The organism is Microcoleus sp. bin38.metabat.b11b12b14.051, assembly GCF_013299165.1.
Taxonomy (GTDB): Bacteria; Cyanobacteriota; Cyanobacteriia; order Cyanobacteriales; family Microcoleaceae; genus Microcoleus.
In genome coordinates, this window is the sequence record NZ_JAAFKD010000009.1 from 173,014 (window position 1) to 225,470 (window position 52,457).

The 52,457-nt window shown below is 45.8% G+C and carries 39 protein-coding genes and 2 CRISPR repeat arrays (1 of these 41 running past the window's edge); of the genes, 19 read left to right on the plus strand and 20 right to left on the minus strand.

Annotated features, from left to right (window positions below):
- The 3 genes in view from QZW47_RS12490 to QZW47_RS12500 are tightly spaced (at most 20 nt apart) and all read right to left on the minus strand, a layout consistent with a single transcriptional unit that may run on beyond the window.
- Window positions 1-1,758, minus strand: partial view of an MASE1 domain-containing protein gene (locus QZW47_RS12490; RefSeq protein WP_293127619.1) — the 5' portion only. Its footprint begins 1,341 nt before the window's first position; 1,758 of the gene's 3,099 nt are visible here — the first part of the coding sequence; the start codon lies at window positions 1,756-1,758; its stop codon lies beyond the left edge, outside the window.
- Window positions 1,755-1,973 (minus strand): hypothetical protein, encoded by a 219-nt coding sequence (locus QZW47_RS12495; protein ID WP_293127621.1) that lies wholly within the window; start codon window positions 1,971-1,973, stop codon window positions 1,755-1,757. Before QZW47_RS12495 ends, QZW47_RS12490 begins: the two co-directional genes overlap by 4 nt.
- A gap of 20 nt (window positions 1,974-1,993) precedes the next feature.
- On the minus strand, window positions 1,994-3,625 hold the full coding sequence (locus tag QZW47_RS12500) for a serine/threonine-protein kinase (protein ID WP_293127623.1): 1,632 nt from the start codon (window positions 3,623-3,625) through the stop codon (window positions 1,994-1,996).
- 538 nt (window positions 3,626-4,163) lie between these two features.
- Here QZW47_RS12500 and pheT point away from each other — a divergent pair.
- From pheT to QZW47_RS12535, 7 genes are all read left to right on the plus strand, one after another.
- Window positions 4,164-6,608: a phenylalanine--tRNA ligase subunit beta gene (gene pheT / locus QZW47_RS12505; RefSeq protein ID WP_293127625.1), complete on the plus strand. Its 2,445-nt coding sequence runs from the start codon at window positions 4,164-4,166 to the stop codon at window positions 6,606-6,608.
- A 662-nt stretch (window positions 6,609-7,270) separates the two neighbouring features.
- Window positions 7,271-7,540 carry a YciI family protein gene (locus tag QZW47_RS12510; protein WP_293127627.1) on the plus strand — a complete coding sequence of 90 codons (270 nt, stop codon included), beginning with the start codon at window positions 7,271-7,273 and terminating at the stop codon, window positions 7,538-7,540.
- A 13-nt stretch (window positions 7,541-7,553) separates the two neighbouring features.
- Window positions 7,554-10,589 (plus strand): hypothetical protein, encoded by a 3,036-nt coding sequence (locus QZW47_RS12515; protein ID WP_293127629.1) that lies wholly within the window; start codon window positions 7,554-7,556, stop codon window positions 10,587-10,589.
- Complete coding sequence (locus QZW47_RS12520) at window positions 10,579-14,250, plus strand: helicase-related protein (RefSeq protein WP_293127631.1); 3,672 nt, start codon at window positions 10,579-10,581, stop codon at window positions 14,248-14,250. The genes QZW47_RS12515 and QZW47_RS12520 overlap by 11 nt, the downstream gene beginning before the upstream one ends.
- Before the next feature lie 114 nt (window positions 14,251-14,364).
- Complete coding sequence (locus QZW47_RS12525; RefSeq protein ID WP_293127633.1) at window positions 14,365-14,586, plus strand: hypothetical protein; 222 nt, start codon at window positions 14,365-14,367, stop codon at window positions 14,584-14,586.
- Window positions 14,586-14,915, plus strand: a complete 330-nt coding sequence (locus tag QZW47_RS12530) for a type II toxin-antitoxin system PemK/MazF family toxin (RefSeq protein WP_293127635.1) — start codon at window positions 14,586-14,588, stop codon at window positions 14,913-14,915. Before QZW47_RS12525 ends, QZW47_RS12530 begins: the two co-directional genes overlap by 1 nt.
- 78 nt (window positions 14,916-14,993) lie before the next feature.
- Window positions 14,994-15,452 carry a peroxiredoxin gene (locus tag QZW47_RS12535; RefSeq protein WP_293127637.1) on the plus strand — a complete coding sequence of 153 codons (459 nt, stop codon included), beginning with the start codon at window positions 14,994-14,996 and terminating at the stop codon, window positions 15,450-15,452.
- 706 nt (window positions 15,453-16,158) lie between these two features.
- Window positions 16,159-16,494: a CRISPR direct-repeat array (repeat unit 28 nt; unit sequence GTTTCCATTCAATTAGTTTCCCCAGCGA).
- 1,096 nt (window positions 16,495-17,590) lie between these two features.
- A CRISPR array of direct repeats spans window positions 17,591-18,366; the repeat unit is 36 nt; unit sequence GTTTCCATTCAATTAGTTTCCCCAGCGAGTGGGGAC.
- A 184-nt stretch (window positions 18,367-18,550) separates the two neighbouring features.
- On the opposite strand, the gene cas2 is transcribed toward QZW47_RS12535, so the two are convergent.
- From cas2 to QZW47_RS12575, 8 genes are all read right to left on the minus strand, one after another.
- The gene (cas2, locus tag QZW47_RS12540; RefSeq protein ID WP_293127639.1) at window positions 18,551-18,880 is read right to left on the minus strand and encodes a CRISPR-associated endonuclease Cas2; all 330 of its coding nucleotides are present in this window, start codon (window positions 18,878-18,880) and stop codon (window positions 18,551-18,553) included.
- Window positions 18,881-19,021: 141 nt separating this feature from the next.
- A complete protein-coding gene (gene csx18, locus QZW47_RS12545) occupies window positions 19,022-19,213 on the minus strand; it encodes a CRISPR-associated protein Csx18 (protein ID WP_293127641.1) in 192 nt (63 codons plus the stop codon).
- Window positions 19,214-19,268: 55 nt separating this feature from the next.
- Window positions 19,269-20,819, minus strand: a complete 1,551-nt coding sequence (locus QZW47_RS12550; RefSeq protein ID WP_293127643.1) for a hypothetical protein — start codon at window positions 20,817-20,819, stop codon at window positions 19,269-19,271.
- Window positions 20,819-22,564 carry an RAMP superfamily protein gene (locus tag QZW47_RS12555; RefSeq protein WP_293127645.1) on the minus strand — a complete coding sequence of 582 codons (1,746 nt, stop codon included), beginning with the start codon at window positions 22,562-22,564 and terminating at the stop codon, window positions 20,819-20,821. The genes QZW47_RS12550 and QZW47_RS12555 overlap by 1 nt, the downstream gene beginning before the upstream one ends.
- On the minus strand, window positions 22,561-22,971 hold the full coding sequence (locus QZW47_RS12560; protein ID WP_293127647.1) for a hypothetical protein: 411 nt from the start codon (window positions 22,969-22,971) through the stop codon (window positions 22,561-22,563). The genes QZW47_RS12555 and QZW47_RS12560 overlap by 4 nt, the downstream gene beginning before the upstream one ends.
- The gene (locus QZW47_RS12565) at window positions 22,971-23,798 is read right to left on the minus strand and encodes an RAMP superfamily CRISPR-associated protein (protein WP_293127649.1); all 828 of its coding nucleotides are present in this window, start codon (window positions 23,796-23,798) and stop codon (window positions 22,971-22,973) included. The genes QZW47_RS12560 and QZW47_RS12565 overlap by 1 nt, the downstream gene beginning before the upstream one ends.
- Window positions 23,798-24,889 carry a CRISPR-associated protein gene (locus tag QZW47_RS12570; protein WP_293127651.1) on the minus strand — a complete coding sequence of 364 codons (1,092 nt, stop codon included), beginning with the start codon at window positions 24,887-24,889 and terminating at the stop codon, window positions 23,798-23,800. The genes QZW47_RS12565 and QZW47_RS12570 overlap by 1 nt, the downstream gene beginning before the upstream one ends.
- The gene (locus tag QZW47_RS12575) at window positions 24,874-26,607 is read right to left on the minus strand and encodes a type III-B CRISPR-associated protein Cas10/Cmr2 (RefSeq protein ID WP_293127653.1); all 1,734 of its coding nucleotides are present in this window, start codon (window positions 26,605-26,607) and stop codon (window positions 24,874-24,876) included. The genes QZW47_RS12570 and QZW47_RS12575 overlap by 16 nt, the downstream gene beginning before the upstream one ends.
- A gap of 246 nt (window positions 26,608-26,853) precedes the next feature.
- Between QZW47_RS12575 and QZW47_RS12580 the strand changes: the two genes are divergently transcribed.
- On the plus strand, window positions 26,854-28,029 hold the full coding sequence (locus QZW47_RS12580; protein WP_293127655.1) for a WYL domain-containing protein: 1,176 nt from the start codon (window positions 26,854-26,856) through the stop codon (window positions 28,027-28,029).
- A gap of 196 nt (window positions 28,030-28,225) precedes the next feature.
- Here the strand turns inward: QZW47_RS12580 and raiA are convergent, their stop codons facing one another.
- The gene (raiA, locus tag QZW47_RS12585; RefSeq protein WP_293127657.1) at window positions 28,226-28,879 is read right to left on the minus strand and encodes a ribosome-associated translation inhibitor RaiA; all 654 of its coding nucleotides are present in this window, start codon (window positions 28,877-28,879) and stop codon (window positions 28,226-28,228) included.
- 150 nt (window positions 28,880-29,029) lie between these two features.
- Between raiA and lipB the strand changes: the two genes are divergently transcribed.
- Window positions 29,030-29,734, plus strand: coding sequence for a lipoyl(octanoyl) transferase LipB (gene lipB / locus QZW47_RS12590; RefSeq protein WP_293127659.1), 705 nt, complete (start codon window positions 29,030-29,032; stop codon window positions 29,732-29,734).
- Between the two features lie 686 nt (window positions 29,735-30,420).
- Here the strand turns inward: lipB and QZW47_RS12595 are convergent.
- Window positions 30,421-30,972 carry a single-stranded DNA-binding protein gene (locus tag QZW47_RS12595; RefSeq protein ID WP_293127661.1) on the minus strand — a complete coding sequence of 184 codons (552 nt, stop codon included), beginning with the start codon at window positions 30,970-30,972 and terminating at the stop codon, window positions 30,421-30,423.
- 7 nt (window positions 30,973-30,979) lie between these two features.
- Here QZW47_RS12595 and QZW47_RS12600 point away from each other — a divergent pair, with 7 nt between their 5' ends.
- On the plus strand, window positions 30,980-31,138 hold the full coding sequence (locus QZW47_RS12600; protein WP_293127663.1) for a hypothetical protein: 159 nt from the start codon (window positions 30,980-30,982) through the stop codon (window positions 31,136-31,138).
- A gap of 179 nt (window positions 31,139-31,317) precedes the next feature.
- Here QZW47_RS12600 and QZW47_RS12605 read toward each other — a convergent pair whose 3' ends face one another.
- Window positions 31,318-33,861: a mannose-1-phosphate guanyltransferase gene (locus QZW47_RS12605; RefSeq protein WP_293127665.1), complete on the minus strand. Its 2,544-nt coding sequence runs from the start codon at window positions 33,859-33,861 to the stop codon at window positions 31,318-31,320.
- Between the two features lie 633 nt (window positions 33,862-34,494).
- Here QZW47_RS12605 and QZW47_RS12610 point away from each other — a divergent pair.
- Both QZW47_RS12610 and QZW47_RS12615 read left to right on the plus strand, forming a co-directional pair.
- Window positions 34,495-34,692, plus strand: a complete 198-nt coding sequence (locus QZW47_RS12610) for a hypothetical protein (protein ID WP_293127667.1) — start codon at window positions 34,495-34,497, stop codon at window positions 34,690-34,692.
- A 7-nt stretch (window positions 34,693-34,699) separates the two neighbouring features.
- Window positions 34,700-35,461 carry a class I SAM-dependent methyltransferase gene (locus tag QZW47_RS12615; protein WP_293127669.1) on the plus strand — a complete coding sequence of 254 codons (762 nt, stop codon included), beginning with the start codon at window positions 34,700-34,702 and terminating at the stop codon, window positions 35,459-35,461.
- Window positions 35,462-35,837: 376 nt separating this feature from the next.
- Here QZW47_RS12615 and QZW47_RS12620 read toward each other — a convergent pair whose 3' ends face one another.
- Together QZW47_RS12620 and QZW47_RS12625 are read right to left on the minus strand one after the other, a co-directional pair.
- Window positions 35,838-37,544, minus strand: a complete 1,707-nt coding sequence (locus tag QZW47_RS12620) for a hypothetical protein (RefSeq protein WP_293127671.1) — start codon at window positions 37,542-37,544, stop codon at window positions 35,838-35,840.
- A gap of 556 nt (window positions 37,545-38,100) precedes the next feature.
- Window positions 38,101-38,580, minus strand: a complete 480-nt coding sequence (locus tag QZW47_RS12625) for an NUDIX domain-containing protein (RefSeq protein ID WP_293127673.1) — start codon at window positions 38,578-38,580, stop codon at window positions 38,101-38,103.
- Window positions 38,581-38,799: 219 nt separating this feature from the next.
- On the opposite strand from QZW47_RS12625, the gene QZW47_RS12630 reads away from it, so the two are divergent.
- Window positions 38,800-39,501: an alpha/beta hydrolase gene (locus QZW47_RS12630; protein ID WP_293127675.1), complete on the plus strand. Its 702-nt coding sequence runs from the start codon at window positions 38,800-38,802 to the stop codon at window positions 39,499-39,501.
- Between the two features lie 200 nt (window positions 39,502-39,701).
- Here the strand turns inward: QZW47_RS12630 and QZW47_RS12635 are convergent, their stop codons facing one another.
- Window positions 39,702-40,559, minus strand: a complete 858-nt coding sequence (locus QZW47_RS12635) for a class I SAM-dependent methyltransferase (RefSeq protein WP_293127677.1) — start codon at window positions 40,557-40,559, stop codon at window positions 39,702-39,704.
- Between the two features lie 380 nt (window positions 40,560-40,939).
- Between QZW47_RS12635 and QZW47_RS12640 the strand changes: the two genes are divergently transcribed.
- Entirely contained in the window at window positions 40,940-41,077 is a 138-nt protein-coding gene (locus QZW47_RS12640; RefSeq protein ID WP_293127679.1) for a hypothetical protein, read from the plus strand.
- Between the two features lie 42 nt (window positions 41,078-41,119).
- Here QZW47_RS12640 and QZW47_RS12645 read toward each other — a convergent pair whose 3' ends face one another.
- Entirely contained in the window at window positions 41,120-42,358 is a 1,239-nt protein-coding gene (locus QZW47_RS12645; RefSeq protein ID WP_293127681.1) for a transposase, read from the minus strand.
- 155 nt (window positions 42,359-42,513) lie between these two features.
- On the opposite strand from QZW47_RS12645, the gene QZW47_RS12650 reads away from it, so the two are divergent.
- From QZW47_RS12650 to QZW47_RS12665, 4 genes are all read left to right on the plus strand, one after another.
- Entirely contained in the window at window positions 42,514-43,185 is a 672-nt protein-coding gene (locus QZW47_RS12650; protein WP_293127683.1) for a response regulator transcription factor, read from the plus strand.
- A gap of 107 nt (window positions 43,186-43,292) precedes the next feature.
- Complete coding sequence (locus tag QZW47_RS12655) at window positions 43,293-45,254, plus strand: CHASE2 domain-containing protein (RefSeq protein ID WP_293127685.1); 1,962 nt, start codon at window positions 43,293-43,295, stop codon at window positions 45,252-45,254.
- Between the two features lie 207 nt (window positions 45,255-45,461).
- Window positions 45,462-46,217 (plus strand): DUF928 domain-containing protein, encoded by a 756-nt coding sequence (locus tag QZW47_RS12660; protein ID WP_293127687.1) that lies wholly within the window; start codon window positions 45,462-45,464, stop codon window positions 46,215-46,217.
- A gap of 6 nt (window positions 46,218-46,223) precedes the next feature.
- Window positions 46,224-48,554, plus strand: a complete 2,331-nt coding sequence (locus QZW47_RS12665; RefSeq protein ID WP_293127689.1) for a CHAT domain-containing tetratricopeptide repeat protein — start codon at window positions 46,224-46,226, stop codon at window positions 48,552-48,554.
- A gap of 109 nt (window positions 48,555-48,663) precedes the next feature.
- On the opposite strand, the gene QZW47_RS12670 is transcribed toward QZW47_RS12665, so the two are convergent.
- A complete protein-coding gene (locus QZW47_RS12670; RefSeq protein ID WP_293127691.1) occupies window positions 48,664-50,622 on the minus strand; it encodes a cation:proton antiporter in 1,959 nt (652 codons plus the stop codon).
- Between QZW47_RS12670 and QZW47_RS12675 the strand changes: the two genes are divergently transcribed.
- Entirely contained in the window at window positions 50,585-50,758 is a 174-nt protein-coding gene (locus tag QZW47_RS12675) for a hypothetical protein (protein WP_293127705.1), read from the plus strand. The two genes, QZW47_RS12670 and QZW47_RS12675, sit on opposite strands and share 38 nt — an antisense overlap.
- Before the next feature lie 271 nt (window positions 50,759-51,029).
- Here the strand turns inward: QZW47_RS12675 and QZW47_RS12680 are convergent.
- A partial coding sequence (locus tag QZW47_RS12680) for a GH25 family lysozyme (RefSeq protein WP_366930868.1) occupies window positions 51,030-52,457 on the minus strand: 1,428 nt, incomplete at its 5' end.

Consider the following 52,457-nt stretch of genomic DNA (forward strand, 5'->3'; position numbering starts at 1 on the left):
AGAACGGTATTGAGTACCCACAGATTCAGCCACAATTTTACCGTAGGCGGGCGTGGGAAGATTTGCCCCGGCTGCGTCCAGAATACCGATGAAAGCGCGGTCTGCTTTGAAAAATTGCCGGACTTCGGCGACAGTAGTATTGAGAATTTGTTCGAGATCGAGGGAGTGGCGAATCCGCAGGGCCATTTCTGAGAGGAGGCGATCGCGATCGGACGAGGCGCGCAAAGCCGCTTCCGCGCGGTGGCGTTCGGTAACGTCTTGGACTGTGGCGGCGATGACGTTAGAATTAATTGCCGACTGTTCGCAGACAATGCGTTCGGAACCGTCGGCGATCGCAATTCGGTAGTTAATGCAATAGGGTTGGCGTTCAAATATCGCTTGAGATTGCGATCGCGCCACCAATTCTCGGTCGTCTGGATGTACGGCCTGCAAAAACACTTCAGGTGTGGGTTTGACAGTTCCCGGAGTCAAGCCCAAGAGGCGATAAAGTTCGTCCGACCACCGCAATTCAATATTTGGTGCAGGGTGTTCTGCGGATGCTGTGCAGTTTTGTGTGGTGGCGACAGCGGCGCAATTTAAATCCCAATTACCCAACCCAGCGATGCGCTGGGCGTTGGCTAAACTAGCGTGAGCATCGCGCAACAGAGCGGCAGTCCGGCGCAATTCCACGAGGGCTTGCTCGCGTTCAGCGACAGCCGCAGCCAACATCAGGGCCACAATGGCGATCGTACCGGTAAAAGCTTGTAAGAATAAAACCGCCTGTTTGAGATTTTCGCTTTTGACCAGAAACGGGCCGCCTCCCTGGACTGCGCCCCAAATCGCGATACAAGAGACGATCGAATAAGCAAAAATCGCTCCCGGCGGCCGCAACCGCAGGGCTGCCCAAACTATCAGAGGAAAAGGCAGATATTCCAGGGGATACAGAGCGATCGGCGCCTGTGTTTTCGAGCAAAAAACCAACCAGCTAACGGTGACTAGCAGAGTTAGCAAAATCAGTGCTTCTAAGGAAGATAAAATTAAAATTTTCTGATTGTAGCGGTTGTTAGTTGCTTGATATGCGATCGGGTAATTGGTAATTGGTAATTGGTAATTGGTAATTGGTAATTTTAGCCTGAGCGAAGTCGAAGGCTGGTAATTGGTAATTGGTAATTGGTATTTAAACCAGTTTAAAATTGATGTAAAATTTGAAATACTACGGGATTTTACGGGTAATTTAATACTTTTAAAAGCGTCGTTTAAAGTTAGCAGGACGGGCGTGACGATCAAAATTCCCATCCCGTCTCCGAGCCATGTAGTCCACCAATTACGAGAGAAATTGCTCCACTGAGCCCAACCAAAAACGCACGTAGCCAAGTTACCGAGGGTTGAACCGAGCAAAGTAGACCCGATGACTGCGCCCGCCACCAAGCCCAGAACATCTCGCAGTCGATCGAGCTTAGTGCAAAATCCGCTCCGGTGCAGCAGGGTCTCCCCAGCCAGCGCTTGCAGGGTAACGCTAAAAGCCGATGTGACAATCACAGCCGAGGGTATACCGGCGGTTGAGTTTAACAGCACCGAACCGACGGCAATGCCCGGCCACATCCGGCGCCCTTGCAGCAGCATTGCCGCCAGCGCAATGCCGGCGGGGGGCCACACGGGCGAGGCTTCGGCTTTCACCAGTCCCAGTACGGACACTGCCAGTTTTCCGGTAACAAAGTAAGCCAGGGCTAGGATGCCGATGTGCAGAAGGGGTTGAGTGTGACTCTTAAGCAATTTCATTGGTTTGTGCGATCGAATCCTCCATGGCTACTTTTAAATTTAGGTGGATGAGGGGCGATCGAGCTTCCTCCTGACGAATCACCTGACTGGGCGAAGGGGAGAGGGGGAGAATTGCCCCATGCCCCATGCCCCATGCCCCACCCTTCGACTTCGCTCAGGGCGAGATGCCCCATGCCCCATGCCCCATGCCCCATGCCCCATGCCCCATGCCCCATGCCCCATGCCCCATGACTTCTTAAAATCCAAAACCCCGCTTACCATCAGGCTTTGTAGTCAGCCAATTCGTTTTAGCAGTTGCCAGTTGTTCCTCGCTAACTGTAGCGTCAGTCAGATTCGCGCCGCACAAATTCGCGCCCCGCAAATTTGCCTTAGTCAAATAAGCGCCAGTCAAGTCAGCACCCCGGAAATCCACGCCTTCAAAATTAGCAGTGCTGCAATAAGCTTCAGTCAAATTTGCTCCTCGCAAATTCGCCTTAATTAAGCGGGCGTGGCCGAGATTCGCCCCCGACAAATCCGCTCCTTGCAAATTTGCCTTCACCAACCTAGCCTGATAAAAATTCCCCCCCGCCAACAGGGCTTTTGGCAGTTGCAAACCCGACAATTCACAGTCAGCAAAATCGCGCTTGCCTTTAAAATATGCCGCTCGCAAGTTGTTGCTGTCCCACTTGACAACAGCTTTCGTTACCTTGGTCGCAGCTATATTACCCGAAAGTGCGGTCGTTGCGAAAGTTCTGCCGGACTCTGCCAGACTGCGGGCAACTCTGGGCTGCATCCCCGTATTTCCCGATTGGGTGAAGGAAGTTCGAGGGCGGATGCTTTGCTTGGTCGATCGCCAATCTTGACCGGTTTTGGTTTGGGGCGAGGGCCAGGAAGTAGCATCATCGTTAAATATAGTCTGCTCTTCAACTGTGCGGCCGCCGGCGTTGAATTGAGTTGCCAAGCCGTCGCAAAGGTCTGCGTCTTCAAATTCGCCATTCAGGGCTTTGATCACATCTGCTGCCGATTGAAAGCGGTGACTGACGATCGGCTTCAGCATTTTATCGAGAATCCGCGCAAAATTTGGACTCACCTGAACGTGAGGCTGCCAAACAATTTCGCCGGTGACGCCATCGAAATCTAAATCCTTGGGCGACTTACTTGTGAGCAAGTACAAGCAAGTCATGCCCAAGGCGTAGATATCGCTAGCAAATATCGGCCGCAGTGCCATTTGTTCTGGGGGAGCAAAACTAAACGTGCCCACTGAAAATTTCGTGTTAGCGCTTTGGTCGGCGGGGTCTAATAATAGTGTTTGGCTAACTTGGTCTTTTACGGCTCCGAAGTCAATCAAAACTAAGTGATTGTCTTGACTGCGGCGAATAATATTTGCAGGTTTGATGTCTCTGTGAATTACTCCTTGACTGTGGACGTATTGCACTACTGACAGAATTTCTAATAGAAAATTTTTAACGTCTGATTCGTTGAAACGCCCTGATTGCTTGACTTCTTGTTTCAAAGTCGAGCCTTTAACATACTCTTGAACTAAGTAAAATTGCTGTTCGGTTTCAAAATAGTCTAGCAGCCTCGGTACTTGCGGGTGGTCGCCGAGTTGACCGAGGGTTTTCGCCTCTCGCTTGAATAATTCCCGCGCCATTTCTAAAACTCGCGGCGACGAACTACTGGGTCGCAGTTGCTTGACCACACAACTCGGTTGACCGGGCAAAGAGATGTCTTTTGCCAGAAATGTAGCTCCAAAACCTCCTTGTCCTAAAGGTTCAATGACTCGGTAGCGAGCGCGCAGCAATAGCCGCGCGCCGCACGTCTGACACTGGAGAATAGAGTCAGGAGGATTTTGAGGATGGGGACAGCCCGGATTTACGCAGTAGCTCATGTTGATTGAGTTTGCCTATGTTTTTCTGATTTTGCTCTGGCGAGCGCTAGACTACACAAATTCCCTGAGAGCGCTTCTGCTAGAAATACCGATCTATCAGTTGCCTGTGGGACGTGCGTCCGGTTGCGAATTGGAATTGCACCTAAGTCTTTTAGGCCGATATCTTTTCCCTATTTTGATTATCTCGCTGCTGTGAGTTTTTTCGGTAGATTATCCTTGAACATAGTTTAAAGACTTGCTAAAGTTGCCCTTTTTTGTGTAAAGTCTTTCTAAACTTAGGTGCTTTTTGCGCTGTTAGATATCTCTAGCATACCTCATGTTCTGAATGAGATTGTTACTCATCTCACAGCAGCCATCTACCTTTGAGGCGATCGCTCATTTTTGCTGATCTATATCACTATAGTCTTGACAAATTTTAACTCATGTGGTATCAAAAGCATTCCCGAATAAATTCTGGGACTGCACAGTCGAAGCCGACGGGCGCAGACTACTGACCTAATAACTACCGAACGCGACAACTAAACTACTGACTCTCATTATGCGTATTTCTCTAAACTGGCTGCGGGAATTGGTGGATGTGACAATATCCCCGGAAGAATTAGCCGAAACTCTGACAATGGCCGGATTTGAAGTCGAAGAAATCGAAGACCGCCGTCAATGGGCCGACGGCGTAGTATTGGGTAAAATAGTTGCGATAGAACAACATCCCAACGCTGACAAATTGAGAGTTTGTCAAGTGGATGTCGGCAAAGCTGAAGCATTAAATATTGTTTGTGGCGCACCCAACGCGAGGGCAGATATTTACGTAGCTGTCGCCGTTGTCGGCACTTTTTTATCGACGATTGATTTAAAGATTAAACCAGCTAAATTGCGCGGGGTTCCTTCGGAAGGAATGATTTGCTCTCTCGCCGAATTGGGCTTGTTGAAGGAATCAGCAGGAATTCACATTTTCGAGCTAGAAAATCCTGAATTGGGCAGCGATATTCGCCCGCTTTTGGGTTTGGATGATGTGATTTTAGACTTGACGGCAACTGCTAACCGTGCAGATGCTTTAAGCATGGTGGGCGTAGCGCGGGAAGTGGCGGCGCTAACTGGCGCAAGTTTGAGAATTCCTGAAGTTAATAATGTGGCGATTGATGGGAAAGCAAGTCCTAATTTAGCGGTAGAAATATCGGAACTGCAAGGATGTCCGATTTACATTGGCACGGAAATTTCAGGAGTGAAAATTGCTCCGTCTCCAGCTTGGTTGCAGCAGCGATTGCAGGCGGCGGGAGTGCGGCCGATTAATAATGTGGTTGATATCACTAATTACATTTTACTCGAATGGGGACAACCGCTGCACGCTTTCGATCGCGATCGCCTACAATCTTTCACCGGCACTTCCGACATCAACATCGGCGTGCGCTTTGCCAAACCAGGGGAATCGTTCAAAACCTTGGACGGACAAAACCGCAATTTGCAAGCACAAAATCTGTTAATTACTGCTAGCGACAAACCCGTAGCCCTAGCTGGAGTCATGGGTGGCGAAGATACGGAAGTACACGAAGGAACCGAAAATTTAGTCTTGGAAGCGGCGATTTTTGACCAAGCAACGATTCGCCGTTCGGCGCGCGCTCAAGGGCTGCGGAGTGAGGCATCGATCCGCTACGAACGGGGGGTGAATCAGGCGGCTTTGACGACGGCGTGCGATCGCGCTATTAGCCTAATTTTGGAGTTGGCTGGTGGCGCTGCGACGGTGCAGAAAACGGCGAGTTCGGGGGAAAATTTGAGTTGGTCGCGATCGCTCGAATTGCGTCTCGATCGAGTAAACTCAGTGTTAGGACAGTTGAAAAGAGGAGCAACCGGCGGTTCGGCATATCTGGAACCCGAGGAAGTAAAAAATATCCTCACAGCTTTGGGATGCGAAGTTGCTGCGACGGAAAAAGAACGGGTTTTGGCGATAACTGTTCCTGCTTATCGTTACCGAGATTTAGAAAGAGAAATCGATTTAATCGAAGAAGTCGCGAGACTCCACGGATACGACAATTTCTGCGATACTTTACCCAGCGAAACCGAACCGGGTTACTTATCTCCAGAATACGCGCAAATACGGAATGTGCGATCGGCTTTTCGGGCGGCCGGTTTGACAGAGTTGATGCACTATTCCTTAGTAAAAACTGAGGGAGACAATCAAGTTGTGCTAGCGAATCCGTTGTTTGTCGAGTATTCGGCTTTGCGGACGGAAATGCTGTCAGGTTTGATTGATGCTTTCCAATACAATTTGGAACAAGGAAGCGGCGCACTTAATGGTTTTGAGGTCGGACGCATTTTTTGGAAAGAAGGCGATGCGAAGAAAGAAGCAGATGCCGTAGCGGGGATTATTGGTGGCGACCCGACAGTGTGGAAATGGCAGCAAGGTGGGCGCGATCGACCTTTGACTTGGTTTGAAGCAAAAGGTGTCCTAGAAAGTGTGTTTCAGCAGTTGGGCTTGGCTGTGGAATATGCGGGGGATTCCTCTAATGGGCGCTTGCATCCAGGGCGCACAGCAGCCTTATCGTTAAACGGGAAACAGTTGGGAGTTTTCGGACAGTTACACCCGCAATTGCAGCAGGAAAAGGGTTTGCCGGAACAGGTTTATGTGTTTCAATTAGATTTAGCCGTGTTGTTGGATGAATTAGGTCGATCGAGTAATGCAACTCGTAAATTCGCCGGTTATTCGAGTTTCCCAGCTTCCGACAGAGACATCGCCTTTTTCGCACCGATTGAAGTTCCGGTGGTTGAGATGCAGAGTGCGATGAAACGGGCGGCTGGTAGCTTGCTAGATTCCGTGGAACTCTTCGACGAGTATCGCGGCGACAACGTACCCGCGGGCCAACGTAGTTTAGCATTTCGGTTGAATTATCGATCGGGCGATCGAACATTAAGCGAAACCGATGTCGAACCAGCCCAACAAAAAGTCCGCGACATCCTAGTCGAAAAATTCGGAGTCAGCCTCAGAAGCTAACCGTTCGTAGTGCGGACTTAAGTCCGCATTCAAGAAGGACTAAAGTCCTCACTACGAACCTAAATCAAGGTTTGTAGTGCGGACTTAAGTCCGCATTCAAGAAGGACTAAAGTCCTCACTACGAACCTAAATTCAAGGTTTGTAGTGCGGACTTAAGTCCGCATTCAAGAAGGACTAAAGTCCTCACTACGAACCTAAATCAAGGTTTGTAGTGCGGACTTAAGTCCGCATTCAAGAAGGACTAAAGTCCTCACTACGAACCTAAATTCAAGGTTTGTAGTGCGGACTTAAGTCCGCATTCAAGAAGGACTAAAGTCCTCACTACGAACCTAAATCAAGGTTTGTAGTGCGGACTTAAGTCCGCATTCAAGAAGGACTAAAGTCCTCACTACGAACCTAAATTCAAGGTTCGTAGTGCGGACTTAAGTCCGCATTCAAGAAGGACTAAAGTCCTCACTACGAACCTAAATTCAAGGTTCGTAGTGCGGACTTCAGTCCGCAAAACTCCGAAATAACATTAATAAATTATCTCTTCTTCCCCTCTTCCTCCGCGCCCTCTGCGCCCTCTGCGGTTAATCAATCTTATCCTAAAAAAAATCATCAAATCATGCTACACTTATTGTACAATAAACCTCAAACAAATTAATCCAAGGCTCAAAACCGTGACCAAATATGTAATGTGGGGAAATTACTGCCAAGACGTTCTCGAAAAACGCGCACCATTTCGAGACGCACACCTGGCCGGACTTGCCAAACAAAAAGAATCAGGAGTATTAATTACCATCGGCCCAACCAAAGACTTAACCAAAGTTTTTGCAATCTACGAAGCCGCAGACGAAACCCAAGTGCGAGAATTAGTTGAAACCGATCCCTATTGGGTAAATCAGATTTGGACAGAATACGACATTAAAGAATGGATTCAAGCATTTTAAGGGAGTTAACAGGGTGAACATCTTAAGATTGGACGACAGCGATTTAGTTCCAGTAGACTATGGCGATTTGCTGGACAAGATTTTAGAAACTTTGCAGACTCAAAACCCGTTTAGCGTATCCGGTGACAACCGTCGCTTGTTAATTGATATTGACACCATTGCTGCGGATGTTGCGAAAAAGCAAGTGCGGCCACCCTTGGGATCTTTAGAACGTCAAGCAGATGCTGCTACCGTTAACTTTCCCCCGGAAGTTGAAGAGAATTTCGGCAGTCAAGTCAGGCAGATTAGAGAGTGTTTGCGACAACAATTAGAATCTAAACTGCCACAAAATACTTCGATTGAAAGGTTTGTCGCTAATTTGATTAGTCCCTTAAACTCACCATCTTTTCGGGGAAACGGACAACAGTTAGGATTCAAATACGATTTTAGCACTCGCCACCCTTCTTTACAAAAAGAAAAGCTAACTTTACAAAGCCTGGGTTCTGGTAGCCATGCAGCTTTAAAACTGCATAAATTGACGATTACTGTCCGCAATACTGATATTTTTGAGCAAGAACTAAAGCATGGCATAGAAAACTATATTAATGAAAATGCCGAGACTAACGACGATAAACAAGAACTCAACCATCGTCTTGATGAGATGGTTAAAAATCCCGACTCTGATTTTCACAAATTGATTCGACTCGTAGACAAAGAAACTCTAGGAAAAATCAACAAAGAAGCTAAAATCACTTATTTAGAGTATCTGCTAGAACACATTCGCGCTAGCAGCACAGACACTGTAGGCATCATTTATTTACAAGACTTGATTCGCCGCCTCAGATTAATCGAAGATTACATCAACGATCCCAATAAATCTGAGGGTGACTACGAAGTTAATTATGCTGGGATTAGAGTTAATTATAGAGAAATCTTTGCCAGGGCCGAAGTGCTAGATGCACTACCAATTATTCCCATTGTCGAAGGTTACTTGGGAGAAAGTACAGACACTTCTTGTAATGAGCGCAAGTTTATCTTTGGCCTCAAAATCAAATTTAACAACTCGGTTCAAGCGCGCGGTGGAAAAGAAGTATTTGAATATTATCTAAATCTGCTAAATCCAGATAGTGAAGAACATCAAGCAGAATTTGCGGAGGATTCTAATTCCGAAACATTCGTCCGCAAGTTGTTCAAAATAGTATTATTATATCACTTTGCGTTTGCATCTACCCACACTCCAGGAACTGAAGATTATAATCCTGAATTAGAACTCGAATTTAATCCGGTTCCCAGTTTTGAGCAATTAATCAAAAATGTATTGAGTCGTGACAATGACGAAATCAAAAAACGACTTTTCCGAAACTTTCTGACTAGATTTAATGAAATCAATGTTAAACACAAAATTACGCATCTGAGAAGAATGGTTAGAGGCTTTCTGGAAAGGCAGACAATTTTGCCAAAGCGCACAGAAACGCGACACGTTAACCTCAAACTAGGTTTGGTAGAAGATATTGACAATATTTTGGATAATGGTAAATTTTTCAATGAGATTATGCAGCGAAATTACAAGCAAACGCTTCATTATATTACCGTCAAAGAACCTAGTGTCGATGAAAAATCTATTTGTCAGCTACCAGTCAATATCACCATCGAAGATGTCCGCTATTTCCCGACTGATGAACGCCAAAATTTTAGCATGGAGTACAATATCAAAGACGTTGATATTTTGCCTATAGCTTCGATTCCCGAAAGTCGGATGAGTGTATATAACGATTTTTTGAAGCAGTATAAGTTGCTGTTGTTCCGGTACAACAACCGACGACTAGACAGCGGTGATAAAGGTTTACAACCTGCGGCGACTTTTGTATATAAATTTACGATGGTGCTGCTGTCTTATATCTGTCTGAGAATATTGCTCGAAAATACTGCGGATAACTTGTTTATTCCGATGGTGAGACTTCACGAAGGTGACGAAAAACACCCTTCGCCGTCAGAAAAGTTTATGGCTAACCTTTCCAAAACATTGTCTCATGTTTTGAGTGAAAAACAACGCTCAACTTCCCAAGGGTTTCGGATCAAAAAAACGCCAAAAAGTTACACGATTCGTAACGGTTTGAGTTCCATGTATTCCATTCTTCCTAAAAAGTTTCGCTTCGACGACAATGTACAGCTATCTCCCGAATTAGACAAGTTAGCAATTATTGTCGTTTCCAGCCGAGATAGTGATGCGAAAATAAGCAATCAAAACCGCTTCCAAAGACAAGCCAGTTTAATCGGAGAAGTTGTCGGAATCACTCGCCTAGACGACAGCACAATTCAAGTCGAAATGCTGAAAACTTTTTCGGAAAATTACAATGTCAGCCGTCTTTATTCTGAGCCATTAATCCTTGAAGATGTAATGAGTCAGCTTTATCAGCAAGGATATCGGAATTTTGCGTATATCTCCCAAGCGCCTTACATGAGTAGGCTGCATATTACCAAGACAGATGAAGATGAGGAGCTATCTTTCATGTCCAAAAAACTGCTCCGAACTTTGAAAGGAGAGCGGCGAGATATCAAAATCTATCCGATATTCTTTGATAAATACTATGTACGCAGTTTCCTCGGTGATCAGGGAAAATCCTTTTATATTCAGGATGCAATGGAGCTGGAAAGCTTGTTTGCAGATACCAGTCAGCAAGCTGTGATGTTTTTCAACTTATTTAACGGCATAAAAGTCAAGGAGGAAAAGAATTTTTATAACGGCGTGATTTCCTACTCAACGCTATTGCATATATACGAAGGCATTCTGGATGACCAAGATATTCACCAAGGCTTAATTTATGATGGTGCAATTAAAGATACTATACTGCACTATTTAACAATATTTCACTTTTCTCGCTATGAATCTGCTTACAAGATTAGTTTGAAACTTGACCCCTACGAGCGGATTATTGGCGATGAATCAGTTGGTGCTTTATCTGTGTTTAGTCATTGTGGTGGTAGGGCGGATTTTAATTCCCTGGCATTTTTGAACAAGGTAAGAGAAGTATTGAATGTCGGTGATGGAGGTACAAATCATGATTGGTGAAGATTTTGGACGGCTGTTTGAGGTGGGATTCAATGTTGGCATTCTGGCGTATATTCAGCGCGAAAATATATCCCACAGTTTCGGTGATTCCTATCGTCTAGATTTGCAGCAACTCCAATTACCAAAGATGATGGCGGAAATTACCAGGGAAGCTAATTTGCTGGGTAGTTTGGATGCTAAAATTGTGGAAAAATGGAGCCTATTTTTTATTCAAAAAGGCTTTCTCGGTGGGTTAAATTTTTTCCGGGAGTACATCAAATCTACTGGGTGGACTTTAAACACATCGCAAATCTTGTACTTTCAGTGTAGTCTTAATTGCGCTAACAGTATTAGAACTCAGAATGACGATAAGACAGAAGTTTTTAAAGCCTTTAAGAAGCTATTATCTCAGTTTAAAATGGTGAAACCGAATTTATCAGACGATGAGATTAACTCCTACATCCGTCGCTACAAGGAAAAAGGTGAGTTTTTGCAGGCTGATACGCTGATTTTGTTACAGAATGGTAGAGATTTTAGGATTCTGTGCGTTGATTTGTCGGTGTTTACTCCCCCGTTGGCTGCGGGAAAAGTCGAGAATCTCAACGAAATAGAGGTGATGCGGAAGTCTTTGCTCAGAGAAATTAGCTATTTGCGATCGAAAAGTGTTTTTTCTAATTTGCGAATTGATACTAGCACATTAGGTGTTGATTTTTCGGAGGAGTTAAAACGCTATTTTACGGCTTTTAAGTATAAGGATAAGGAAAGCGCTAAGTTGATTCAGGCTGGTAGCTACGCTCACAGCTTCTACGGTTTTCTGCAAACAACTAAGATGATTGGTGATGATGCTGAGGTTTTGTTGAATGTTGTCGGTTATAGCGATCGCACAATCAACGCAATTTCCCTCCGCAGTGATAAGATTGATATCTTGGCGAATTGTGCCAAAATCTACCATCAGGAAGCGAAAGGTAAAGAGATTAACGCTGCTCGCGGCGAAGTTTTAGATGCGATTCAACTCAACGCGGCTCGCAGTTTTCAGAATGGCCAACAGTTTGTCAAGGATTTGTTAACTATTGGCAAAAGTTCTACGCCTGTGTGTCATCCAGAGCGGATTGATAACTTTGTCAATTCCATTGATATTATATCAGATAAACTGGCAGATGATTTACAAATTTCTCGCGGACTACATCTGAGAGATGCTCACGCCGAATTGATTGTGAAAGCACTGCAATCTCACGAAACTTACCTGTTTTTGACTGGAAATCCGGGAATTGGGAAAACAACTGCGATCGCAAATTTCCTCAAAAGCCATATTGACGATGGCTTTTTGTTCCTTTACGTCAGCCCCCGCAAGCAAGTAAACTTAGATATTATCGAGAAATTTCGAGATAAAAACACTGGTTTGTTGTGCGACAATAGATTATTTTGCGTTAACTCAAGTTCCGATATTATAGACGGAAATTATGGAAAATGTACAGTAAATTATGTTGCAAATAATCATCACGAAAATTTTCAACAAAAAAATGTCCAATTCATCAACGACGGTGCGGAAACACAGCGAAATAAATCTCAAAAGCCGCAACTTGAAAGGAAATCAGAAACAGTAATTAAGCCTAAAACTGGTAAAAAAGATGGAGTTTTAAGTAGTGTCTGCGATGCAATATATACTCGCATCAATTGCAAGACATCGAACAATATCGTGGCTACCGTTTCTATTCAGTCTTTGAAGGTGACAGAAACAGGAAAAAATACCCTCCAGCATTTAGATAAAATATTTCAAGATGCTTACAATAAGCGGGACAAAGGTGTCATCCCAGCTAGAATGCAGGAAATCTCCAGCCGCATCAAACACATTTTCATTATGATTGATGAAATTACGGGAGACGACGGCGGCGTTGACTTCTTACATGGAATTGGTAGGCTGCTTAACAAATATGAGTTGCACCACCCAAAACACGGTTTTAATACTAAAATTATTGTAGCCGATGCTTCGATTGTTGACCCGGATGTGATTACACAACACCTCGATGATACCTCGCCGGAACCGGATAAAATCTATTTCAAAAAGCTACCCAAAAAATCCGAGGAAATCCCACCACTACAGGTTACTCCTTTTGAATTCAAACGATTAGCTGCCAAAGTTATCAATACAAATTCTTATCCCGCTAGCAGTTTAGAGATAACTTATAAGGTATTTGTAGAAGCTGTAAAATTTACTGAAGATACTGCTTTAAATCCCAAGAATGATTTAGTTAAATCCGTACAGTCTCAAATGATTGAGGATATCAATCAGCGGTTAGGAATACCGGGAGTTGAACAAATTATCGTCTACATTCAGGATAAGCGAAGATTGGGAGAGTTGATTGAGAGAATCCAAAATGAGCGAGAATTTAAGCGCTATATCGATTACCTGGAAGTCCACGCGAATATCTCGGAAGAGGAAAAAGAACAGATACAAAAGTGCAAAAACAAAGTTAAGGTAATCTTCATGACTGCATCGGGAAGCCGCGGCTTGTCTTTCCCGAAAACGAAGCATATTTTAGTAGATATTCCCCGCTTTCAGATTGAGAAAAATCTGATGGAGGTGATTCAAGTTATTTATCGGGGGCGCGGGGAAGATGAAGATGGTAATACGCTAGATGGTGAAGCTAAGGAGTTGGTTTTTTACTTGTCTGATACCGCAGTTTACTATGCTGATGATGTGGAACTTTCGCTACAAGAAAGCAAGTTGAGTTTGTTGAATTTGCTGCTAATTCTGAAGACGGCGGTGATGACGCGGATTGTGGGATATGGATATTTGGGTAGGGAAAAGTTTTTGATGATTCCGATTGGTGGAAAGTCGGTTTCGGCTGTGGGCGATACTTTTAGCAGCAAGATTGCGGGTTTGATTAAAATATTGAAAAGCGAACACCGCCGCCACCGAGGAAATATGGCTCTAAAGGAGGTTTATGAGGGGCTGGAGGAGCTTTTGAGCCGTGCGGAGTTTGTTTTGCCAAAATCTGATGAGTCTCGTGAAAAGGGCAATTCTTATCTGGAAATGCGGGAAGATTTTAATCGCAAGTTTTTACAGATGTGCAGTCCTCTTGATGGTTTACTGGGTTATGGTAATCTAGAGATGGGTCATGTTTGTGGCGGTTTGTTGATAGTGCCTTTGGCTGCTCAAAGCTTGGATGAAAACTATCAAATGCGCTTGAATAATGAAATTAAGAACTGTTTAGATAATCAGTTGCTGGAAAATATGTATCGGATTAGAGATAGTAAATCTTCTCCTGAGAATGTAAAATCTGCTATTAGGGGTGGTGCGATCGAGCTTTTGCAGTTTCTCAACGGCGATTTGGAGAAAACTCAGTATTTCCAGCAGCAGAGTCAGCAGTTCGATCGCTATTATGCTATACCTTTGTTTGCTTTTGTCAGCGGGGAGGAGATGCAGGAGTATTTTGCACAGACGAAGCTGGAGGAACCGGAAGACAGGCTGTTTCGGGATATTCTGTCGGCGTATGTGCGATCGACCTATCCTATAGACAGTGTAATGCCGATCGGGCATAAGTACCACGAATTCCCGTTTATCGTGTTTAGAAGCTACAGTTTAGAGCAAAGTCGGGAAAAGATGTTTACAGATAAGTACCTGTTGAGTTCTAATGAGTTGAACGTACTCAATTTGATTTTGTCTAAAAAGAGTCAATAATCTGGTGTTGTTAATGACAAAAGTCAATGTATCATAGTCTGTAATACTCGTTGATAAAAACAAGATTTCCCAAATACCTGTAAAATGGACAATAAAGGATTATAAAACTGAATCATGCCAACTACAATTCAAGAAATCTATACTCAATTCATCAGCCTTTTATCGCCATCCGATCGATTGCGATTGGCCACATTAATTCTCAATAATCTGGTACAATCTAATACAGATGTTGTTGACGAAAGCGATACCTGGACAGAACAAGATCAACTCGACTTAGCTATTTTTTCCACACAATATGCTGCAACTGCTTATCCCGATAGTCAGGAGATGGATTAGTGAGCTTTAATCCCGGTGACATTATAACAGTTGATTTCCCTGGCGTTACGGGCATTAAGCGTCGCCCTGCTGTTGTTTTGTCCTCAGCAACTTACCATGCAAATCGCCCTGATGTCATAGTTGGGTTGATTACAACTCAGACAACAATGCTAGGTATAACCGATTACGTGCTTCAAGACTGGGAAGCAGCCGGTTTACGGGCTGCATCTGTTTTTCGGAGTTTCATCGTAACATTGCCTCCTGCTGCTAACTTGGTTCGTATTGGGCAGCTATCGGAACGAGATTGGCAAGGAGTTCGTGTTTGTGTCAAGCTAGCTATTGCCGAATAGGGAGTGTCTCAGCCAACTAAGCTTGACCAGTTTGGTGTAGAGTAATATGTATTAGATATTGTTCATCAAACCCAAAATATGGCTGTCAAATTAGGAGATACTGCACCGGATTTTACCTTAACGTCGCAAACTGGCACATCAGTTAGCCTCAAGAACTTTCGAGGTAAAAAAAATGTCATCGTCTACTTTTACCCCAAAGACGATACACCGGGATGCACGGCGGAAGCTTGCGCTTTTCGTGATAGTTATGAGGTTTTCAAAGATGCTGGTGCAGAAGTAATTGGGATTAGCGATGATTCGCAGCAGTCTCACGAGAAATTTGCCTCGAAATATCAGTTACCTTTTACTTTGTTGAGCGATACGGGGAATAAAGTTCGGCAATTGTACGGGGTTCCGCCTACACTGTGGATTATGCCGGGTAGGGTGACTTATGTGATTGATAAACAAGGTGTTGTCAAGCATATTTTTGACTCAATGTTGGATTTTAAGGCTCACATTTCGGAAGCGCTGAAGACTTTGGAAGCTATCAAAAGCTAGATTGCGCGTGGGTGGCCAGAAACCGGGTTTTTTTACGAGAATTATTCGCTGGAACCCGCAGATTTGCTAAAAAACCCGGTTTCTTTGTCTGGATTGTGCAAGTTGTGATATATTTTTGATGTCGTGTTGTGCGATCGAACTATTATCGATATTAGAGAATCTCATTTGTAGGGAAACGGCACTGCCTATTAGTGTCAACTTAAGGTTCATTTCACAGTCCGGCAAGGGTTGAAACCCCTGCCTCAAAGCGCAAGTCCTCTCAAAGAGGACTGATGATTTCTTGAGTCCTCTTTGAGAGGACTTTAGCTATTAGACAGGGGTTTCAACCCCTGGCGGACTCGTGGGACGACTAACAGACATGGGCGGGCTGACAGCTTAAGTTAACACTCCTTGGGCACTGCCGTATGCGATCGGTGCTCGTGCAAATGAAATATAATTTGATTGGTAGGGAAACGGCACTGCCCTATGCGATCGGTGTTCGTGCAAATGAAATATAATTTGCATAAGGTTAATAATTATAGCAAGCGTTTTGAAAATATGTAATACCATTTTGACAAATTGTTGCTACGCTTATTCAGCGTATATAAATGATCTGTCATAATCATAAATTGCCGGATACGGCAGTGCCGTGTCCCTACAGGTAAAAACCTCTAATTTCTTTTTTGTAGGAATGTTTTTTTTAAATTGGTATAAGATTGTGTAGCGCGTTTCGATTCAATTAGTTTTTGGCAGGATGGGAAAATTAAAAGCAGTCAAGATGGAAACCTTGGCTGCTTTTTTAAGTTTCCATTCAATTAGTTTCCCCAGCGAATGGGGACATGAACAGTTCACCGAAATCTGGGGATTCCCTGTCGGTGGTGAGTTTCCATTCAATTAGTTTCCCCAGCGAGTGGGGACTCAATGATGTAACCGTACACGCTATCTGTGCTGCCAAGTTTCCATTCAATTAGTTTCCCCAGCGAGTGGGGACATGATATCTATAAGGTATTCCAACAATGGGGTACAGAACAGTTCGTTTCCATTCAATTAGTTTCCCCAGCGAGTGGGGACTTCATGGTGCCTATGGATGTCAATCCGAGGCATCAATCCCATTAATACTGTGCTATGTCACAGGAATATGCTATGAGAGTAGTTGAAAGTGTTGGTGTCAGTGTTGGTATGTGTGTGGGTGCCTATCTAGCTTATGGTATCAAGGTAGCCTTAAATATCAACCTAGATATACTAGGTGATGAGCACTTCCCCTCAGTCATTGAGAGGAATACAGCAGGGATAATCAAGTGTGAGTGGTTCCCCAACAACCATCACTGTAAGAAGAAGTGATAGTAGGCCCTACCCACCGGGCCTATTATGTTTCCATTCAATTAGTTTCCCCAGCGAGTGGGGACTCAAACCCATTCGCAACTATATTCAACCACTAGGAGGAAACCATGAAGTTTCCATTCAATTAGTTTCCCCAACGAGTGGGGAGTATTTAGCGTTAACTTCCGTGGCTGCGATCGGTTGTTTATATTCAACCAGTTTTTAAAGATTTAGATTTGCAGAATTCTGAGATTTTCAAAACAGCGGATTCTTGGCTTTTGGTAACTCCAAAATAAGCGATCGTGTCTACCAAAAATCTCTATACCAGAAACCAACAATATAATAAACCCACCTTCGCCGAACGAGTGAGAATAGTTATATTTTGCCCCGATTATGGGGCTTTTTTTGTGCTTGTTAATTCTTCGCAACTCGGATTGATTGCAGAAATTTGAGTTGTAAAAGTTTGTCTTGGGAGTTTTCCAGATGTTGAAAATTTAGAGCTTTTAGCACTACAGAAAGCTCTGATTTTTGAATTTTTGTTTGCGGTGTCGGGGGAGTCGAAGCCTCCTTCGATTCCGCATTAATAGAAGACCTCGACATACTTTGTCTTAGCTATGTATTTCTAGTAAGTGACAAGTTAACTTGCTAGACAGTGCCGTAACCCTTCGGCTGGGGGATAGGACGATGCCTTAAAGACGTTATTCTATGCGGTAGAAGCGTCCCCTAAAGGCATCCCCCCAAAATAAGACTATTAGAAATCTAGTCTTTTGTCAACAGCTATTTATGGTTTCCCTTAAACTGTCGCATTAATAGAAAACTTCCACTAATTTTGTTTTAGCGTTTCCATTCAATTAGTTTCCCCAGCGAGTGGGGACTTAAAATGTAGTAAAAAAATCGAGGAGATTCACATGACAGGTTTCCATTCAATTAGTTTCCCCAGCGAGTGGGGACGTAGTGGCACCTGCTACTGCTCCTGAAGTAGTGGCAGTTTCCATTCAATTAGTTTCCCCAGCGAGTGGGGACTAATGCTGTAATACCCGCTGCCGAACTAGCAGAAGTAAAGTTTCCATTCAATTAGTTTCCCCAGCGAGTGGGGACGGTTGATGAACACCACAGGTTTGTGTACTGCATCGGGTGCTAAGTTTCCATTCAATTAGTTTCCCCAGCGAGTGGGGACAGTGGATGAGTGGTGATGAATTTATCATCATATGTCCGTTTCCATTCAATTAGTTTCCCCAGCGAGTGGGGACCTCTGAGTATGTTAAGGCTTACTTAGATGGTTTAAGTTTCCATTCAATTAGTTTCCCCAGCGAGTGGGGACTATGATGAGGGTTTCAATGGAATGAGATATAGACGCAGTTTCCATTCAATTAGTTTCCCCAGCGAGTGGGGACACCAATATCAGTTCACTACCCCCGCAGATAAGTAGTTTCCATTCAATTAGTTTCCCCAGCGAGTGGGGACACTTGGGTATGAGCAAGTAGATGCACTGATCAAGAGAGCACTGTTTCCATTCAATTAGTTTCCCCAGCGAGTGGGGACCTGCTAAGGACTTTTTCATCCTGCTAGCTACACTCTTGTTTCCATTCAATTAGTTTCCCCAGCGAGTGGGGACCCCAACATCATACACCCAATACAGCGCAAGCTGTCCAGAGGCCATTTGCGAGGGGGTCGAAAATTGTCTTCACAAACGCCGCAAATTCCCCCAAACAAAACGCTGAAACCCTTGCCTAGCAATATATCGAGGGGGTCAACGACCGAATCGATGTTTCAGCCATTTGCCTACCCCCTCGCAGATTTCAGATAATCACAGACTTAGGCGGCCCAGTAATCTCGCGCCCCACACCCCAAACCTCCACCTGGCTCAAAGTATGACTCGATAGCGGATAAAACCTGATGCTATCCTCAGTCAAAACCACCAGTTTGCTAAGTCTCTTCTGAAGTTCCGCAAACTTCCTCGAAGTCAGCACACATTCAAAAGTCGAATACTGCACCCAAGTCCCGTAACCCTTAAGCAAATCGTGTACCTTTTGGCGGCGTTTGTCATCCGGCATATCGTAAACCACAATATAAAACAACACAATCTTATGGGTAGTCAGAAACCGGGTTTTTGCGAAAATACTCGTCACAGTACGAAACTATCGTGAAAAACCCGGTTTCTTAGATTAGCGCCCGGTGATAATTTGGGATTATTTCTCAATATTTTAGAAATCCCGATCGCCCGGAATAATTTGCGCCGATTCCGCGCCAGAATCCAAGGAATTTTCGATTCATTGAGCGCGCGAGGGTTGCAGGTAGCGAGTGATTTGGTCTGCCGCAATCGCAGCCGTGACGAGGAGGGTGTTAGTAATTACCGCAGCCAATCCGAGGGGTGCGATCAGAAGAATTATGAGGGCGACTGTACCGTTGACAAGGGCGATGGACAGGTTGCGGACGTTAGCGGCGCGCAATGTTGTGTACATACTTTTTCACCTCTTGTGTGAGAAAACGCTTGGTACGCCCTGGATGCACGCGGGGTCAGAAACCGGGTTTTTTCGTGGTATTTGGCGCTTTGGTTGAGGTTTGGAGTTCGTAACGGGCGATCGACTCCACCAATTCGTCATGCACTTTCGCCATCAAACTCGCTTCTTCAAGTGATGTAAATTCTTCTTGTTGCGGCAAATGTTCTTTAGCAATAAAATTTATACAGCTTAAAATCCGGTTCTTCCAATCATCTTTACTTTTAGTATCCCAAGCATCAAAAACCTCTGATTCTTGTAAGCCTTCTAGGCGATGGAAGCAATTATTGCGTTCTTTTTTAGCAACTTCCCAAACTATTTTAATGTCTGGATGGTTTTCCCAATCAGGTCGAGCTTGTTTTAGTAACTCATAAAGTTGATCGCCATACAGTCCTAATTTGCCCCTTTTTTGGAAGTTTGCTTGCAAATTGTCAGAGAGTGCATTGAAGTAGTCAGGTAATTCTTGACAAATGGAAAGCTTGATTTGAAGTCCATATTTTGAATCTTTGACGACGTGAGAACTATAACACTTTTCTGCCCATTTAATAACCGTGCCTTCAGCAGCACGGAAGCTATGAAATAAGGCATCAACTGTACTACCTTGTTCTAAGCGAACCCAAGCAAGATAAACAGATTCATATCCTGACTGATACCACGGAAAATTCTTGAGTGATAGCAACTTGCGATCGACTACAATTTTCTTGAATTTCAGAAATTCAGCAAAATTCCACTGTTCTCCGGCATCTAGTAGATATTTAATGCGTTTTTCTTGGAAACTACTTGGGACTGTATTAGTTAATCCCAAAATATCCCGAACACCTGTATAGTCATGGCGTTCTAACAGTGCTTTTGCCTCCTGAAGTTGAATCGCTCCCAGATAATTAGAGTTGTGAATTTTCTCACTTGTTTGACTATATTCATTACTAACAAGAAACTGGACATTATTTCTGAATCTTGCCAAGCTCGAAAACTGAACAGCAGAAGAAATCGCCGGAGTCCCAGCTTGATGACTCACATAAACAGTCGCATCTTCTGGGATGTCTAGTTTTTTCAACTCCTGTTGAACCAACTTTAAAACCTCATTCCAGTCATCCAACCCCACCGAACCTGATTTCGGCTTGAGCACTGGGAAATATCGATCGCTATCCATGACAACATCTGGAAAAGCAATATTCAGATAGTGTTGCAGAATAGGCTTGAGAGTGCAGGTGTCTTGCCAATAAGGGTGTGAAGGTTTTCCTTTATTTACAGCACTTATAACATCAGACTGATCGGTTAAAAGAACAATAATTTGATTGAGTTCAATCTGCTCTTTTTTGAGATAACCAGAGAAAGAATTCAGTAGGGGAAAGTCTAAGTCATTATAGTATTTTGCAAGGGCTTGACCATAAACAATGCCCATTGCTCTTGAGGGATACCGCCACAGTTTTTTACCAGTTTGCTCGGATTCAGAGCAAGAAAATTGTCTGCTAGTTCCTAATTCACTACGAACTTTTGAACACAAAGTATTCCAGCGATTATTCTTTAGCTGTACGTCACTGCTGCCTGTTGTGATAATCCAAACGTTCATTAATTTTTATCTCCCCAAAGCTGTTCAAACTGTTCAGGATGGCTATTCATAAAATCCAAAAAATCATTTGACTCTGTTGATTCATCTGGAAAGATCGTGATAATTTCCAAATAGCGAGGGCTAGGTCTAATAATCGGCTTTCTAGGATTTTCAGGATCTCTTCTCAGAACTATCAAAGGATACATTCGATGCCAAATAAGACTTATTTGCCCAATTTTTCCAGTAACAGGCGATCTGTAAATTGATCCTTCTGACTGAATGCCTTGTATCCTTTGTTGGTAAGGTTTGTGAAACCAACGCACGGCTGCACTTTCATCAGCATTGTCCGCAATTCTACCCCAAACCTGAACATTACTAGGATGCCAAGATTCTCGCCAATCTTGTGCCCATTCAGCTTCTCGTAGTGGATTGTTTTGAGATTGTATCCACTCTCTAGCTGTTTGTCGGACATTATCTAAAAAACCACTTACCTGTTTTAATCCGCTAACCTGTACATTTCGACCTTGGGTATTTTCTCCTAGCCATTGCCAGTGACAACCAATCAACGCTTTATAGCTGTCTTCATAATACTCTTCAAAAAATTTGCGGTGATCGACTCGTCGCCATGATTTACCAAATCCTCCCAAAATCATGGCAAACTGCATTAATTTGCCAACTAATTTTTTCAGGATTAATTCTTGGTTAGGAGTGGCTAATGGTTTAGCTAAAAACCAAACTAATTCCCCCTCAACTTCATAAGCGGGTTGAGCATATTTTCCAGAACCAAAAGGCTTGATATCTGATTTAGAAGCCTGAAACTGGAATCCTAAGAGTCCAACAGTTGCTTCTCTTTGCTGGATACCTCCAAACAAATTTTCCACTAATTGTTGTGCGGTTTCACTATCTGTTAAACCACCAAAAATCCTTAAGGCATGACCGCGAATGGCTGCCCGAAAGATATTCGGGCGAAACTCTCCAGTATCATCAATCAGTTTAGCAGCTTGTCCTTGCCCTTTGAGTTTTGCTCGATAAACAATTGGGTGAGAGGTTTGGTTAATTTGTCCATAACCTGTAGAGACTTTTGAACCTAATCCGGCTGCGATCGCCTGTTCCCAAATTTGCCAAATTTGCTGCCACCGATCTGGTAACAAAGGTTTAGAACAGGAAATCGCAAATCTCAGGGTTGGTTGATAAAGAGAAATCTGAGCATAAGCACTTTCACCTCTTGGTTTATCATTAGTATCACGAGTCATCACTTGCCAACCCTGTTGAGGATGAACTAAATCTAATAACCCTATTGTCCAATCATTAATCGGGTAAGCACCCTGAAATCGCAATAAACCCGGCGTGATTTCTAAATCATCGCCGCAATAATTATTACAGCTTCCTAGTGGTATATCACCCTTTTTTTCTAACTGTTCGCAAGCTTGGCGAAATGCTCCTTTCATACTGCTACCAGGATAAAAAGGAATCCCTGAAGCACCGATTACAGGGCGGAGCATTCCATCATCTTGCCCGCCATTGGTGACAAAACGCCAAGAGATTTGATAAGACTTTGCTTGAAAAGTATCAGTTGTTATATCTTGGGCATTTTCCCCAGAGATTAACTCAGCTTTGTCTATCCATTCATCTGCCCACAGTTCAACATCTTGTTTCTCACCTGCCTTTTTCTTTTTAGGATCAAGATATTGCAGTTGCGATCGATCTCTCACCTGTGCGCGAAACATCATCGGAACTTTTTTGTGTGCATTAGGAATTACTTTCATGGACGTTCCCTCCGAACTTTATAACGCTGTGTCCACCACACAAGACAGTCACACAATTGAGTTAAAACTGCGATCGCAACTCGCTGATCTTCCACAGGCAAAGCCCAGAGTTTTGCAGACATAGTTTGAATTTGTCCTGTGTTGCTAGGAACTACCGCATCATTTGGAATCGTAACTCCTGAATTCTGCATAATCCTTTGTAGAGCATCCCAGGTTTCTTTCCAGAAAATTGACTTGGTTTCTTCTCTACCTTTAAGGCGTAAATGTTCGCCCCAGAAACGTTCTAACCCATAAGCTACAGCCATTCGCATATTATGGGACTGATTGAGAGATTGTGGATCGCGTTGTCGTGCATCTAGGACTAGCTTTTGAGCAGCGCGATCGAGTTCGTAAGAATTCCAACCCATTACTGATAATCTCCTATAAGTGATACAAAACAACGACCAAAACCTATTGATTCCAAACCACCAAAATATAAATCTGATGTATTTTCATTTTCGCCAAAAGGCTTCCAGCCTGTTTCTTTCAACGCAATGGGAAATACTAAAATACTTCCTTCTGGCAAAGCTTCTGTATTGAAGAAAGCACCACCATCAACTTTCTTCTCGTTGGGTTTTTCTTTCGATCCCAATTTAACACGACTTTGCCGATACAGTGCCATATCGTGCAGCATAGCAATATCGTTATCATGCACTACTACTAATTTGTTAGCATCTAAATCTGTCCCCGTAGGAATCCAGGCTGATAAATCCTCCTCATGCTCCATTTCCAAAAACCCTAAATTGAAGAAGAGAATTTTACCTCGATCTTCCATCTGCCGACCTTGTAAACCTCTTTGTGCTGTGTAAGGTTGAGGAATATTTGCTGTTATACCTGCAATCCGCTTAAACCTTTTTAACAGCAAAGGACAGCTTACCCAAACCACAGGCTGACCAGGACAGAATACAGGAAACCAGACAAGTGAAGCATATTCAAACTTGACAATTGCTTCGGTTGTACCGCCATCAGAACGACCATCAACAGCTTCATGTCCATACCATATTTGTTCTTCTCCTGGTTCCCGATCTCTCAAATCTGCGCGAAATCTTCCGCGAATCGAGCTACCAGGAATAATCCCTGTCTGCGTAAATTGATCGCGGAAAATCAAATTAAGATTCCCACTTTCTTCTCCCGCTGTTGCACCGACGTGCAAGGGAGCTAGCGTTTCAATGATGCCGTAGGCTTTCTTGTACATTAGTCATCAACTCCTTCAACTTTAATTGGCAAACACAAACCACAGCCGAACTTTTTAAGTAATCCTTTTTCTGGAAACCATTCTGCCGGAAAGTCCCACCAATTTTTATTTAACGGGTCTTTCAAGACATAGACACTACCCGCAGGAACGGCATAACGTCCGCGAGACAAACGACCTTGACTTCGCGTCTGGAACTCTTCTTGTTTCTTGTCCCCATAGCCAATACGGTAGCGATAAGGAACTGCTTTGTCTGCTAACAACTTAATTTTATTGTGATCCATTGCAAAACTTTGCTGTTTTGGATAACGATAGGAAAGCTGATTCGATCCCCAAACACCGGGCGTAATCAAGGCAAAAGCCCGTTCAATAGGAGTACGTAAAAGCTCAAGAATGGGGCTATCATTTTCTAATTTAATGCTATCAATTTCAACAAGATGACCCTCACCACCGAACTGATACCAACCATTTGCTAATGGATAGGTCGAAAGATAAACCAGACAGGTATCATCTTTCATTTGTACAGCATTTTCAAGGAATAGTCCATCTTCTGGGAGAACGTGACGCTCGTCCTTTTTGATTTGTGGATGCAAGATAGAGGCATATTCCCAACATTTTGCAGCCACAGATGGGGGATTTTGTGTTCGAGTTTCTCGAATATATTCTGGCTCATCATCCCAATAGTCAATCTTAAGCCAGTGATACTCTGATTCATCTTTATCAGGTGGATTTTCTTCCTCTGCTGTATCTTCAGTTTCAGATTGAGATTTTAGACACCATTTGTGTGACTTAATCAACCATTCATCAGAAATATCTTCAGCAACTACTTTATGCCGAGGTAGGGGTACATAGAAGTATTCTGGATTATCAACCATTGCCCAAAATGGGCCAGCGAGATATAACTGATCTCGAAGTTCTTCATGGGGTGCAAAGGATTGATCTTTGTTGGCACTGAAAAATAAACCTGATAAGGTTGCAGCATCAGGAGGAAATTTAGAACCTGATTTACCCACTAAGTTTTCTGGTGAAAGAAATGCACCTGCACTACCATACATAAAGCCTAAAGGCTGAATCGTGATTAAGTATTTGAACATAGTTGCCAACCCACATTTACTAAACCATCGATCCACTGAGCAATTTTTTCCGGTGTATCAGTATTATTCTTGAAAATCTTTAGCCGTTGATTTTCAAAACCACTCATGTCGTCAAAATACAGCTTAAAAATCGATAAAGCTATATCTTCATTTACGGTTGTAGCAGTATCTTTAAGTTCGATCGCATGACGCGCTTTCAATTGCGCCCAATCACTGTAAATGTGACTCCAATTGGGGTTTTGTCCCCAGCTTTTACCATCGCGGTCTTTGTATTTTTTGAGAATGTGTAAGTAATCCCAAGGACAAGTCCACTGCACGCATTGACCGCTGTTAAAAACTACTCGAATTGTAACGCGATCGCGCCCCAAACTCTTTGCCCGTTTTTCCGCCTCCCGACAGTGCTGCAAAATATCTCGCTGTGGTACGCTATGCCCAGCCCAAACAAAGCCAACACTGTAGGTAAAATCAAGCTCAAGTTCTTGCTTGATTTGCTTTTGCAATTCTTCCCATTGTTTCTCTAAAGTTAATAACCAATTAAATGCCTCAATCGGTTTTACTTTCTCCGGTGTTTCTTGTGTTTTGGTTTCCTCACTGTAAAGCACTCCAAAAAAGTCATCGCCACCAGCATAAATGACACGTCCTTTACCTTCAGGAAATAAATCTTGCTTTTCCTGAAACTCGTTTCCCCACCGCCTCATTAAATCACTGAATATTTTGAGATTGTGTTCTTGCTTTGGTTGATCATTTTCATTTCGCTTGACAATTTCTTGAAGCTTATCTCCAACTTTGTCGCCATCACCCATAAACCAGCCTGTCCAGTATCCAGCTTCACGATTAATATCTTTGAAGCCTTCATCTAATTCTGTCATGCCGATTTTCTTGGCAAGATATGGTAGCGTTACTAGACGCTTTACCAATTCAGGAATACTTAATCTCTCACCAGGAGCAATAAACTTGCCACCGATGTTTCCTTCTTTTCCGCTGCGGTTTTTCTCTTTTTTATTAAAATAAATTTCTAATTCTTGATCTGAAGGAATAAAGATTTTTGTTCGCTCTCTTGCTTTATGATTACGAGCATAAGGATCGTCCAAAATCCAAGCGAGGTGATGATAAAACCGTTTTAGTTCTAGTTGCTCAGTTTCATCGAGCGATCGCCCTGGTTGTTTCGATTCCTTCCCTAACTGATGCCAAGCAATTGCATCTGTCCCTGATAGGCTGGAACTCTCACCAATCCAGTTGATAGCTGTCCAATCTCGCTTCAGCTTGCGGCGTTCTAAATCTTGCATTGCTTCATCGGGCTTTTTACCAGTTCCCCAAAATACTTCCCAGGTATAACTCCCCCAGCGTTCCCATTCGCCTTTCTGTCGTCCTTTTTGCTCATCCGTCTGTGACCAATGATACTTTTCAGCGGGTACGTTCTGTTCTACCCATTCTCGGCAAATTTCCAACACTTTTTGCCACTCATTTAAGAGAGTTTTCTGTACAGTATCTCGATCCAATACCTTGTCGCCCTTAACTAGAATTCGGTTTGGCATTCCTTCTTTCACGTTAGGACATCCGGGAGAAATGACTTCAAAGCCAAGGCACTCTGCCTTTTTCACAAGTTTAGAACTCAGATAAGACAAAATCAGAGAAGCCCCAAACAAATCTCGGAGTTTACGGGATTTTTCAATAAAGCCCTGCACGGGGGCAAAGCTGATCGCAGTGTATTCAGACATAGATTCAATTTGTAAGGCGGGCTATACGCACCGAAGTGCTGCTGTGTCCCAAGTCGCTAACTGCTTAAGTCCGACTCAACTTAATATACCAGACGAGCCTGCCTCAATGCTAGTAATTCACAATATTTATCAAACTAATTACAAATTCTAAAGCTTTCTAAATAAAAAGCTTTCAGCCATTTATAAATTTTTATGTCAATATTGTCTTTCGCTTGATTTTTCCCAGCCCGACCTGTATCCTAGCTCATGGCAAAAAAACCAACCCCTCACGCCTACGCCGATCGACTAACGTTCGATCGCATAATGCTACTAATTGCCACATTAGTAAACAATCCCGGCATCGGATACAGCAACACCGAAACATCGGACGGCAAATATCACGATGCTTTACTAGAAGTGCGATCGCAATTACAGAAAATCGCAGCCGAATTCAGCATCGAATTTCCCGAAAACTATCCCGCAACTCCCACAATTCGCAAAGACTTAGAAACCTTGCGTAACTACGGAATCCTGGATAAAAGAATGTATCGATCCGGCTACTATCTCGGTACCGGTGCAATGACTCGCGAAGAATTGCAAGTCGCATTCCAAGCCCTAGCATCCCAAGCAAAAAATCAGGGAAATGCCCAAGTGCGCCGCATTTATGAAAAACTCACAAAACTGTTGCGCGGATTGGATATCGAACTCAAAGGCGAATTGTTTTATCCCGTTCGCCAACACCTGAATCGGGCGATTATTTACACCGATCCTGTCGAAATGCTCGATCGCCAAAAAAATCAAAATACCCTGTTTCACAAATTAGAAACTGTAGAAACAGCAATCGTGCGGGGACAGGCGATCGAACTTTACCGCGAAAAAGATTATTACGGCAAAGGAAACATCGGCTTACGGCGAATTTGGCCCCTGCAACTGATTTATCACGATATCGCCTGGTATCTGATTTGCCAAGATTGCGAAAACGGGCATTTGACCGTAGAACGAGTGAACCGCTTTAGTGACCACTGCGAAATTATCGATCCAGAAGGGCGCGGTTTAGCCGCACAGGAACAAAACTTGAAAATAGCTCAAAAGTTGTTAAAAAATGGCTGGGGGCTGTATTTGGGTAAACCAGAGCAACAACAGGCTGAATTGGAGGGTACGCTAAAGTTGCAAAAGGTGAAGGTGCGGTTTTTTGAGAAAGTAATAGGATTTATTCTAGAGGGCGATCGCCGACATCCGCGACAAAAGATTAAAGAAGGCCCGAAGGATAGTTCTGGCAACCTGCTATATGTTGATTATTGGATCGATTTGCCCGATCGCTCCCTCAACGAATTCAGCCTGTGGGTGAACAAGCATATGGATAGCGCCCAAGTGCTTTCGCCGCCGAGTTTGGTGGAAAAACACCGACAAGCAGCCAGAGATTTAGCCGCGAGATATAGCTGATCCGGTGCGTCGCTGCTCGAAAAGTCGATCGCTCTTTAGGGATCAAAGAATGGCGACGCACCTACGCCTAATTTTCAAAATAGCTCTAAAAAACCAAGAAAGGACTAAAGTCCTTACTACGAACAATATGTTTGTAGTGAGGACTTTAGTCCTTTTTTTTGCTAACGACTTGCAGCCATTAACGATTAACAATTATCTAGATTTTTCCAACACTAGATTTTTCAAATGCAGCGCTTTCGGCAATTTTGCCATTTTTGCTATGCCCGTTACCGTTACCGTTGCGTGGTTGGATAACTCCATAGCCGCTCTGACTCTTGCGTTCGTAGAGCACATTAATTTCGCCTGTTTCCGCATTGCGGAACATATAGAAATCGTGATCGATAATCTGCAATTGTTCCAAAGCTTCTTGCACAGTCATCGCAGGCATGGCAAAATACTTAGTCCGCACTACCTCGGCTGGAAGTTCGGGAGTTCGATCGCCAATCAAATCTGCTACTACAGGATGTTCATCAACCACAGTTACCGTTTTGGCGTTAGTCTGGGTTTTGTTGTCCTGGCGTTTTTCCTTAAATTTCCGCAGTTGACGAGCTATCTTGTCGGCAACCAAATCGATACTGGCATAAAGGCTTTCCGTGCTTTCCTCAGCCCGAATCACGCTGCCATTAGCATAGATAGTCACCTCAGCAGTCTGCTTAGGATTGATCCTGGGGTTACGAGCCACCGATAGATGTATGTCCACTTCCGTCGTCAAAGTTTGAAAATGGCTAACTGCCTTTTCAACCTTTTGATTGACGTACTCGCGAATCGCATCGGTGATCTCTATATTTTTACCCTGGATAACAAGCTTCATAGAGCTCCCTCCCTTCTGTAACGTGGGTATAGTTCATACAGTAGCACCTTGTATTCTAGAAAACACTTATTTTCAAAATCTTTTTAAAGTGTTGACAATTCTTAATTTTAACTGCGTCAATATTCAGTATAAACACTCTTGATTTTTTTCATGCTTTTACCTTCTTTTTCTCAACATCTCAATTCTCAATCCTGCTTGCTCCTCGATTGGGGACAAGTGCCCTACTCCCAAGCTTGGGAAATCCAGCAAAAACTTGTCCAACAGCGCCGGGAAAATCCAGATTTGCCTGATGTGCTGATTTTGCTGGAACATCCGCCGGTTTACACTTTGGGATTGGGCTCGAAGTTGGAATTTCTGAAATTTGACCCGAGCCAAACTCAGCCGGAATTGCACAGAATTGAGCGGGGTGGTGAGGTGACTTACCATTGTCCCGGCCAGTTGGTAGGCTATCCGATTTTGAATTTGCGCCGTCACCAGCAGGATTTGCACTGGTATTTGCGGCAGTTGGAGGAAGTGCTGTTGCGAGTGCTGGAAGTATTGGGGCTGGAGGGTTCGCGGGTTCCGGGAATGACTGGGGTTTGGGTGGATGGGTGCAAGGTAGGTGCGATCGGCATTAAAGTCAGTCGCTGGATTACTATGCACGGTTTTGCTCTAAATGTTTGCCCGGATCTGGCAGGTTTTGGGCAAATTGTACCTTGCGGGATTCCCGATCGACCTGTTGGTAGTTTAGAGCAGTTTATACCGGGAATTCAGGTCGATCGAGTTAGGGCGATCGTTGTCGCTGAGTTTGCTCGTGTTTTTGGCGTGGAAATAGTGCGATCGGATCGGGAAATAGTGCGATCGGATAGCACGTAAGGTTGAAACCGCGTTTAGAAAAACGAAGACGGCGGTTGAAACCGCGTCTACAAAAACGAAGACGGCGGTTGAAACCGCGTTTAGAAAAACGAAGACGGCGGTTGAAACCGCGTCTACAAAAACGAAGTCTGCCTCCGCAGACTGAAGAAAAGAAGGTAATTTCAACCGCCGTCTTGTCTTCAACCCGCGGAGGCGGGTTTTGCCTATGTAGGCGCGGTTTCTAACCGCCGTCGGATCGATTCGCCGTCTTGTCTTCAACCCGCGGAGGCGGGTTTTGCCTGTGTAGACGCGGTTTCTAACCGCCGTCGGATCTATTCACCGTCTTGTCTTGTCTTCAACCCGCGGAGGCGGGTTTTGCCTATGTAGGCGCGGTTTCTAACCGCCGTCGGATCTATTCACCGTCTTGTCTTGTCTTCAACCCGCGGAGGCGGGTTTTGCCTATGTAGGCGCGGTTTCTAACCGCCGTCGGATCTATTCACCGTCGGATCGATTCGCCGTCTTGTCTTGTCTTCAACCCGCGCACCATCCGGGTTTTGCCTGTGTAGGCGCGGTTTCAACCGCCGTCGGTTCTATGATTTCAACCGCTTATCTTCAACCCGCGCACCATCCGGGTTTTGCCTGTGTAGGCGCGGTTTCTAACCGCCGTCGGCTCTATTCGCCGTCGGATCTTAAAACGGAATTGGATCTTAAAACGGAATTGGATCGTAATCGGGATTATCAGCTTCGTTAGAGGAACCGGGCTTGCGATCGGCATCCGAAGACTGCTGCGAGTTCCAATCCGAGCTAGACGGGCGGTTAGCAGGGGCTGGAGCGTTGTTAGAACTGCGGCCTCGGGAACTCATGGGAACCACATTGCTTGGCACATTAGCGGGTGCGCTGTCGCGAATTTGAGCGGGTTCGGGGGCGGTTCTAGCTGGGGGAGCCGCACTCATCGCATCGGCGCCGACAGTGTAAATCCTTTGGGCTGTCAGTTCAGCGCGCTTTTCTTTGATACCATCTCTCTCGATCGTATTCATACCGAGACGGCCTTCAATAATCACGCGATCGCCCTCGCGGTATTTATCGTGAATTTCTTGAGCTAAATTGCCCCATCCTATCACTTTCAAATGTTCTGGTGGATCTTCAGGTCTTGACCCTGGAAACTGCACCAGCATCTCAGCGATTTGCAGTTGATTGTCTGGAGTATAACGGAGTTGCGGTTGTTGAATTATTTCCGCCATTAAAATGCAGCTATTCATAACTTAAATGGGAATTTGGAATTGGGAATTGGGAATTGGGAATTGGGAATTGGGAATTGGGCATTGGGCATGGGGCATTGGGCATGGGGCATTGGGCATTGGGCAATTGGTAATTGGGAGTTCGGGATTGTTGATTTTTTTCTGTTACGTAACCAGGCATCATTAATTACATAAATACTCTTAAAACTGACAAGGCTTTCAGCCGAGATGAGTGTGTAATTGATTATGCACAACTACTTATTCGCTGTTGGTTGTCACCGATTACCAATTACCGATTACCAATTACCCATTCCCAATTACCAATTACCAATGCCCAATGCCCAATGCCCCATGCCCTATTTCCAATTACCCATTCCCAAATTTATCTTGTCGAACCGCCGCCTCCGCGTGAGTGACAAAATCGTGAACAAGGGCACGGTACTCCTTCAAAGTTTCCGAGACCCAATCTCGATCCTCGCTGTTGGCGAAGATATGAACGGTGGGTTCGCTAGCATCGGGTAAAACTAATAGCCAATTGTCATCGCTATAGTTAAAAATCTTCACTCCATCTATTAATTCTAAACGATCGGGCGAATGAGTCTCTACCAAATGCCGCATTAGGGAACCTTTTACCGTCCAAGGACAGCGGACACTGTAACTGCGGTGGGTGACACGGGGAAGTTCGGCTTTGATCTGTCCGAGCGATCGCTCCTGAATCGTCATCATTTCTATCACTTTAGCAATGCAGAACATTCCGTCAAACCCCGGATGCAACTGCGGGAAAATAAAACCCATATTCCCGCTACCGCCCAAAACCACATTCGGATTCCTGTTAGAGGCTTCCATCAATGCAGTTGGGTTTGCCTTAGTGCGGATTACCTTGCTTTGATGGCGACGCGCGATCGCCTCCACCGCAGAAGACGCATTCACCGGCACTACTACTGTACCTCTGGGATGGGAAGTCAACATCAAATTTACCATCAGCGCCGTCAGCATTTCCCCGCGAACCGCGATTCCCGACTCGTCTACCAAAATGAGCTGTTCGCCGTTGGCGGACACCTGCACGCCAAAATTAGCGCTGAGTGCTTTCACCACCCGGCCGAGTTGGTCGAGCAAATATTCCCGTTCTCCGTTGCTCAGAGAAGTCTGCTTGAGACTGGCATTGAGCACCACCGCATCGCAGCCGAATTTGGCGAGCATTTGCGGCAGAATTGCTCCCGAAACCGCGTAAACGTAATCGATTACCACCTTAGAATTGCTATAGCGAATAGCCTCAACATTCATCTGCCGCTCAAACATCCGGTTGTAAACATCGAGAGCTTGGTTAAAGTACGACATTTCTCCAATTTCGGGGATTAGAGCGCGTCGCAAATCTTCCTTAAAATAAGCGCCCTCGATTTTTTTCTCCGCAGCTTTAGTAATATTGATGCCTTTGATATCGAAGAATTCAATTAAAATGTGGTCGGAGCGATCGGGCGAAATCCGAACGTGAATGCCGCCAGCAATTGAGATCGTAGACGAAACCGTGCGCGCGATCGGAATTGCCGTCGATTCCAAATTGACCACATTAATTCCCACGGACATCAAACCCGCAATCAAAGACCTCGAAACCATCCGCGAAATGCTACGCTGATCGCGAGAAACCGAGACTGAAGCGCCAGGTTTCAAAGTTGAGCCGTAAGCAGCCCCCAATTTCACCGCAAATTCCGGGGTAATATCCACATTTGCCAGTCCTTGAACGCCACGCTGGCCAAACAAATTCCGCTTAGCTTGTTCTCCCCAAATCAAATTTTGATTTAACAGAGCGCCGGATTCAATATTTTTGCTCGGCCAGACGCGCACGCTAGGCCCGACTTGCGCCTCTTCTCCCACGATCGACATTGAACCGACAACAGCACCTTCGAGGACGTGGGCGCGCCTGTCTACGCGGGTGCTGCGGCAAATGACGCAGGCTCTGAGATGAGCATCTTCACCGATAATTGCTCCATTCCAGACAATGGGACGTTTGAGGTTAGCGTCGGCGCCAACTGTCACGTTATCTCCGATGACAGTACCAGCATCGATTTTAACTCGGGCGCCGATGCGGCAATTATTGCCGATCGTGGCGGGTGCTTCGACGATCGCGCTATCGTCAATAAAAGTATTTTGACCTACCCAAACTCCCGATCGCACTTCGTCGTAGTAACTCAAATCCAGTTGCACCTTTCCCCGCAGCGCGTCATACTGAGCTTCCCGATAAACATCAAGCTGGCCGACATCGCACCAGTAACCCTCGGCGATGTAACCATACATCGGCTCGTTTTTTTCCAGCAGCAGCGGAAACAAGTCTTTCGAGAAGTCGCACTCCTGATTTGCTGGTAAATAATCCAAGACTTCTGGTTCTAAAATATAGGTACCGGTGTTGACGGTATCGGAAAAAATTTCGCTGCTAGAAGGCTTTTCCAGAAAGCGGCTGATCCGGTAATTTTCGTCAGTAATCACCACGCCGAATTCCATCGGGTTGGGAACGCGAGTTAAAATTAACGTGGCTTTGGACTTATTGCTGCGGTGAAATTTTATAGCTTCCGTCAAGTCGAAATCTGTGATGCTGTCGCCACTGATGACTAGAAAAGTTCGATCGAGCAATTCCGCAATATTTTTGACACAACCAGCCGTACCCAGCGGTTGGTCTTCCTCCACAGCGTAGGTCATTTGAACGCCAAACTCTGCCCCATCAGTAAAATATTCGCGCATCACATCAGGAAGGTAGTGCAGCGTGGCAATAATTTCCGTAATATTGTGCCTTTTTAGCAAATTGATAATGTGTTCTGCGATCGGGCGATTCAGAATTGGTACCATAGGTTTAGGCAAATCGCACGTCAGGGGTCTGAGCCTCGTTCCCGACCCCCCAGCCATCAGCACTGCACGCATAAAAAATCCTCCTTGCTTAGAAACCTCTCTACCGTTATTGTCCGCTAGAAAAACCTTGCCTGCTGTAACTTGTGGAGCACCAACTATCAGTGTTAATTATTTTTGAATAATCGCGCGCCGCACAAATCTCAGAAACCGAGGCCGTGCGCCCATAGCAGCCGATTTCAACAGAATTAGGATTTGTGCGATCGATTTTTAGTAGAAGTCGCTTTTTACTTGCTCGCCCGAATCCTATTTCCTGGCTGCTGTAATAACCGCGCCCGACAGTTAGGACGTTCTAGCCTTACTCAAATCCTTGCAGAATAAGCTTCTTCCTGTTATCCGTTACGTCGGCTACATTTCCTACCTTGGTCGTTGGCAGAACTTCCGATCATCCGTTACGTCGGCTACATTTTCTGGTACATTGGTCGTTGGCAGAACTTCCTGTCATCGCTTACATCCGTTAAATAACCCGTTGCCGAACTTCCGAATGCTACATTTTTAAGTTTGCCACCAGCGGCGATTTGGAAGTATCTAGCTGAAGGTGGAAGTGCTGCGGGAATCCTGCACCAGGGGGCAGAAAAATGATAGATTAAGACTAGCGATGCAGTCTCGCTGACTCAAAATCCAATCAGTCGCTTAGGGGGTTATTTTATGGAACCGTTAATTGGATTGGTGTTGCTAGTTGGTTACGGCGGCGGCATTTGGAAATTTTGGAATGGTTTCGATCGCACGAACTTCGACAAAAGTTTTGCCAATCGCCTGAAACTGTCGCTGCTGTGGCCGGCGTTAATTTTTAATAAGCCTTACCGCCAAAACTTTACAAAAGCACTCAAAGGCTCTAGAAGGTAATTGAAGAATGTCTAAAAAGTCCGTGAAGCGTAGCTATCCCGAAGGGAATCGCCCAGTCGCAGGTCAAGAGCAGACTTGGTTTGCCAAAGACAAATCAGATAGCTGGCAAGCTTTACTATCGCAAGTCGCCTCTCGGTTCGATCGCGAATATCGAGGAGAAGCATTCGCCTTACCCGAAGAAGTCGAAGCAATGCCAATTTTCCTAGAATCAGTCGCCGGAACACTCCAAGCAAAAACAGTATCTCCCTTCTGGAAAATTGCCAAGCCTCAAAAAAATCAACGCTGTTTAGACATTGGCTGCGGAGTCAGCTTTCTGATCTACCCTTGGCGGGAATGGGAAGCATATTTTTACGGTCAAGACATCAGCAGCGCAGCCAGAGACGCATTAAATTCTCGTGGCCCTCAGCTCAATTCTAAGCTGTTCAAAGGAGTAGAATGGGCCCCCGCTCACAAGTTGAATTACGAAGAGGATCAGTTCGATTTATGCCTTGCTACAGGCTTTAGTTGTTACTATCCCATAGAGTATTGGAACACAGTCATGGGAGAAGTAAAGCGGGTACTAAAACCAGGCGGTCATTTTGTGTTTGATGTCCTCAACCCCAATGCACCCCTAGCAGAAGATTGGGCAATTTTGGAAACTTATCGAGCTGGCGATGTATTTTTAGAGACAATCGAAGATTGGGAAAAAATGATAAAAGCTGCTGGCGCTAAAGTAGTAAAAAAGCAAAGTGGCGACTTATTCCAAATGTATAAAATTCAATATACTTGAGAGAAAACCAGGCTCGTAGTGAGGACTTCAGTCCGCAAAAAACCAGGCTCGTAGTGAGGACTTCAGTCCGCAAAAAACCAGGCTCGTAGTGAAGACTTCAGTCCGCAAAAAACCAGGCTCGTAGTGAAGACTTCAGTCCGCAAAAAACCAGGCTTCCCATAAAGAAACTTCATTATCCGTCAAAAGATTACGGTGCGCCAGTAACTATAAATTTGTTTAATCAACAACAAATATGGCAACTGAGGCACCCTAATAACTGCAACAAAATGTATGGTGCCTCACCAAATATAAATTGGTTTTATCGCCAACAAATATGGCAATTGACGCACCCTACTGACTAATCACCAATCACCAATTCCCACCCAACAAGCAAAAGTTAATTGGTCGTAGCAGCAGGAGAAGGCGCCGGAGTTGGCGACACTTCCGGGGCCGGAGTTGGCGTAGCTTCGGAAGAAGGCGACACTTCCGGGGCCGGAGTTGGCGCAGCTTCCGGCGAGGGCGACACTTCCGGGGCCGGAGTTGGTGCAGCTTCCGGCGAGGGCGACACTTCCGGGGCCGGAGTTGGCGCAGCTTCCGGCTGCGTGGACGGTTCCGCTGCTGGTTTCGGTTGGGGAGAAGGCGATTTTTCCGCTGCTGGTTTCGGTTGAGGAGAGGGCGACGGTTTGGCCGCTGGCTTGGGTGTTGGTGGCTGTAACTGTTGCGCCCCGGGTTTCGGTTTGTTTGAGGGGGCCGGAGGCTTCTCAAACTGGGGTTTGACCTCGGCAGGTGCTGGGGACGGTTCACCTGTCGGGTTGGGAAGTGTTGGGGCTGGCGCTACGGGTACAGGCCCTGTCGGTCTGGTTGGGGTAGCGGATGGGGCGACAGGAATACCGCTGCAAACTTTTTCGTCGTATTTAAATGCGACAGCCAACTGGTAAAGCTTGTGGGTGCTGGCTGCTTGAAATGTCAGATTAGGGTTAATAATCGCTGTTTTAGCCGCAGTATCGAGAATACCGTAACCTGTGGGGACGATCGCCTGAGGCTCGGCTTTGAGCAAACCTTGAGGGTTGACAACTGCTCCAAAAACTGCTACTCCTTCCAGCTTTTGCGAACAAGCTTCTTTGGGATAAGCGACATTCACAGGAGTCGGCCCGGTCATTTCCAAGTCGGGGTAGGCTTTTTTGAATCTTTCAAACAAAGCAACATAAGTATTGGCAGCAGCAAGCTGTGTCTCTCTGTCGCTAGGTAAGTTTGAACCAGGTTGTCCTGGAAAGTCTAGCTGTTGCTGTCCCTGGTCAAATTGTTGCCTCCTGATTCTTTCTTCGGGAGTTTCTGCAATGAGATTGCGTTTATTAGGATCTTTTTGAGTCAATTTTGGTGCTTCCTCAAGTCCCGAATTCCTGCCGGTAATTGGGAATTGCGGGCTAAAGACTGGAGCTCCGTCTGGAAATAGCGGGAGTCCGCCCCTGCTGGCTATGGTTTTTTTGAGCGTCTCTGCTTCATCTTCCGGCGGGCCGCCCGGAAGCTGGGGTAATCCTGTGATTCCTGATGGTGGGGGTGGGATATTGCGATCGAAATTACCGGGTAATGGTGGAAAAAGCTGACCGCTGGGAGGTACTGGCGGGACGAAAGTTGGTGTGTTCTGGGAGGGGGCTGGGAGAGCTGCTGCTGGAGCTTTAGGAGGCGCCGGGGCTGTTGCGGGCGTTGAGGGCGGTAGAGGAGAAGGAGGGAGAGGGGAAAAGAATCCAGGAGGGGGCATTCCCGGCGGTAGGGCTGGCAAGTTGATGGATTCCGGGGCGGGGGGCAGGGGCGGAGCTAATTTGGGCGCGGGAAGGGGAACTGGGGCGACGAGCGAAAACGGCTCCTTTGACGGCCGCGGGGGTATGGTTTGTGGCAGGCGGCCGGCTTCTGCGGGAGTTAGCTCTACCAATCCGACGGAACCGGGGATATTTTGTGATGAATTCCCACCATATATGATCTTTGAGATTGTCGGGGCGCTTACTCCCAGCACTCCGTGAAGGCCCACAGAGGCTAGGGCCGCCCACCAAAAAGGCTGGCGCAGCGGTTCGGAAAGGGCGTTGGCTAGGGAGGATGAGTCAGTCATTTAAATTTTAGATTTTAGATTTTAGATTTTAGATTGTTTGATTGAGGGATTCGGGGATTGGGGGATTTGGGGATTGTTTGATTGGGATATTGGTAATTTATATTGTTTTGAGTCAGTGTGAATTCGTGTTAATGAGGAGAGGTTGGGAATTCAAAGGTACAATTTTAGCACGATCGCCCTCGAAGTTGCCTGATCGACCTTGATGACAATTCATTCATCGGCCCAAAACTGAACCAAATTTATTAAACACGATCGAGCGAACCGAGCGATCGGCGTTTCCAATTCGGTTACGCCATCAAAAAACTGTATCGAGTGGCCGTCAACCCAGCCCGCAGCCCCTCGGTAGCCCCGCCCCAACATGAGTACAAGCCGGCGACAGCAGCATCAGAGTCGATTCTAAAAATTGTAGACCAAAGTTCCTGCTCCCTGACTTACTGCGCTGCAAGTAAATCTCAAATTCTTCGACTATCGCGCCGAAGTCTAAGATTCCCCCAATCTCCCAATCTCCCAATCCAAAAATCTAAAATCTAAAATCTAAAATCTAAAATCGCAGGGTTCACCAGCGATAGCGGTAAGTTTTAAAAGGAGCTCCCTCAACGCTCAGCAAGTCGATCGGATAAATTGGAGCGCCACTTGCCATATATTGAAACATTTCCCGAACTTCCTCACCCCGCAGCGACAACTGGTCTAACTCTTTGAGAGAATACCAACCAGCACACAAAGTATACTCGTCCGGCTTGCTCTTCGGCGGCGTCTTATCTTCCGGACGAGCCACAAAAATCACCCTGAGGCGCACGTTACCCCTAGGCATCACCGTATGCTCTACCCTGAGAATTCCTTCCACGATCACAGAAATGCCCGCTTCCTGAACCGTGTTGCGTACCGCAGCATCGAGCAAAGTCTCGCCTTTTTCCACTCGCCCCGCTGGGAGATACCACTGCTGCTCGTACTTGCGCTCCTGTACCAATAGAAAACGGTCTTCTAAGTGAACGACAACTAGGGTAAAATACAATGTTGGAATCGGCTCGCGAGCCATAGAAGTAGATATTCCCCAAGCAAAAAGTTTAACGAGCGAGAGATGTTAGCCATCCAAAAGATGCTTCGGCAAGCGTCTTTGAACTTGAAAAATAGATCGTAGCACCCCCGCGCCACCAATCCAATAATCTAAAATCGAAAAATAGAAAATCAGAAATTGATAATCTAAAATCGATCCGTAACCAATCTAAAATCTAAAATCTAAAATCTAAAATCAATTGTGCCATTACCAACCGTGATTTTGCCAGGATATTTTGCTGCTGCTTCAGACTATCGGGAATTAGAAAAATCTTTGGTCGATCACGGTTTCCCAACTGTAACAGTACCACTGGGCAAGGGAGATTGGTTGCCGACTTTCGGCGGGCGATCGATGGTGCCAATTTTGCGACAGCTCGATCGCACAGTCAAACAGATGTTACAGCAATACGGCTGCCAACAGATCAATCTCGTCGGTCATTCCGCCGGCGGCTGGATTTCTCGGATTTACTTGGGCGAAAAGCCTTACACGATTCACGGGGACGTGCTTGAGGATGCAGGTTTGTGGGAAGCTCACCCTTGTGTTAACACTTTAATTAGTTTAGGCACGCCACACGTCTCTCAAGAGCGCTGGACGCGCAAAAATCTAGATTTTGTCAAAATTCACTATCCGGGGGCTTTTCACCCGCAGGTGCGCTACGTCTGCGTTGCTGGAAAATCTGTTTTTGGCAAGCCTGGTTTCGGGAGTTGGCTATCGTACAAGAGTTACGAGTTGACTGTGGGGAAGGGCGATTGTTGGGGTGATGGAATTACGCCGATTGAAGCTGCTCATTTGGAGGGGGCGGAAAATTTGGTGTTGGAGGGTGTTTGGCATTCGCCTCGCTCTCGGGGAAAGTGGTATGGTTCGGCGGAGGTTTTGCCGGCTTGGATTGGGTATTTGCGGTAGAAATAAATTACCACAGGCGAGACGCCTGTTCCACAAAGGAAGATGCAGAAGGTTGAAGCGAGTCATCAGTCATCAGTCATCAGTCATTAGACTTCTTGCTTTCATTCACTTTGAATCCATTCAACAATCTGCGTCGATCTGTGTTTATCCGCCTTACATCTGCGGTTTCTGTGTTAATCTAAGACTTATGCAATTCAAGTCTATTGCTGGGAGAAAGCTTGAGAATTATCCGAGATGTCTGTTGATTTTTTTTCTCCGCAAGCCATCAACCAAAAACTCATCATTAGTCGATCGCCCGCAGCGACAAACTCATCCCGCGAAACCAAATAGCTTTCTATTTCTGACTCGGTAATCAATCCTTGTTTGACCATCTGTAAAATTGGCCCGGAGTCGAGCAAAGGTTCAAAGGCTTCAATTCCGATGATATCGCTGTGACTGACAACGGCTTCTAAATCCACGTTAACAAACCCAGCTTCTTTGAGAATGCGGCACAGATTTCGCCCGATCGACAAATTGCCATTCCGAGATGCGATCGCCTCCTTGAATTTCTCCCTGATAATCTCGACTGACAGCGGTGGATTTGTCAGCCAAAACAGATCCGCATCGCTATCGACTATCACCAGTTTACCACCTGGTTTCAAGATTCGGAATATTTCTCGGGCTGCTGCGACGGGATCGGGGAGGTGGACGAATAGCAAACGGGCGATCGCAAAGTCGAAAGTGTTATCATCCAAACCAGTATCCGCAACCGATGCTTGGACGTGATTTACTCGATCGCCCGCTTTGTCCTCTAAATATCCTACAGCTTTTTCGTGCAGTACCGGATCGATTTCTACCGCTGTTACTGAACTGTTTGGCAGCAATTCTAACAGTTTTTCACTAAAAAATCCCGGTCCGCTACCCGCTTCTAAAACATTCATCCCGTCGGCTAAACCGAACCACTTTAAAGTGCGTGCTTCTTTTTCCCAACTCAGGAGAACTTGAGCTTTTAACCGCTGGATTTCTGCCTCGAATTCTAGATTATAGGTGTTTGCTTGATAGGAACCTTTTCCTTGCATAGAATCATAAATAGGAATGATTTTACAACACAATCAACAGAATCGTTGTGGCATCGGATTGATTTTACCACAGAGAGCGCAGAGAACGCAGAGGAAGAGAAGACAGAGATGAATACAGGGCGATGATGTGCGGATTTTACAACACAATCAACAGAATTGTTGTGGCATCGGATTGATTTTACAACACAATTAACAGAATCGTTGTGGCATCGGATTGATTTTACCACAGAGAGCGCAGAGAACGCAGAGGAAGAGAAGACAGAGATGAATACAGGGCGATGATGTGCGGATTTTACAACACAATCAACAGAATCGTTGTGGCATCGGATTGATTTTACCACAGAGAGCGCAGAGAACGCAGAGGAAGAGAAGAGAGAGAGATGAATAATTCTGATGAAGTGCGGATTTTACAACAGAATCAACACGACTGCGCTTTAGTGCAATTCTCGTTGCTGACATCCACAACCACATTTGGCGGACAGATGCAGGACGAGAGACAGGTAATGGCTCTATTTTGACATACTCCCCGACCTGAAGGCACGGGGATTCTAATTCATGGTTCACAGAAGTCCACTTGCTATATTGGGTTGCCCTTCAATAGTAGAGGCGGTCTTCTCCCCATGCTTTCCCTCTTCCGAGGCGGCTCCTTCTTGCCCAGAAGTACCGTTTTTCTGCCACTCAGTACCCAGCAGATTCATTCCCTTTTGCAAAATATTAAGGGCTGCATTAGTATCCCGGCATATCTCAATCCCGCAATTAGGGCATGAATGAGTTCTGGTACTGAGGGCTTTCTTCACTCTATGACCGCAATTAGAGCAATCTTGAGAAGTATAGTTAGGCGATACCGCCACAACTGCTTTATCCCAAATCTTGCCATAGTAGTCTAGCCATTGAGTGAATTGATACCAACTAGCATCAGAAATTGACTTAGCCAAGTGATGATTTTTTACCATATTGGCAATCTTCAAATCTTCATAGACAACCACATCGTTAGAGTGGACTACGCACCGAGCTTGCTTAATTGCCCAGTCTTTACGCTGTCTTTGGATTTTTAGATGGATTTTACCCAGCCTTTTCCTTTGCTTGTGATAATTATTTGATTGGGGTTTAGCACCCTTAACAAATTTCTTACTCAGACGGCGTTGAGCTTTCTTGAGCCGCTTCTCTGCCTTCCGTAGGAATTGAGGGTATATTACGGCGTTGTCCTTTTGGTCTTTGGTGAAAAACTTTAACCCCAAATCTAACCCGACAACATCTCCTGTATATTTTCCTGTTTCCTTCCGGTCAGCATCAAAACAAAACTGAGCATAATAACCGTCTGCCCTTCTAACTACTCGCACCCGATTAATCTTCAATCTGTGCAAGTCTTCCTGAGTTTCATTGTTGCAAAATACAGAGAAAGTTCCAGCCTCAAAACCATCAGTGAAAGTAATTGATTTACAATCTTCTGAGAGTTTCCATCCTGAAACTTTATACTCTACTGAGCGACCATGTTTTTTAAACTTTGGATAGCCCTTCTTCCCCGCACCTTTTCTGCATCGTGAATAAAAAGTAGAGATAGCAGCCCAAGCCCGTTCAGCACTAGCTTGTCTAGCAGCAGAGTTTAACTTCTTTGCAAAAGGAAACTCCTTAGCTAAGTCCTTGCATAGGCTATACAAAACAGCTTTACTAACCTTTTGATTATCCATCCAAAAACGTACAGCTTTATTCCTAATGAACTGAGCTGTGCGAATAGCTTCATCAAGGGCTAAGTATTGCTCTTTTGTTCCGTTTTTTAGCTTGGCTTCTCTTACTATCATGTTCTAAGTATAGCATATTTATCTGGCATTGTAGTGGATAAATATAATAGAATAATCAAAGCCGTCCTAGAAGGACAGGGCTTTAGACCCAGTAATTTCGGTAATAAGAGGACGGATTACCTAAACTGACGATGTTGTGCGGCAACGAATTAACTATGCCCCAGATTTTAACTCAACCGGAGAAACGAACATTTTTAGTCGTGGACGATCATGCGATGGTTTTAGGCGGTACGCTTAATATTCTGAGGCATGAGTATCCAGAAGTAGAGATTGTGACAGCTTCAACGGCTCAGGAAGCCCTTGAGCAAATAGCGCAGACAACCCCGGATCTGGCGATCGTGGATTTGGTGATGCCGGAGGCGATCGGCGAAACTGCTCAGGCTAATTCAGGGCTTCAACTCCTCAAAAGGCTGATGGAGCAGTATCCAAGTTTGAATATTGTAGTGCAGAGCGCTCATGTTCGGACTTTAGTTTGGCTGAAACCTTCGATCGACAATCACATGGGCGGATTCACAGTTGTTGATAAGAGTCAGCCGATGAAAGATTTGCTGGCGATGGTCGATTGGGCCCTGCATGAGCGGATTTATACTCCCAGAGAGATCCGCAATGGGCTGCAACTCAAACCTGCCTGGATGGATGTGTTGCAATTTGCTTTTCACGAGAGTTTACAGGATATTGCGATCGCTAAACGAATGAATGTTTGTGAACGTACTGTGCAATACTACTGGACTAAGATTCGAGATGTGCTAGAAGTGTATCCCGAAGATGACAAAAATCTGCGGATTCAAACGGAAGTGCGGGCTAGGGAAGAAGGATTAATTGATTAGCGATCTCAGGGCATTGGGCATTGGGCATTGGGCATTGGGCATTGGGCATTGGGCATCGGGCATTGGGCATTGGGCAAATGTATTATGACTATTGAACCGGAAACGAGATGAAGCGCGATCGATGGCAAGCGGCGAAAACAGAGGTCACGACTTGGCGGCGCGGATCGCTTCCAGGGTTGATGGTGATTGTCGCTGTGATGATGGCTAGATTGAGCGGTGCGCTTCAGTTTTGGGAGTTGGTGACGTTTGATCGATTTTTGCTGCTGCGTCCTCCTGAGCCAATGGATGAACGGATTGTAATTGTTGGCATTACTGAGGAAGATATTCAACGCGCCAAAACTTATCCGATTCCCGATCGCGATATTGCCGATTTACTCAAACGGTTGCAGGCTTACGAACCGATCGCGATCGGGCTAGATATTGTCCGCGATATTCCGGTTGAACCGGGTAATGCTGAACTGACATCGGTGTTTCGCAGCAGCAAAAATACGATCGGAGTCGAGATTGCTCTGCCTGATCGCAGTGGCCTTACCGTGGAACCTCCGCCGGCACTACCACCGGAACAGGTTGGCTTTGCAGATACGGTTCTGGATGCCGATGGCTATCAGCGTCGCAGTTTATTGGGCACTGGCACTCACAAGTCCCCGCAGGATTACCGTTTGTCGTTTCCCCTACGGCTGGCAGAAAGCTATCTCGCGACAAAGGGAATTGAGCTAAAAGATGGAATTCGCGATCGATACGCGATGCGTTTTGGCAGCATTGAATTGACTAGAGTGCAGTCAAACTCTGGCGGATATGTGCGGGCGGATGCAGCCGGCAACCAGATTTTGCTGAATGTTCGCAGCGGGAAACTGCCGTTTCGCGTGCTTTCTCTAGCACAAATAAAATCGGGAAAGGTAAACCCGGATTGGATTCGAGGCAAGATTGTGCTGATTGGGATCATGTCTTTTAGCGCGAAGGATTTGGCAAGTTCAGGTGCGATCGCAGGTATCAATCCCGGACGGATTTACGGAGTCGAAATGCAGGCCCACGCTACCAGCCAGATTATTAGCGCGGTACTCGATCGGCGATCGTTGATTCGGGTTTGGGCGGATGGCTGGGAAACGCTCTGGATTGTGGTCTGGGGACTCTTGGGGATGAGTTTGGGACGATTTCTGCACTTGCCCTGGAAAATTTTGTTGGGGCTCTTAATCGCCAGTATTAGCCCGATCGCGATCTGTTACGGATTAATTCTGTTGGGGTGGTGGGTGCCGATCGTACCTGTGTTATTGGTGCTGGTGTTGAATGGGACTGGCTTGATGGCAGCGTTATTTTACCGCCACGAACAGGAACTCCGACTGCGGTTGGAAGAACGTCAATTTGCGATCGAGCAGACCTTTAATGCCATTCACAGCGGCCCGTTACAAACTTTGGTGGGAATTTTGAGAACCGCTCAGGGAGAAGCCACACCATCGCCATTTCTACCGGAGTTGCAACGCCTGAGTCACGAATTGCGGGCAGTTTACGGCTCTGTGCAACGAGATGCGATCGCCGATGAACCGAATTTGCGGATGGGAAGTGCGATCGAATTAGCCCTGCAAGCCCCGCTGCATGAATTGCTCTACAAAGTCTATTCCAACACGCTCGAACAAGAACTCCCCTACCTCAAAACCATCAAATTCAAAATAGTACAGTTCGATCCCTTCAACACCTTGCATCTGCGGTTGGAACACAAGCGATCACTCTGCCGTTTTCTCGAAGAAGCGCTCTGCAATGTCGGCAAACACGCGATCGAAGCGACTCGCTTAACTGTAATTTGTACTCAAGAAGGCGATCGACAAGTGATTCGAGTAGCAGATAATGGCAGGGGGAAACCGTCTGATACAGAAGCGATTAATTCCGCTAAAACGAACTGCGACAAAGAGATAATTGAAGATATCAACTCTAAACTTCAACCTTCAGGATTAGGCACAGAGTTGGCAAACAATTTAGCAAAACAATTAGGCGGAACATTTCGGCGCTACCCGAATCAACCGAGGGGAATAGTGTGCGAATTAACCTGGTCAGCCAAACGGCGGTGGTTCTGGTGATTGATTCCTCAGAGTTAGGGAATTACTCATCTCTCCCTTCTCTTCCTCTGTGTCCTCTGCGCTCTCTGCGGTTAAAAAAATCCGATCCAAATTGACATCACATTTCCAATATCTTTGCACCTTCCCGCAAACAAAGCTTGCGGGCAGTCCTCTATTATGTTTTTCTATTGCTAATTAAAGTAAAAAATAACTACAGAGAGAATTCAGATGATAACTCACGGATTGAAACGTCGAACCATTTACTCTGCGGGCATTACGAGTTTAATCCTGAGTGTTTCGTTTTGGATCGCTCCTGTAGCCCTGGCACAATACACTCCCCCTAAAAAGCCTTCTGCGCCGAAAGAAACCGGGACAAACACGACTCGCGATCGCACTTGCGAAGCCAATTCATCGGTGAGATTGACTGCCTTAGTGCCGTTTAGCCATGTGGGAGAGACGATTTCTGGGCATCCGACTTTTACCTGGTTTGTACCCGATCGCACTTCTCGTCCGTTGCAATTCCGGCTGTTTACTCGCAGGGGACAACTGCTCTACCAAACCGACATGGAGAGTCAGCCAGGAATTATGTCGGTTGCTTTGCCCCCAAATCTGCCTCAACTGTCGATCGGGCAATCCTATCAGTGGCAAGTCGTGTTGTTGTGCGATCGGAATGTTCCTTCGAGGAATGTGGTAGCGACGGCAGAAATCCAAGTGGTGCAGCCTGCTGAATCGTTGCAAACTCAACTTGCAGCCGCGTCAACTCCCCAACAGCGGATCGACTTGTATGCGAAGGCGGGGCTGTGGTACGACGCGATCGCCGAAGCGCGCAAAACCTCTGAAACTTCTCAAAACCAAACGCCCATGCTGGAATTGCTAGATTCTCTGGCTAGTTCGGAAGCTGCACCTTTGAAAGATTGGAGCGATCGATTGCGACAAATAAGGGCGATCGAACAACAACGCCAAGCCCCGCAACCCAAACCCTAAAATCCCATGCAGCCTTTCTCGCTAAAACTGCTCAAATTCAGTAATTCTAAAGTGCGATCGGGCTTCCTGTTTCCTTTCGCCTTTTGCCTTTTGTCTGTTGGCTTTTACATTCCTGGGCATTTCTCACTCCCGGTTGTTGCTCAAACTACTGATGCTCGTGAAGCAGAGGGCGATCGGCTAATGCAGCAGGGCTACCAACAGAATCAGACTAGCCAATTCCCAGCAGCGCTGAATTCCTGGCAACAGGCACTCCAAATTTTTCGCGCCCTCAAAAACCGCCAAATGGAGGGTTGGGCACTGGGGAATTTGGGAGACGCTTACAACTCTCTGGGCAACTATGCCAAAGGGATTGAGTATTCACAGCAACAGTTAGCCATAGCTCGTGAAATTAAAGACCGCCGAGTGGAGGGTGCAGGACTGGGTAATTTGGGAGTCGCTTACAACTCTCTGGGCAACTATGCCAAAGGGATTGAGTATTCACAGCAACAGTTAGCAATATCTCGTGAAATTAAAGACCGCCAAGGGGAAGCTACGGTACTGGGGAATTTGGGATTGGCTTACATATATCTGGGCGACGATGCCAAAGCGATTGAGTATACACAGCAGAGTTTAGCGATCGCCCGCGAAATTAAAGACCGCCGAGTGGAGGGTGCAGGACTGGGCAATTTGGGATTGGCTTACATATATCTGGGCGACTATGCCAAAGCGATTGAGTATCAGCAACAACAGTTAGCCATAGCTCGTGAAATTAAAGACCGCCAAGGGGAAGGTACAGGACTGGGCAATTTGGGATTGGCTTACTTATATCTGGGCAACTATGCCAAAGTCATTGAGTATTCACAGCAATGGTTAGCCATCGCCCGCGAAATTAAAGACCGCAACGGGGAAGGTACGGCGCTCCACAACCTCGGAGCGGCGTTCTTAAAGGCTGGCAATCTAACAGAAGCTGAAAAAATGCTGGTGAATGCCATTCAAGTTTGGGAATCGATGCGTCAAATGCTCGGCTCCAACGACGCTAATAAAGTCTCCATCTTTGAAGGACAAGCTATGACTTATCGGACTTTACAAGAAGTCCGGGTGGCTCAGAATAACCCGATCGCGGCCTTAGAAATTTCCGAACGGGGACGTGCCCGTGCCTTTGTCGATCTCCTCACACAGCGCTTATCGTCAGGTGATGCCAATTCGGTCATTGCCTCTGTTCCCAACCAGGATCAAATCCGCCAAATCGCCAAAGCACAGAACGCCACTTTGGTGCAGTATTCTATCATCTACGATGATTTCCAAATTCAAGGAAAAAGCGAACCGCGTGAATCCGCGCTCTACATCTGGGTGATTCAACCCACGGGCGAAATTACCTTCCGCGAGGTAGACCTCAAACCCCTCTGGCAAAAACACAACGCCTCTCTAACCAGCTTAATTATTGGCGATCGAGAATTCCTGGCCGTCCGCAGTCGTGGCAGTTTCCCCGCTCTCCAACCCCAACCCAATTTACCCACGCTGCATCAACTGCTGATCGATCCCATTGCCAGCCTCCTACCCAAAGATCCAAATGCCCACGTCATTTTCATTCCCCAACGATCGCTCTTCCAAGTACCCTTCCCCGCCCTACTTGATGCCAACGGCACTTACTTAATCCAAAAACACACGATTCTCACCTCCCCCTCGATTCAAGTTCTGGCATTAACTCGACAACAGAAGTTAGCACAGAAGCAACCTAACAGCAGTAACGCTCTAGTATTGGGCAATCCCACCATGCCGAGTGTGTCTCCCTCTCCAGGAGAACCCAAACGGCAATTATCTCCTCTACCTGGGGCTGAAGCTGAAGCGCTCGCGATCGCCCCTCTGCTCAAAACCCAAGCCATCACAGGCGCTCAAGGGACAAAAGCTGCGATCGTCCAAAAAATGCCCCAAGCATCGATTATTCACCTAGCAACCCACGGATTGCTCGATGATGTGCGCGGATTGGGAAGTGCGATCGCCCTTGCTCCTTCTGGCAACGATGATGGATTATTGACCGCAGAAGAGATTTTCGATATGAAACTTCAAGCTTCTTTAGTCGTTTTGAGTGCTTGCAACACTGGAGAAGGTAGAATTACCGGGGACGGCGTGATTGGTTTATCGCGGGCTTTGATTTCGGCAGGAGTGCCGAGTGTAATTGTTTCTTTATGGTCAGTTCCCGATGCACCGACATCGGAATTGATGAAAGCATTTTATCAAAACTTGCAAAATAATCCCGATAAAGCACAGGCATTGCGACAGGCAATGTTAACCACTATGAAAACTCATTCCCAGCCGCGAAATTGGGCGGCATTCACGTTAATTGGGGAGGCCGAGTAAGTTTTTCTGGACTTATATCAAATTCGCTCTTCATCGGAATTATTCATCTCTCTCTTGTCTCCCTCTGCGTTCTCTGCGTCCTCTGCGGTTAAATCATTCCGATTAAGGCCTATCGCGAAACAGGCGGCAGCAAAACTTCTGCTTCCTTCTCAATCGTAACTTCCTCCAAAACCTCCTCTAAAACCTGAGCAGGAATCGGCACTTGCTCAACTACTTGATGTTTTTCCAACGTCAAGCGAGATTGCGATGAACCCGACAATCTTTTCAACAATTTCGGTGTAGGATCGTATAGTAAATAAATAATGCGATCGCCCGATTGCCAAATCTCGGCCGCCGACACTACTTGTAAATATCCCTGTCTTTCCAGCAGCAGCGGCGCCAACTCCCCGGCTTGCACCAAAGCTTGCAAGTGAGCAATCTGAAACTGCAATCCCTCACTTTTTAACTCAGTTTCGCCCAATTTTACTTCGTCGTCGGTCAAATATTCGTTCCAATCCTTCAGCGACAAATCCGAGACAAAGGCTTGATTGATTTTACTCTGATTTGCAGGTGTATTTGCTTGCGGGTCTTTGGGAAATATTGCCAAAACTCTCGGCGGTGAAAACTCTTCGGCTGCTCGTTGAGCTAACACTAAGTTTACCTCGCCGTTGTTGGTCATTGCCAAAAATGTTCCCATCGAATCGAGTCCGGCTTCTTCTAACACACTATGGTCGAGAGCACTGCTTAAAAACACTCGCAAACCTTCTCGTTCTGCTGCTTGACAAGCTTCCGGATTAGTGTCTATAATTGCTACAGATTCGCCGCGTTCTTGAAATAAGCGAGCAATTAATCTGCTTAAAGGATTTGACCCGACAATTGCTGCGCCGGTTGCTGATTTTGATGTGACTCCTAACAGTTGAGCCATCCATCCCGCCGTCAGCCCTTGCACGAAAACTGTCATAATAATTGTTAGGAAAACTAAGGCTTTAATTGAGTCGCCGCCGTTGATTCCCCGTTGGGTGAGCAAAATTGCAAATAAAGATGCGATCGACGCTGAGACAATTCCCCTCGGCGCTACCCAACAAGCAAATAATTTTTGTCGCCAGTTCAGCCCGCTGTTCCACGTACACAGCCAAATGTTGATCGGGCGGACTACCCACATTAATGCTAAAACTGTAAACAAACTTCCCCAACCGAGGGCGACTACACTAGCGAGGGATAAATCGGCTGCCAGCAGCACGAACAGTACAGAAATAGCCAGGACGGTAAGCTGACCTTTAAACCTCCTCAGCAGCCTTTCTTCTGGCACCGCAGCGGCTCTGAGGACGATGCCGGAGAGAACCGTTGCCATCAGCCCTGATTCGCTGCGGAGTTCTTCTGCTAAGCCGAACAATCCCCACAAACCTGCTAAAACGACTAAGTTTTTGAGGTCTTCTGAGAGAAATTGCGATCGCTTGAGAATGAATCCCAGCAGCCAACCTCCGGCTACTCCGACGACTGTACCCACTAGCAGGCGGACAATTAAATCTCGAAATAAGATAAATAAATCAGCATTACCGTTTAAGATAATATTCAGTACCAATACTGCCAGAATTGCCCCAACTGGATCGATTAAAACGCCTTCTGCTTCTAGCAAAGCTGCTACTTGTTTGTCAACTGATACTTGTTTGAGCAAAGGGCCGATGACGGTTGGGCCTGTGACGACTACTAAAGAAGCATACAGAAATGCGATCGGCCAGGGAAATTCCCCTAACCAGTGTGCAGCCATTCCGCCGCCAATTAACGTAATTAAAGTGCCAAAAGTAACTAAATTGCGGATGCTGCCGGAAACTTTGCCTAAATCTCGCAATTCCAAATTCAGGCCGCCTTCAAACAGAATTAAGGCTACTGAAAGGGATACCATAACTTCCAAACCGCTACCCAACAGATTGGGGTGCAACAGTCCCAAGCAATCCGGGCCTGCTAAAATACCGAATAGCAGCAAAAATACGATCGCCGGAACTTTTAGATAAGCGGCCAGAACTTGAGCGCTGATACCACAGGTGACGGTCATGACCATCAACAGGGTGATGTTAAAGGGGATTTCCATAGATACAATTGTTACAGGCTGCCCGCTGGCTTGTGCAAGTGCGATCGCGGGTAATTTGAGTACAGGCGCTCTTTTTGGCGATCGTACAATCTCGGCACGGCCCTGGATTTTTGGTAATAAAATTAAAAAACGTTGATATTGGCTATCACTTTATCAGATAACTCTCTTGGCGTCAAAGATGGATTAACCCCTTCTGAAAGCAGGTGCTAGAAGGCTTAAGGCTAAAAGTCTTTAGCCTCAATGGCTAGAAACCGGTCACTTTTAGCCAAATATTTGATAATTCCTAAAGATTCTATTACCAATCTGTAGTTCAAACAAAGTAAGATAGGTTTGCAGTCAGGACTTGAGTCCTGAAAGTCTTACTCTTGACTGCGAAGCCGAACAGAATTATTTGACCGGAAATAACATTACTTGCCGTCACGGCCCGCATTCTGCCACCGCTGACGAAAATCAGAGAGAATTGCCGCGGAAATTTGCCCTTCCAGCCAATCTAAAGCCTGATTTTGGTTTGGTGCAGCCCGATAAAATTTGCAAGCATCTATCAACCGAATCGAAGCATTTGGGACAGTAGATTGAGCGCGCCACTTTTGAGCAAACTCGGCAATCACAGCCGGAGAAATTTGTTTTTGCAGCCAATCTAAAGCTTTGTCTTGCTCTGCCAAGCCGCGATAAAATTTGCCGACATCTATCAATCGCAAATTAATGTCGCCTGGTACAGCAGTTATCCGCCATTTTTGAGTAAACTGCCCTAAAACAGAGCTAGAAACTTGACTTTGGAGCCAAATTAAGGCAGTATCTTGGCTGGCGCTAGCTTGGTAAGATGCGAATAGCTCAGTCAACTGCACGGCTGATGTCGGAGTGGGTGGGGGAATTGGTGTCGGAATAGGGACGGGCGTCGGGACTGGAGGGGGGACAATTACTTTGGGAGATTTTCTCATTAAAGCAGCCCAGGTTTTAATGCCTGCCATGCCGTCTGGATTGAGACCTTGAGATTTTTGAAACGAAATGAGGGCGGCTGTGGTGCTAGATCCAAATTTACCATCCATGGCGCCTTGATAGAAGCCTTTACTTCTTAGTTGCTTTTGGATATCTGCAACTTTATAATTGACGGCTCCTTCTCGGACGCTTTCAAAAATATTCCCGTCTACATTGCCCGAGATGCCGGATACGTTGTCGGTATCGCTGTATTGCCAAAAAGTCCAAGTCTTCCATCCGCCCGGTACCCAAGGTTGGTCGCCGCTGGTATAGTGAGCAATCCACAGCGGGTAATCGGCCAACCGTTGCGTGCCGAGTTTGTCCCAAAATCCGGGGTAGGTGTAGATAATCGGTCGCATCAAGGTGGCTTTTTCGACTGCTTCGAGCCAAATTGTCGCGCGATCGCACAATTGGTCGCCCCTTAAACCGCCTGTGGTTTCCACATCCAAGACTGGCGGCAAATCCCCCGCTTCGAGTTTGACAGTTTTCAGGAACAAATCTATTTGTGCTTGAACGCTGCTTTCGGGTCGAAAAAAGTGGTAAGCACCGCGCTGCATCCGGGCCACTTTAATTCCCGCCCAATTCCGAGCGAAAGTTTGGGATACTAACGTTGCACCTTCGGTAGATTTGACAAATGCGAAGAGAATTCCTCCCTGGGCAACTGCTTGCCAGTTGACGTTGGGCTGGTAGTCGGAAACATCGATACCGCGAATGCTCATATTACGGAGAATTGAGTGCGATTCGTTTAGTCGAAATGAGTAGCAATATTCAAGGATGGCTAGTATGGCTCTTTTTTTGCCATAACAACTAAATACATATCTGGGTGCGGGTCGTCCCAAGTCCCAGTCCGTAAGTGCAGC

What these genes read in the sequence shown, in the direction of transcription:
- QZW47_RS12495 (WP_293127621.1), bottom strand. Translation starts at nt 1,973, where the DNA reads ATGGGGCATGGGGCATGGGGCATGGGGCATGGGGCATGGGGCATGGGG.
- QZW47_RS12500 (WP_293127623.1), bottom strand. Translation starts at nt 3,625, where the DNA reads ATGAGCTACTGCGTAAATCCGGGCTGTCCCCATCCTCAAAATCCTCCT.
- pheT (WP_293127625.1), top strand. Translation starts at nt 4,164, where the DNA reads ATGCGTATTTCTCTAAACTGGCTGCGGGAATTGGTGGATGTGACAATA.
- QZW47_RS12520 (WP_293127631.1), top strand. Translation starts at nt 10,579, where the DNA reads ATGATTGGTGAAGATTTTGGACGGCTGTTTGAGGTGGGATTCAATGTT.
- QZW47_RS12525 (WP_293127633.1), top strand. Translation starts at nt 14,365, where the DNA reads ATGCCAACTACAATTCAAGAAATCTATACTCAATTCATCAGCCTTTTA.
- QZW47_RS12535 (WP_293127637.1), top strand. Translation starts at nt 14,994, where the DNA reads ATGGCTGTCAAATTAGGAGATACTGCACCGGATTTTACCTTAACGTCG.
- csx18 (WP_293127641.1), bottom strand. Translation starts at nt 19,213, where the DNA reads ATGTACACAACATTGCGCGCCGCTAACGTCCGCAACCTGTCCATCGCC.
- QZW47_RS12550 (WP_293127643.1), bottom strand. Translation starts at nt 20,819, where the DNA reads ATGAACGTTTGGATTATCACAACAGGCAGCAGTGACGTACAGCTAAAG.
- QZW47_RS12555 (WP_293127645.1), bottom strand. Translation starts at nt 22,564, where the DNA reads ATGAAAGTAATTCCTAATGCACACAAAAAAGTTCCGATGATGTTTCGC.
- QZW47_RS12560 (WP_293127647.1), bottom strand. Translation starts at nt 22,971, where the DNA reads ATGGGTTGGAATTCTTACGAACTCGATCGCGCTGCTCAAAAGCTAGTC.
- QZW47_RS12565 (WP_293127649.1), bottom strand. Translation starts at nt 23,798, where the DNA reads ATGTACAAGAAAGCCTACGGCATCATTGAAACGCTAGCTCCCTTGCAC.
- QZW47_RS12570 (WP_293127651.1), bottom strand. Translation starts at nt 24,889, where the DNA reads ATGTTCAAATACTTAATCACGATTCAGCCTTTAGGCTTTATGTATGGT.
- QZW47_RS12575 (WP_293127653.1), bottom strand. Translation starts at nt 26,607, where the DNA reads ATGTCTGAATACACTGCGATCAGCTTTGCCCCCGTGCAGGGCTTTATT.
- QZW47_RS12580 (WP_293127655.1), top strand. Translation starts at nt 26,854, where the DNA reads ATGGCAAAAAAACCAACCCCTCACGCCTACGCCGATCGACTAACGTTC.
- raiA (WP_293127657.1), bottom strand. Translation starts at nt 28,879, where the DNA reads ATGAAGCTTGTTATCCAGGGTAAAAATATAGAGATCACCGATGCGATT.
- lipB (WP_293127659.1), top strand. Translation starts at nt 29,030, where the DNA reads ATGCTTTTACCTTCTTTTTCTCAACATCTCAATTCTCAATCCTGCTTG.
- QZW47_RS12595 (WP_293127661.1), bottom strand. Translation starts at nt 30,972, where the DNA reads ATGAATAGCTGCATTTTAATGGCGGAAATAATTCAACAACCGCAACTC.
- QZW47_RS12600 (WP_293127663.1), top strand. Translation starts at nt 30,980, where the DNA reads ATGGGAATTTGGAATTGGGAATTGGGAATTGGGAATTGGGAATTGGGA.
- QZW47_RS12605 (WP_293127665.1), bottom strand. Translation starts at nt 33,861, where the DNA reads ATGCGTGCAGTGCTGATGGCTGGGGGGTCGGGAACGAGGCTCAGACCC.
- QZW47_RS12610 (WP_293127667.1), top strand. Translation starts at nt 34,495, where the DNA reads ATGGAACCGTTAATTGGATTGGTGTTGCTAGTTGGTTACGGCGGCGGC.
- QZW47_RS12615 (WP_293127669.1), top strand. Translation starts at nt 34,700, where the DNA reads ATGTCTAAAAAGTCCGTGAAGCGTAGCTATCCCGAAGGGAATCGCCCA.
- QZW47_RS12620 (WP_293127671.1), bottom strand. Translation starts at nt 37,544, where the DNA reads ATGACTGACTCATCCTCCCTAGCCAACGCCCTTTCCGAACCGCTGCGC.
- QZW47_RS12625 (WP_293127673.1), bottom strand. Translation starts at nt 38,580, where the DNA reads ATGGCTCGCGAGCCGATTCCAACATTGTATTTTACCCTAGTTGTCGTT.
- QZW47_RS12635 (WP_293127677.1), bottom strand. Translation starts at nt 40,559, where the DNA reads ATGCAAGGAAAAGGTTCCTATCAAGCAAACACCTATAATCTAGAATTC.
- QZW47_RS12640 (WP_293127679.1), top strand. Translation starts at nt 40,940, where the DNA reads ATGAATAATTCTGATGAAGTGCGGATTTTACAACAGAATCAACACGAC.
- QZW47_RS12645 (WP_293127681.1), bottom strand. Translation starts at nt 42,358, where the DNA reads ATGATAGTAAGAGAAGCCAAGCTAAAAAACGGAACAAAAGAGCAATAC.
- QZW47_RS12650 (WP_293127683.1), top strand. Translation starts at nt 42,514, where the DNA reads ATGCCCCAGATTTTAACTCAACCGGAGAAACGAACATTTTTAGTCGTG.
- QZW47_RS12655 (WP_293127685.1), top strand. Translation starts at nt 43,293, where the DNA reads ATGAAGCGCGATCGATGGCAAGCGGCGAAAACAGAGGTCACGACTTGG.
- QZW47_RS12660 (WP_293127687.1), top strand. Translation starts at nt 45,462, where the DNA reads ATGATAACTCACGGATTGAAACGTCGAACCATTTACTCTGCGGGCATT.
- QZW47_RS12665 (WP_293127689.1), top strand. Translation starts at nt 46,224, where the DNA reads ATGCAGCCTTTCTCGCTAAAACTGCTCAAATTCAGTAATTCTAAAGTG.
- QZW47_RS12675 (WP_293127705.1), top strand. Translation starts at nt 50,585, where the DNA reads ATGACCATCAACAGGGTGATGTTAAAGGGGATTTCCATAGATACAATT.
- QZW47_RS12670 (WP_293127691.1), bottom strand. Translation starts at nt 50,622, where the DNA reads ATGGAAATCCCCTTTAACATCACCCTGTTGATGGTCATGACCGTCACC.